Annotated in this window: 49 protein-coding genes (1 of these 49 only partly in view); 36 read left to right on the top strand and 13 right to left on the bottom strand. The window is 74.6% G+C overall.

Features of this window, described 5'->3' with window-relative positions:
* Positions 1-601, bottom strand: the beginning of a protein-coding gene (locus tag GA0070213_RS04400; protein WP_091057601.1) for a pyridoxal phosphate-dependent decarboxylase family protein. 800 nt of this gene lie to the left of the window's left edge; the window shows 601 of its 1,401 coding nt (coding positions 1-601); the start codon lies at positions 599-601; the stop codon falls past the left edge of the window.
* Positions 602-782: 181 nt separating this feature from the next.
* Here GA0070213_RS04400 and GA0070213_RS04395 point away from each other — a divergent pair, with 181 nt between their 5' ends.
* The gene (locus GA0070213_RS04395) at positions 783-1,697 is read left to right on the top strand and encodes a hypothetical protein (protein ID WP_091057598.1); all 915 of its coding nucleotides are present in this window, start codon (positions 783-785) and stop codon (positions 1,695-1,697) included.
* On the opposite strand, the gene GA0070213_RS04390 is transcribed toward GA0070213_RS04395, so the two are convergent.
* A complete protein-coding gene (locus GA0070213_RS04390) occupies positions 1,666-3,621 on the bottom strand; it encodes an AfsR/SARP family transcriptional regulator (RefSeq protein ID WP_091057593.1) in 1,956 nt (651 codons plus the stop codon). The two genes, GA0070213_RS04395 and GA0070213_RS04390, sit on opposite strands and share 32 nt — an antisense overlap.
* A 97-nt stretch (positions 3,622-3,718) precedes the next feature.
* Between GA0070213_RS04390 and GA0070213_RS04385 the strand changes: the two genes are divergently transcribed.
* The 6 genes from GA0070213_RS04385 to GA0070213_RS04360 all read left to right on the top strand — a co-directional run bounded on the left by GA0070213_RS04385 (position 3,719) and on the right by GA0070213_RS04360 (position 11,441).
* Positions 3,719-4,597 (top strand): alpha/beta fold hydrolase, encoded by an 879-nt coding sequence (locus tag GA0070213_RS04385; protein ID WP_091057589.1) that lies wholly within the window; start codon positions 3,719-3,721, stop codon positions 4,595-4,597.
* 58 nt (positions 4,598-4,655) lie between these two features.
* Positions 4,656-5,627: an ATP-binding cassette domain-containing protein gene (locus tag GA0070213_RS04380; RefSeq protein ID WP_091057586.1), complete on the top strand. Its 972-nt coding sequence runs from the start codon at positions 4,656-4,658 to the stop codon at positions 5,625-5,627.
* Positions 5,624-6,439, top strand: a complete 816-nt coding sequence (locus GA0070213_RS04375) for an ABC transporter permease (protein ID WP_091057581.1) — start codon at positions 5,624-5,626, stop codon at positions 6,437-6,439. Before GA0070213_RS04380 ends, GA0070213_RS04375 begins: the two co-directional genes overlap by 4 nt.
* 122 nt (positions 6,440-6,561) lie before the next feature.
* Positions 6,562-9,333 carry a DEAD/DEAH box helicase gene (locus tag GA0070213_RS04370; protein ID WP_091057576.1) on the top strand — a complete coding sequence of 924 codons (2,772 nt, stop codon included), beginning with the start codon at positions 6,562-6,564 and terminating at the stop codon, positions 9,331-9,333.
* Positions 9,330-10,616: an SWIM zinc finger family protein gene (locus GA0070213_RS04365; RefSeq protein WP_091057573.1), complete on the top strand. Its 1,287-nt coding sequence runs from the start codon at positions 9,330-9,332 to the stop codon at positions 10,614-10,616. The genes GA0070213_RS04370 and GA0070213_RS04365 overlap by 4 nt, the downstream gene beginning before the upstream one ends.
* A gap of 51 nt (positions 10,617-10,667) precedes the next feature.
* Positions 10,668-11,441: a TetR/AcrR family transcriptional regulator gene (locus GA0070213_RS04360; protein WP_091057569.1), complete on the top strand. Its 774-nt coding sequence runs from the start codon at positions 10,668-10,670 to the stop codon at positions 11,439-11,441.
* A 10-nt stretch (positions 11,442-11,451) separates the two neighbouring features.
* Here the strand turns inward: GA0070213_RS04360 and GA0070213_RS04355 are convergent, their stop codons facing one another.
* A complete protein-coding gene (locus GA0070213_RS04355) occupies positions 11,452-12,456 on the bottom strand; it encodes an LLM class flavin-dependent oxidoreductase (protein WP_217628579.1) in 1,005 nt (334 codons plus the stop codon).
* A gap of 619 nt (positions 12,457-13,075) precedes the next feature.
* On the opposite strand from GA0070213_RS04355, the gene GA0070213_RS31395 reads away from it, so the two are divergent.
* From GA0070213_RS31395 to GA0070213_RS04340, 4 genes are read left to right on the top strand one after another with little or no spacing between them, the layout of a single operon-like run.
* The gene (locus tag GA0070213_RS31395; protein WP_175441193.1) at positions 13,076-13,225 is read left to right on the top strand and encodes a hypothetical protein; all 150 of its coding nucleotides are present in this window, start codon (positions 13,076-13,078) and stop codon (positions 13,223-13,225) included.
* On the top strand, positions 13,225-14,550 hold the full coding sequence (locus tag GA0070213_RS04350; protein WP_245716254.1) for a YeiH family protein: 1,326 nt from the start codon (positions 13,225-13,227) through the stop codon (positions 14,548-14,550). The genes GA0070213_RS31395 and GA0070213_RS04350 overlap by 1 nt, the downstream gene beginning before the upstream one ends.
* A gap of 15 nt (positions 14,551-14,565) precedes the next feature.
* A complete protein-coding gene (locus tag GA0070213_RS04345; protein ID WP_091057561.1) occupies positions 14,566-15,390 on the top strand; it encodes a DUF1684 domain-containing protein in 825 nt (274 codons plus the stop codon).
* Positions 15,391-15,421: 31 nt separating this feature from the next.
* A complete protein-coding gene (locus GA0070213_RS04340; RefSeq protein ID WP_091057557.1) occupies positions 15,422-15,952 on the top strand; it encodes a flavin reductase family protein in 531 nt (176 codons plus the stop codon).
* Between the two features lie 117 nt (positions 15,953-16,069).
* Here the strand turns inward: GA0070213_RS04340 and GA0070213_RS04335 are convergent, their stop codons facing one another.
* The 4 genes from GA0070213_RS04335 to GA0070213_RS04320 are packed head-to-tail and all read right to left on the bottom strand — an operon-like array spanning position 16,070 to position 19,433.
* Entirely contained in the window at positions 16,070-16,765 is a 696-nt protein-coding gene (locus GA0070213_RS04335; protein ID WP_245716253.1) for a GNAT family N-acetyltransferase, read from the bottom strand.
* Complete coding sequence (locus tag GA0070213_RS04330; protein WP_091057554.1) at positions 16,762-17,730, bottom strand: ABC transporter substrate-binding protein; 969 nt, start codon at positions 17,728-17,730, stop codon at positions 16,762-16,764. The genes GA0070213_RS04335 and GA0070213_RS04330 overlap by 4 nt, the downstream gene beginning before the upstream one ends.
* A gap of 12 nt (positions 17,731-17,742) precedes the next feature.
* Positions 17,743-18,507, bottom strand: coding sequence for an amino acid ABC transporter ATP-binding protein (locus GA0070213_RS04325; RefSeq protein WP_091057551.1), 765 nt, complete (start codon positions 18,505-18,507; stop codon positions 17,743-17,745).
* Positions 18,504-19,433: an amino acid ABC transporter permease gene (locus GA0070213_RS04320; protein WP_245716252.1), complete on the bottom strand. Its 930-nt coding sequence runs from the start codon at positions 19,431-19,433 to the stop codon at positions 18,504-18,506. The genes GA0070213_RS04325 and GA0070213_RS04320 overlap by 4 nt, the downstream gene beginning before the upstream one ends.
* 106 nt (positions 19,434-19,539) lie before the next feature.
* On the opposite strand from GA0070213_RS04320, the gene GA0070213_RS04315 reads away from it, so the two are divergent.
* The 11 genes from GA0070213_RS04315 (at position 19,540) to GA0070213_RS04265 (ending at position 31,947) form a co-directional block, all read left to right on the top strand.
* The gene (locus tag GA0070213_RS04315; protein ID WP_175441192.1) at positions 19,540-20,442 is read left to right on the top strand and encodes a zinc-binding dehydrogenase; all 903 of its coding nucleotides are present in this window, start codon (positions 19,540-19,542) and stop codon (positions 20,440-20,442) included.
* 425 nt (positions 20,443-20,867) lie between these two features.
* Positions 20,868-22,511 carry an ABC transporter substrate-binding protein gene (locus tag GA0070213_RS04310; RefSeq protein WP_091057544.1) on the top strand — a complete coding sequence of 548 codons (1,644 nt, stop codon included), beginning with the start codon at positions 20,868-20,870 and terminating at the stop codon, positions 22,509-22,511.
* Positions 22,511-23,446, top strand: a complete 936-nt coding sequence (locus GA0070213_RS04305) for an ABC transporter permease (RefSeq protein ID WP_091057540.1) — start codon at positions 22,511-22,513, stop codon at positions 23,444-23,446. Before GA0070213_RS04310 ends, GA0070213_RS04305 begins: the two co-directional genes overlap by 1 nt.
* A 2-nt stretch (positions 23,447-23,448) precedes the next feature.
* The gene (locus GA0070213_RS04300) at positions 23,449-24,339 is read left to right on the top strand and encodes an ABC transporter permease (RefSeq protein ID WP_091057537.1); all 891 of its coding nucleotides are present in this window, start codon (positions 23,449-23,451) and stop codon (positions 24,337-24,339) included.
* Entirely contained in the window at positions 24,339-25,988 is a 1,650-nt protein-coding gene (locus tag GA0070213_RS04295) for a dipeptide ABC transporter ATP-binding protein (protein ID WP_091058536.1), read from the top strand. Before GA0070213_RS04300 ends, GA0070213_RS04295 begins: the two co-directional genes overlap by 1 nt.
* A gap of 10 nt (positions 25,989-25,998) precedes the next feature.
* On the top strand, positions 25,999-27,207 hold the full coding sequence (locus tag GA0070213_RS04290) for an LLM class flavin-dependent oxidoreductase (protein ID WP_091057535.1): 1,209 nt from the start codon (positions 25,999-26,001) through the stop codon (positions 27,205-27,207).
* 14 nt (positions 27,208-27,221) lie between these two features.
* Positions 27,222-28,577, top strand: coding sequence for an NtaA/DmoA family FMN-dependent monooxygenase (locus GA0070213_RS04285; protein ID WP_091057532.1), 1,356 nt, complete (start codon positions 27,222-27,224; stop codon positions 28,575-28,577).
* Positions 28,574-29,635: an LLM class flavin-dependent oxidoreductase gene (locus GA0070213_RS04280; RefSeq protein WP_091057529.1), complete on the top strand. Its 1,062-nt coding sequence runs from the start codon at positions 28,574-28,576 to the stop codon at positions 29,633-29,635. The genes GA0070213_RS04285 and GA0070213_RS04280 overlap by 4 nt, the downstream gene beginning before the upstream one ends.
* 17 nt (positions 29,636-29,652) lie before the next feature.
* On the top strand, positions 29,653-30,768 hold the full coding sequence (locus tag GA0070213_RS04275) for an LLM class flavin-dependent oxidoreductase (RefSeq protein ID WP_091057526.1): 1,116 nt from the start codon (positions 29,653-29,655) through the stop codon (positions 30,766-30,768).
* A gap of 21 nt (positions 30,769-30,789) precedes the next feature.
* Positions 30,790-31,101: an NIPSNAP family protein gene (locus tag GA0070213_RS04270; protein WP_091057522.1), complete on the top strand. Its 312-nt coding sequence runs from the start codon at positions 30,790-30,792 to the stop codon at positions 31,099-31,101.
* Between the two features lie 45 nt (positions 31,102-31,146).
* On the top strand, positions 31,147-31,947 hold the full coding sequence (locus GA0070213_RS04265) for a hypothetical protein (RefSeq protein ID WP_139128616.1): 801 nt from the start codon (positions 31,147-31,149) through the stop codon (positions 31,945-31,947).
* Positions 31,948-32,077: 130 nt separating this feature from the next.
* On the opposite strand, the gene GA0070213_RS04260 is transcribed toward GA0070213_RS04265, so the two are convergent.
* The gene (locus tag GA0070213_RS04260) at positions 32,078-33,061 is read right to left on the bottom strand and encodes a helix-turn-helix transcriptional regulator (RefSeq protein WP_175441191.1); all 984 of its coding nucleotides are present in this window, start codon (positions 33,059-33,061) and stop codon (positions 32,078-32,080) included.
* 96 nt (positions 33,062-33,157) lie between these two features.
* Between GA0070213_RS04260 and GA0070213_RS04255 the strand changes: the two genes are divergently transcribed.
* On the top strand, positions 33,158-33,736 hold the full coding sequence (locus GA0070213_RS04255) for a mycothiol transferase (protein WP_217628578.1): 579 nt from the start codon (positions 33,158-33,160) through the stop codon (positions 33,734-33,736).
* 36 nt (positions 33,737-33,772) lie between these two features.
* On the top strand, positions 33,773-34,870 hold the full coding sequence (locus GA0070213_RS04250; RefSeq protein WP_091057512.1) for a winged helix DNA-binding domain-containing protein: 1,098 nt from the start codon (positions 33,773-33,775) through the stop codon (positions 34,868-34,870).
* A gap of 259 nt (positions 34,871-35,129) precedes the next feature.
* Here the strand turns inward: GA0070213_RS04250 and GA0070213_RS04245 are convergent, their stop codons facing one another.
* Positions 35,130-36,341, bottom strand: a complete 1,212-nt coding sequence (locus tag GA0070213_RS04245; RefSeq protein WP_091057510.1) for a MalY/PatB family protein — start codon at positions 36,339-36,341, stop codon at positions 35,130-35,132.
* 33 nt (positions 36,342-36,374) lie between these two features.
* Between GA0070213_RS04245 and GA0070213_RS04240 the strand changes: the two genes are divergently transcribed.
* The 3 genes from GA0070213_RS04240 (at position 36,375) to GA0070213_RS04230 (ending at position 40,458) form a co-directional block, all read left to right on the top strand.
* On the top strand, positions 36,375-36,971 hold the full coding sequence (locus tag GA0070213_RS04240; RefSeq protein WP_091057506.1) for a GNAT family N-acetyltransferase: 597 nt from the start codon (positions 36,375-36,377) through the stop codon (positions 36,969-36,971).
* Positions 36,952-39,903 (top strand): AfsR/SARP family transcriptional regulator, encoded by a 2,952-nt coding sequence (locus GA0070213_RS04235; RefSeq protein WP_091057501.1) that lies wholly within the window; start codon positions 36,952-36,954, stop codon positions 39,901-39,903. The genes GA0070213_RS04240 and GA0070213_RS04235 overlap by 20 nt, the downstream gene beginning before the upstream one ends.
* 159 nt (positions 39,904-40,062) lie before the next feature.
* Positions 40,063-40,458, top strand: coding sequence for a hypothetical protein (locus tag GA0070213_RS04230; RefSeq protein ID WP_091057497.1), 396 nt, complete (start codon positions 40,063-40,065; stop codon positions 40,456-40,458).
* Between the two features lie 40 nt (positions 40,459-40,498).
* Here the strand turns inward: GA0070213_RS04230 and GA0070213_RS04225 are convergent, their stop codons facing one another.
* Together GA0070213_RS04225 and GA0070213_RS04220 are read right to left on the bottom strand one after the other, a co-directional pair.
* Positions 40,499-41,320, bottom strand: a complete 822-nt coding sequence (locus GA0070213_RS04225; protein WP_091057492.1) for an MOSC domain-containing protein — start codon at positions 41,318-41,320, stop codon at positions 40,499-40,501.
* A gap of 2 nt (positions 41,321-41,322) precedes the next feature.
* On the bottom strand, positions 41,323-42,951 hold the full coding sequence (locus GA0070213_RS04220; protein WP_091057488.1) for an isovaleryl-CoA dehydrogenase: 1,629 nt from the start codon (positions 42,949-42,951) through the stop codon (positions 41,323-41,325).
* A gap of 168 nt (positions 42,952-43,119) precedes the next feature.
* Here GA0070213_RS04220 and GA0070213_RS04215 point away from each other — a divergent pair, with 168 nt between their 5' ends.
* The 7 genes from GA0070213_RS04215 (at position 43,120) to GA0070213_RS04185 (ending at position 51,388) form a co-directional block, all read left to right on the top strand.
* Entirely contained in the window at positions 43,120-44,661 is a 1,542-nt protein-coding gene (locus GA0070213_RS04215) for an ABC transporter substrate-binding protein (protein ID WP_091057484.1), read from the top strand.
* A complete protein-coding gene (locus GA0070213_RS04210) occupies positions 44,658-45,602 on the top strand; it encodes an ABC transporter permease (protein WP_091057481.1) in 945 nt (314 codons plus the stop codon). Before GA0070213_RS04215 ends, GA0070213_RS04210 begins: the two co-directional genes overlap by 4 nt.
* A complete protein-coding gene (locus GA0070213_RS04205; RefSeq protein WP_091057477.1) occupies positions 45,599-46,480 on the top strand; it encodes an ABC transporter permease in 882 nt (293 codons plus the stop codon). The genes GA0070213_RS04210 and GA0070213_RS04205 overlap by 4 nt, the downstream gene beginning before the upstream one ends.
* Positions 46,477-47,487 (top strand): ABC transporter ATP-binding protein, encoded by a 1,011-nt coding sequence (locus tag GA0070213_RS04200; RefSeq protein WP_091057474.1) that lies wholly within the window; start codon positions 46,477-46,479, stop codon positions 47,485-47,487. Before GA0070213_RS04205 ends, GA0070213_RS04200 begins: the two co-directional genes overlap by 4 nt.
* A complete protein-coding gene (locus tag GA0070213_RS04195; protein WP_091057471.1) occupies positions 47,484-48,470 on the top strand; it encodes an ABC transporter ATP-binding protein in 987 nt (328 codons plus the stop codon). Before GA0070213_RS04200 ends, GA0070213_RS04195 begins: the two co-directional genes overlap by 4 nt.
* Before the next feature lie 11 nt (positions 48,471-48,481).
* Entirely contained in the window at positions 48,482-50,269 is a 1,788-nt protein-coding gene (locus GA0070213_RS04190) for a gamma-glutamyltransferase family protein (RefSeq protein WP_091057467.1), read from the top strand.
* A gap of 144 nt (positions 50,270-50,413) precedes the next feature.
* Positions 50,414-51,388, top strand: a complete 975-nt coding sequence (locus GA0070213_RS04185; RefSeq protein WP_245716251.1) for a DUF4034 domain-containing protein — start codon at positions 50,414-50,416, stop codon at positions 51,386-51,388.
* A 4-nt stretch (positions 51,389-51,392) separates the two neighbouring features.
* On the opposite strand, the gene sthA is transcribed toward GA0070213_RS04185, so the two are convergent.
* Complete coding sequence (gene sthA, locus GA0070213_RS04180) at positions 51,393-52,796, bottom strand: Si-specific NAD(P)(+) transhydrogenase (protein WP_091057460.1); 1,404 nt, start codon at positions 52,794-52,796, stop codon at positions 51,393-51,395.
* Positions 52,797-52,876: 80 nt separating this feature from the next.
* Here sthA and GA0070213_RS04175 point away from each other — a divergent pair, with 80 nt between their 5' ends.
* On the top strand, positions 52,877-54,349 hold the full coding sequence (locus GA0070213_RS04175; RefSeq protein WP_091057455.1) for a M1 family metallopeptidase: 1,473 nt from the start codon (positions 52,877-52,879) through the stop codon (positions 54,347-54,349).
* 42 nt (positions 54,350-54,391) lie between these two features.
* Here the strand turns inward: GA0070213_RS04175 and GA0070213_RS04170 are convergent, their stop codons facing one another.
* Positions 54,392-55,744, bottom strand: coding sequence for a glycosyl hydrolase family 18 protein (locus GA0070213_RS04170; protein WP_091057452.1), 1,353 nt, complete (start codon positions 55,742-55,744; stop codon positions 54,392-54,394).
* A gap of 118 nt (positions 55,745-55,862) precedes the next feature.
* Between GA0070213_RS04170 and GA0070213_RS04165 the strand changes: the two genes are divergently transcribed.
* Positions 55,863-57,104, top strand: coding sequence for an ROK family transcriptional regulator (locus GA0070213_RS04165; RefSeq protein ID WP_091057450.1), 1,242 nt, complete (start codon positions 55,863-55,865; stop codon positions 57,102-57,104).
* Positions 57,105-57,114: the final 10 nt, after the last annotated feature.

Below are 57,114 nucleotides of genomic sequence, written 5' to 3'. Positions count from 1 at the left end.
CCTGCGTCACCGCGTCCGTGCCGAGGCCGAGCAGGCGCAGGGACCGGTCCACGGTGGCGTGCCGTTCGGCGCCGGCGAGCACCCGCACCGGCGGCGCGCCGAGCAGCCCACGCCGTTCCACGTCCCAGCCGGCGTCGGCGAGCACCTGGTGGCGGGCGGCGGCGAGCCCGGCGGTGTTGGCGGCCTGGCCCCCGGTGACGAAGCCGACCGACGCGGTCGCCGGGATGCCGAGCAGGTCCTTGAGCCAGGTACCGGCGGCGGCCTCGGCGGCCACCGCGGCGGGTGAGGTGACCGCGTTGAACGCGATCTGGTCCCAGCCGGCGGCGAGCATGTCGGCGGCGGTGGCGGCCGGGGACGCGCCGCCCACCACGAAGCCGAAGTAGCGCGGCCCGGCGGTGGCGACCAGGCCCGGCTCGGCGGCGGCCACCAGTTCCGCCAGCACCTGCTCAGGCGGGGTGGGCGCGGCCGGTAGCCCGACGGCGAACGCCTCGTTCAGCGCGGCCTGGTCGACCGGCACCCCGACCGGCCGTTCGACAAGTGTTCGCCGGTAGTCGGCGGCGTGGTCGGCGGCCCGCCGGAACAGCTCCCGCAGCTCGTCCATCGCCGCACCCTAACCGGAGGTTGCGGGGCCGGACGCGCCGACGGCAGCCGGGTGTACTCGGAGTGAGTGCTGAGTGACCCCCGTGACCGCTGGCTCACCCACGGACTCCTGGGTTTCCGTGGATGGATCGGACCGTCGGTGGCTTTCCCGCCGACGAGATGGCACACCCGGGGGAGGGCCGATGGGTCTGCGGAGACTGCTGGACAGCACACCGGCGCGCCTCGCCGGGCAGGGTTCGGACCTGCTTCAACTGGTCGTACTCGCCGGGACGGCCCTCGCCGCGCTGTCCGGTGTCGGCACCACCTGGGCGGTGGCGCTGCACGTCCCTCCCGCGACGCTCGTCGGCGTGGCGGCGTTTCTCCTGGCCGGCTCGGTCCTGACGTACTACGTCAGGTGCGTCTACCGCCCGCCGGACTTCCTGATCGAGGAACTCGACGGGTCGCTGGTCGTCACGCGCGTCAAGGGAGCCGACGGTCGTTCCCACCACCGCTACGCCTACACGCGACAGCAACGAGTCCGGGCGACGCGGCAGATCCGCCTGGTCGGCATCCGCTCACACTGGAGCGGCCAGAACCGCACGGTCGAGGAGGCGACGTCGCTGTTTCCGGAACACCGGCTGCTCGACGGCGCGGTGGCCGAGGAGGACGGGCGGGTCTACCGGTGGTTGTACCTGCTCGGCCCGCTGGCCCGCGGCCGGCGGGTGAGCGTCGGCATCAGGCAGGTGTTCGAGGATGCCTACGCGCCGATGAAGCCGTACTACCGGGAGAGCTGCGAGGAACGCCCGGTCGGGAAGCTGTCGGTACGGGTGCAGTTCGACCACGCGGACGCGCCGGCCGAGGCGTGGCACGTGGTGTGGCGGAGAACGCGGTCGGGGTCGAGTCGTCAGGAGGTCGCTCGCACCCGATGCCGGCCCAGCGCCGACCAGGCGGCGGGAAGGGTCGTCTACGCGTTGACCCTGCGGCGGCCGGACCCCGAGTGCGCCTACGGCATCTGGTGGCGGTGGTCGGAGGAAACGTCCCGGCGACTCGCGAGCGCGCCGGCGCGGCCGGCACGCGACGAGGACGTCAGTCGGACGCTTCCCCGAGGGCGGCGGTGAGCCGGTCGAGGTGCGCGGCGACCGGGCCGGCGGTGAGCATCCCGCTGCCGGCGCCGGCCACCTCGTGCGCGGCCGGTGCCAACGCGTCGCGGGCCCGGCGCGTCGCGACCCGGTCGCCGAGTGCCACCGCGGCCCGGCCGGTGAGCGCCCACAGCGCTTCCAGCAGCAGGTCGCGCGGCGGTGGCGGGGTCCGGCGCAGCGCGGCGGCGGCGTCGGCGCGCCGGCCGGCGGCGAGCAGCACCAGCGGGCGGGCCCACGGCGCGTACGGACCCCAGTCGGTGTCGTCGGGGAAGTCGGCCGGCAGGTCGTGCCACACCCGCAGGCAGAGCAACGCCAGCGGGAGCAGGCCCCGCTCGACGCCGGGCATGCCGCAGCCGGCCAGGCGATCGGCGGCCGCCCGGTAGGCGGCTTCCGCCTCCGGGTACGACGCGCCGGTCGCCGCGGTGCGCACGGCCCGGTACCAGGTGGTGAACACGCCGGTGAGCGGGGACTCGTGGCGGGCGGCGAGCCGGTCCGCGGCCTCGGCGTGCGCGTCGGCGGCGGTGAAGTCGGCGAGCGCGCCGCGCGCCTGCATCCGGATCAGGTGTCCGAGGATCTCGACCGGGGCCAGGCCGTGCCGGGCGGCCAGCGCGACCAGCTCCGCGCCGACGGCGTCCCGGTCGGCGGCCAGCCCGGCGCGGTGGAACGTCTGCATGAACACGCCGTTGAGCGCCTGGGCCAGCAGGGCCGGGTCGGCGAGGCGGCGGGCGATCGCCTCGGCGTGGCGGGCCGCCTCGGGCCCGCGCGTCGACGGCAGGCCGCGGGACTCGACCGCGACGGTGGCGAGCAGCCGCGCGCGGGTCGCCTCCGGCGCGTCCGGGCCGAGGCCGGTCAGCGCCCGTTCCGCCGCCGCCACCACGCGGGCCGCCTGCTCCGGGTCGTCGGCGCGGGTCCAGATCGCCGGCACGTCGTAGCCGCCGATCACCCGCGCGGTGAGGTCCGGGTCGCCGAACTGCTCGGCGGCGTCGATGGCGGCGACCCGCTGGTCGCGGGCCGCCGCCAGGCCGCCCGGACCGGTCACCGCGAGGCTGCGCAGCAGCCCGACGGTGGATTCCAGCCGGGCCCGCGCGCCGGGGACCACGCTGCGTTCGTACGCCGCGGCGGCCTCCGCCCACACCCGGGCCGGGCCGGCCGGTTCCGGGTCGCTCTGGCGCAGGAGGTCGGTCTCCAGCCGGCGCAGTCGCGGGCCGGGGTCCAGGCCGAGCTGGTCGCGCAGCCGCTCGCGGGCGCGGCGCAGCACGGCCAGCGCGTCGGCCTGCCGCCCGGCGCGGTAGAGGGCAAGCGCCAGCAGCCGCCACCCGTCCTCGCGCCACGGGTGGTCGGCCACGTGGGCGTCCAGATCGGGTACGGCGTCGGCGGCGCGTCCCAGCGCGAGCAGCGCCTCGGCGCGCCGTTCCACCGCGGTCAGCCGCAGCTGGTCGAGGCGGGCGCGTTCGGCGCGCGCCCACGGCTGGTCGAGGCCGGCGTAGCCGGGGCCGCGCCACCAGCTCAGCGCGGCGTCGAGGTGGTCGAGCGTCGGCCGGGGGAGCGCGTCGGCGGAGGCGGTGACGGCGTCGGCGAACCGCCAGGCGTCGACCGTGTCGCCGGCGGCGCGCAGCGCGTACCCCGGTCCGTCGGTGACCAGCAGCCGGGCCGGCTCACGCGGCGCGCGCCGCGGTTCCAGGCGGCGGCGCAGCGCCGCCACGAAGGTGCGGACCGCACCGACCGCGCCGGCCGGCGGGTCGTCCCACAGGTCCTCGACGAGGTGGTCGACCGGCACCACCCGGCCCCGGGCCACGATCAGCCGGGCCAGCACCGCGCGGTGCCGGGGGCCCTTCAGGTCGACCGGCGCGCCGGCGTCGTCCCAGGCCGTCACCGGGCCGAGCACACCGAAGCTGACCTGCACCGACCCCTCCTCGACCCGGGGGCCACCGTACCGCGCTCATCGGTTGCTCATCCGGCGCCGCGACGCTTCACCGGTAGGACGAGAGAGAGGCACCGAGATGACCATCAGCATTCCAGGATTCGACTACCGGCGCGTCACCGTCGCCGACGGCGTGGCGCTGAACGTGGCGGTGGGCGGTTCCGGCCGCCCGGTCGTGCTGCTGCACGGCTTCCCGCAGACCCACCTGATGTGGCGGCACGTCGCCGCCGACCTGGCCTCCGACCACACCGTGATCTGCCCGGACCTGCGCGGGTACGGCGCCAGCGACAAGCCGCCCGCGCACGGCGAGGACACGTACGCGAAGCGGGCCATGGCCGCCGACGTGGTGGCGCTGGCCCGGGCGCTGGGTCACGAGCGCTTCGCGCTGGCCGGGCACGACCGGGGCGCGCTGGTCGCGGTGCGCGCCGGCCTGGACCACCCGGACACGGTGACCCACCTGGCGTCGCTGGACGTGCTGCCCACCCTCGACATGTGGGACGTGCTGCACGGGGCGTCGGCGGCGGTGGCGTTCCACCTCTACCTGATGGCGCAGCCGCCCGGCCTGCCGGAGCGGATGATCTCCGCCAGCGCGGACGCGTTCTTCGGCTACTTCCTCGACGCCTGGGGCACCGACCCGGCGGCCATTCCGGCGGAGGTGCGTGCCGAGTACCTGCGGGCCTCCCGGGAGGCGGTCGACTCGATCGTCGCCGACTACCGGGCCTCGGCCGGCATCGACGTGGCGCACGACCGGGCGGACCGGGACGCGGGTCGGCGGCTGGCCATGCCGGTGACCGTGATCCAGCAGGACTGGGGCGCGGCGCTCGGCTACGACGCGCAGGCGGTGTGGCGGGCGTGGGCCCCGGACCTGGAGCACCGCACCACCACCGCCGGGCACTTCATGGCCGAGGCGGCGCCGGCCGAGATCAGCGAGGCGCTGCGGGCGCTCCTGAAGCGGTAGCGTACGGCCTATCGTACGTTGTACGGTGAGCCGACGACACCACGGAGGAGGCGACCCGGTGGAACACGCGATCATCGCGGAAGGGCTGCGCAAGCGGTACGGGGACACGGCCGCGCTGGACGGATTCGACCTGCGGGTACCGCCCGGCACGGTCTGCGGGCTGCTCGGCCCGAACGGCGCCGGCAAGACCACAGCGGTACGGATCCTGGCGACGCTGTTGCGCTTCGACGCCGGCCGGGCCGAGGTGGCCGGTTTCGACGTGGCCCGCCAGGCCGACCGGGTGCGCTACCGGATCGGCCTGGTCGGGCAGCGACCGGCCCTCGACGAGGCGCTCAGCGGTCGGGAGAACCTGGTCATCCTCGGCCGGCTGTTCCACCTCGGCCGGTCGCAGGCCCGGGCGCGCGCCGGAGAGCTGCTGGAGCGGTTCGGGCTCGCCGACGCCGGCGGCGCGCCGGTGCGGACGTACTCGGGCGGCATGCGCCGACGGCTCGACCTGGCCGCCGGGATGATCCGCACGCCGTCGGTGCTCTTCCTCGACGAGCCCACCACGGCACTGGACCCGCGCGGGCGCAACGAGGTGTGGGAGTCGGTCCGGGACCTGGTCCGGGCCGGCACCACCGTGCTGCTCACCACGCAGTACCTCGACGAGGCCGACCAGCTCGCCGACCGCATCTGCGTGCTCGACGCCGGTCGGGTCATCGCCGAGGGCACCCCGGACGCGCTCAAGTCCCGCCTCGGCGGCGACCGGATCGACCTGGTCGTCCGCGACGCCCGCGACCTCGCCACGGCGGCCGAGCGGCTGCGCCGGGTGGCCACCGCCGAGCCGGTCGTCGACCCGGACCGCCGCGCGGTCAGCGCCCAGGTCGACGACCGGGCCGGCGCGCTGACCGCGGTGCTGCGCGCGCTCGACGCCGACGGGGTGACAGTGGCGGACGTGGCGCTGCGCCGGCCCACCCTCGACGAGGTGTTCCTCCGGCTCACCGGCCGACCCACCGAGCGGGTCGACGCCACCGTGGAGGTGCCCGCGTGAGCGCCGCCACCGTCGCCTCGCCGCCGGGCCGCCCGTCCCTGGCCGGCGACAGCCTCACCCTCACCTACCGGGCGCTCGCGCACTGGCGTCGCGACCCCGGCCCGCTGGCCGGCGCGCTGGCCTTCAACATCCTGATCGTGCTGATGTTCGCCTACCTGTTCGGCGGCGCGCTCCAGGTGCCCGGCGGTGGCAGCTACCGGGAGTTCCTGATGCCCGGCATGTTCGCCATGACCATGCTCTTCGGCATCAGCCAGACCACCATGGCGGTCTCCGCCGACGCCGAACGCGGCGTCACCGACCGGCTCCGGTCGATGCCGGTGTCCCGGCTCGCCCCGCTGCTCGGCCGGGCGCTGGCCGACATGCTGTTCGCGGTGGTGACGCTCGCGGTCATGCTGCTCGCCGGCCTGGCCGTGGGCTGGCGGGCGCACGGCGGCCCCGGCGACACGCTCGCCGCGCTCGGGCTGATCCTGCTGCTGCGCCTCGCGCTGACCTGGGTGGGCATCTACCTCGGCCTGGTGACCAAGGGCGCCGGCGCGGTGACCGCCGTGCAGACGCTGGAGTTCCCGCTCGGCTTCCTGTCCAGCGCGTTCGTCGCGCCGTCGACCATGCCCGCCTGGCTGGGCGCGGTCGCCGAGTGGAATCCGCTGTCGGCGACCGTCGGCGCCACCAGGGAGCTGTTCGGCAACCCCGGGTGGGGCGGCGAGGGCTGGGTGGCCGCGCACCACCCGCTGCTGGCCGTGCTCTGGCCGCTGGCCCTGGTCGCCGTGTTCGTGCCGCTGTCGCTGCGCCGCTACCGAGCGCTGGGCGGGTGACTCCCGTGCCGTGCCTCCACACTCGTGCGGCCATTCGCGTCGCATCTACGGTACGTCGTACGGTAGGTGGGGGACGGCCGGTGGCCGACAGCGCCCATGCCGCCGAGCGGGGAGGTGCCGGGGTGCGACTCGGTCGGTTCGCTGTCGTCTTCGAGCCGGGCGACCCGCCGCGGGCCGGCGTGGTGAGCTTCTACCACCCGACCGGTGACGCCGTCGCGGATGAGCCGGACCCGCCGGGTGAGGACCGCGAGCTGGAGCTGGCCCTGCCGCTCGACGGCCCGGTGGCCGCGTGGCGGGTGCCGGTCCGCGCGGTGCCGGTCGCCGACGCGGTGCCCCTGCTCATCGCTCTGCGCGACGTCGAGGACGCCACGCCCGCCGCCGCGTTCTGGTCGGCGGTGACGCTCACCGGCCTGCACCTGGTCGCCCGTGGCCGGCTGCTGCCCGGTGTCAGCCCGGACGGGCACGACGCCTGGCGGGCGGGGCCGTTCGACGTCGCCGACGTGCGGCGGGTCCGCGCGCTGGCGGCGGCGATGCCGGCCGGGGCCCGCGCCGTACCGGTCGACCCGTTCGCCGAGCCCGTCCTGCTGCCGGACGCCGAGGGCCTGGTCCGGGCGTTCCTGGACGCGGTGGCCGACACGCTGCCGCGGACCCCGGCCGCGCCCTGGCTGACCGGCGACCCCCGGTTCGCCGGCCGGGACCCGCGCCCGGCGCCGGAGCTGCGCGACTGGGCGCGGGACGTCGCCGTCGGCGTGGACACCGGCCTGCGGCTGGCGCTTCGGCTGGTCGCGCGCCCGGACGTCGGCGCCGGGGGCCTGACCGCCGTCGTGCGGATGCGCAGCCTCGCCGATCCCACCCTGGTCAGCGACGCGGCGGCGCTGTGGCGCGGCGACGCGCACGGCCTCGGCGACACCGCGACGTTCGAGGCGATGCGCGCGGTACGCCGGGCCGCGCCGGTGTGGCGGCCGCTGGAACGACTGCTCGACGACGCCGCGCCGGTCGAGCTGAAGCTGCTCGACGAGGATCTGGCCGACCTGCTCGACGGCGCCGAACGACGGCTCGCCGCGACCGGTGTCGACGTCGAGTGGCCGCCCGACATCTCCCGTGAGCTGGGCGCCCGGCTCCTGATCGGCTCGCCACCGGAGCAGCCGGCGGAGGTGGCCGCCTTCTTCCGCTCCGCCGCCCCGATGCCGGTGAGCTGGCAACTCACGCTCGCCGGGGAGGCGCTCACCGACGCCGAGACGGACCGGGTCGCCACGTCCCGGCCCCTCGTCGAGCTGCGCGGGCGGTGGGTGGCGGTCGAGCCGGAGCTGGCCCGCCGCGCCCGGGAGCGGCGGCTGCCCCCGCTGCCCGCGTACGAGGCTCTGGCCGCCACGCTGATCGGCAGCACCGAGGTGGCGGACGAGCGCGTCGAGGTGGTGGCCGACGGATGGCTGGCCGCCCTGTGCGCGCGGATCGCCGAGCCGGAGCACGGCCCCGAGCCGCTCGCCCCGCCGGCCGGGCTGGACGGTACGCTGCGCGACTACCAGCTTCGCGGGCTGCGCTGGCTGGACCGGATGACCGCGCTCGGATTCGGCGGCTGCCTCGCCGACGACATGGGCCTGGGCAAGACGGTCACGGTGATCGCCCTGCAGCTGCGCCGCCGCGCCGGCGCGACGCTCGTCGTCTGCCCGGCCTCGGTGCTCGGCAACTGGGAACGCGAACTCCACCGGTTCGCCCCCGGCGTGCCGGTGCGCCGCTTCCACGGCGCCGCCCGCTCGCTGCACGGCGTGGCCGACGGGTTCGTCCTGACCAGCTACGGCACCATGCGACGCGACGCGGCGACGCTCGGCGGTCACCGGTGGGCGACGGTCGTCGCGGACGAGGCGCAGTACGTGAAGAACCGGCTCAGCGGCGCCGCACGGGCGCTGCGCGAGATCCCCGCCGACGCCCGGGTCGCGCTCACCGGCACACCCGTGGAGAACAACCTCTCCGAGCTGTGGGCCGTGCTCGACTGGACCACGCCGGGGCTGCTGGACAGCGTCGGCGCGTTCCGCGCCGGTTGGGCCCGCCCGATCGAGGTGGACCGCGACACCGCCGCCGTGCGGCGGCTGTCCCGCCTGATCCGACCGTTCCTCGTGCGACGCCGCAAGTCCGATCCCGGCATCGCCCCGGAGCTGCCGCCCCGGACCGTCACCGACCACCTCGTCCCGCTCACCGACGAGCAGGCGGTGCTCTACCGCCGGGTGGTCGACGAGGTGATGGCGGAGATCCGCGCCAGTCCGACCGGCATCGCCCGTCGCGGGCTGGTGCTGAAGCTCCTGGTCGGGCTGAAGCAGGTGTGCAACCACCCGGCGCACTACCTCCGCGAGCCGCACGGCCGGCTCACCGGCCGCTCGCAGAAGTTGCGGCTGCTCGACGACCTGCTGGAGACCGTCCTGGCCGGGGACGGCGGCGTCCTGGTCTTCACCCAGTACGTGCGGATGGCCCGACTGCTCGAACGGCACCTGGCCGAGCGGGGCGTACCGGCGCAACTGCTGCACGGTGGGACGCCGGTGCACCGGCGCGAGGAGATGGTCCGCCGGTTCCAGGCCGGCGCCACGCCGGTGTTCCTGCTCTCCCTCAAGGCGGCCGGCACCGGGCTCAACCTGACCCGCGCCGACCATGTCGTGCACTACGACCGGTGGTGGAACCCGGCGGTCGAGGACCAGGCCACCGACCGTGCCCACCGGATCGGGCAGACCAGGCCGGTGCAGGTGCACCGGATGATCGTCCAGGGCACGCTGGAGGAGCGGATCGCCGCGCTGCTGGAGTCCAAACGGGACCTGGCCGACGCGGTGCTCGCCGGCGGCGAGCGCGCCCTGACCGAACTGTCCGACGCCGAGCTGCTGCGGCTCGTGCGGCTCGACGAGGGATGAGGGACGTGGACGGCGACGACGACTGGGACGACGAGCCGGCCGGCGCGCCCGCGCACGACGGGCGGGCGCGCAGCTTCCCGGCGTTCGGGCCGGGCCGGCGGATCGGCCGGACGTTCGCCGACACCTGGTGGGGCAACGCCTGGATCGAGTCCATGGAGCACACCGCGCTCGACCCGGAGCAACTCCGCAGGGGCCGGCGGTACGCCTTCGCCGGGCAGGTCGGCCCGATCACCGTCAGTCCGGGCCGGATCTCCGCGCCGGTGCACGACGGCGACCCGGACACCCCGCACGACACCGTGGTCCGGGTCGGGACGCTCTCCGACGCCGAGTGGGACCGGCTGCTCGACCGCGTGGCCGCCCGGGCCGGGCACATCGCGGCGTTGCTCGACCGGGACATGCCGCACGAGCTGGCGCACACCGCCGAGGACGCCGGCGTGCGGCTGCTACCCGGCTACGGCGACCTGGAGCCGGAGTGCGACTGCCCGTCCTGGGACCATCCCTGCCGGCACGCCGCCGCCCTGTCCTACCAGGCGTCCTGGCTGCTCGACCGGGATCCGTTCGTGCTGCTGCTGATGCGCGGTCGGGCGGAGGCGGAGCTGGTCGAGGAGCTGCGGGCCCGCAATCGCGGTCGCGCCGCCGTCGGCGGTGAGGAGGTCGCCCGCGGCGTCCGCGCCGACGAGGCGTACGCGGTCGCCCCGGCCGTGCTGCCCGACCCGCCGGCGGCGGTGCGCGGCGAGCCGATGGCGCTCGCCCCGCTGCTGGCCCGGCACGACGCGCCCGGCCTCGACGGGGAGGCGCTGGGGATGCTCGCCGCGGACGCCGCGGACCGCGCCCGGCACCTGCTCGACGCCGGCGGGGACGGGGCATCGGCGTCCGAGCCCGACGTCTGGCCGGACGCCGTCCGGCTGGCGGCGCGGCGCCCGCGCTCGCCGGCCGCGCGGCGCCTCGGCGAGGCCAGCGGCCGGGCCGACGACCTGCCCCGGGCGATCACGGCCTGGGAGTACGGCGGCGCCGGCGGCCTGGACGCGCTCGACGCGGTGTTCAGCCCGCCCCGGGAGCTGGTGTCCCGGACCACCGACGCGCTGCGCGCGGCCGGGCGGGCCGGCGACACGACGCATGTGCGGCACTGGCGCAACCGCTGGACCGTCGGGGACGACGCGCAGGTGCGCCACGGCCGCGACGGCCGCTGGTATCCGTTCCGCCGCCGCGCCGGCCGGTGGTGGCCGGCGGGCCCACCCGGCCCTGATCCGGTGGACGCGCTGCTGGACCTGCCGCCGGACTGAACCGGTCGCCACCGTACGCGATACGGTGGCGACCGGTAGGAAGGATCACCCATGTCGAAGCAGCGCGGGGGCAAGGTCGACCCCGCACGCAGCCTGGCCATCCTCTGGCGCACGCGGGAGCCGACGAGCCGGGGCGCCGGACCGGGGCTCAGCGTGGACCGGATCGTGCGGGCGGCGATCGAGATCGCCGACGCGGAGGGCATCGACGCGCTCACCATGCGGCGGGTCAGCGAGGCGCTCGGCGCCGGCACCATGTCCGTCTACACCTACGTGCCCGGCAAGTCCGAACTGCTCGACGTGATGGTCGACGCGGTCTACGGCGACCTGCCCCGCCCGACCGACCCGCCCGGCGACTGGCGCGCGCGGCTGGAGCGCATCGCCCGGGACAACCTGGCGCTCTACCGGGCCCACCCGTGGCTGCTGCGCGCCGAGACCACCCGGCCCGTGCTCGGCCCCCACACGCTCGCCAAGTACGACCACGAGCTGCACGCCGTCGCCGACATCGGGCTCGACGACGTGGAGATGGACGCCGTGCTCACCCTCGTGCTCGGGCACGCCAAGAGCGCCGCCCGCGCCGCCCTCGACGTGGTCGAGCTGGAGCGGGAGACCGGGATGACCGACGACCAGTGGTGGCAGACGCACGCGCCCTGGCTGGAGAAGTTCATGACGACCGGCAGCTACCCGCTCGCCGCCCGGGTCGGCACCGCCGCCGGCATGGCGCACGGCGCGGCGTACGGGCCGGACCACGCGTTCGAGTTCGGCCTCCAGCGGGTCCTCGACGGCATCTCGGTGGTGGTCGCCGAGCGCGCGGCGGAGCGCGGCTGACCGTCGGCGGTCAGCCGGCCGGGCGCCAGCCGAGCAGCGGGCCGAGCCTTGTCACCATGTCGGTGAGGATCTGCACGTAGTCGTCGTGGCCGAAGGTGAACGGCAGCGCGAAGGCCACCTCGTCGACCTCGCGGAAGGACGCCAGCGCGGTCAGCTCCTCGGCGATCCGGTCGGCCGGGCCGACCAGGTCGCGGGCGAACATCATCCGGGCCGGCCCCTGCGGCGACGTGGTACGCGGGGTGCGCCGTTCGACGTATGCCGTGTAGCGGGCGCGCTGCTCGGCGGTGGCGCCGTCGGTGGGGATCACGACCAGCCCCTGGGACACCCGGGCGGTGGCGCCGTCCCGGTGGTGGGCGCGGAACGCGCGAATGTGGGAGAGCTGGATCGCGTCGAAGTCGGTGCCGTCCTCGGCCTTCACCACGCTGCTGGTCAGCAGGTTCATCCCGTGCTCACCGGCCCAGCGGGCGGAGCGCAGGCTACCGGTGCCGTACCACATCCGGCGGATCAGGCCGGGGGAGTGCGGCTGCACCCGCCGGGAGAACACCTCGAACCCCTCGATGCCCTCGACGTCGCCGGCCGGCTCGCCGCGTACCAGGTCGAGCAGGCGCCGCACCCGCTCGTGGCCGAAGTCCTCGGCGTCGCCGGTGTCCGGGTAGAGCGCGTCGCGGATCCGGTCGTAGTGCATCGGTGGCCCCACGCTGACGCCCGGGTTGAGCCGGCCACCGCTGAGGACGTCCACGGTGGCCAGATCCTCGGCGAGCCGCAGCGGGTTCTCCCAGCCCAGCGGCGTCACCGCGGTGCCCAGCTCGATGCGCCGGGTCCGCTGCGTCGCGGCGGCCAGTACCGCGACCGGCGAGGAGATGCCGAACTGCAGGTGCCGGTGGCGCACCCAGGCGCTGTCGAAGCCCAGGCGTTCCCCCAGCTCGATGAGGGCCAGGGTGGACTCGTGGCCGGCACGCGGCTCCGCCTCGTCGAACAGGCCGATGGTGAGGAAGCCGAGTCTGCGCAGGGGCACCGGTGTCTCCAGGGCTGGGGGGCTCCCACGATAACCCTCCTGACCGACGGGAAATGTATGTGAGTGCGGTCACGTAGACGCTGACCGGGCGGTGGCCCGCGGGTTACCGTCCTGGCATGAACCGGAGCCCGCGTCTGACCCGGCGCCGCTTCGTCGACTTTCTCCGGGTGTGCAGCTGCGCCTGTTGACGCCGACGGCGCCCACGTCGCCCTCGATCGTCCCGCAGGACCCTCCCCTTCGACGCGCCACCCGACCGGTGGGCGTCGGTCCCGTCGCGCCCCGACGCCACCACCCCCGGCGTCGGCTCCCCCCCACCGCCCACTCCGCTGCGGTGTCGGTGATCAAGGAGTTCGTGTCACCCCGGTTGCGGTTCGGTGACGCGAACTCCTTGATCACCGGAGGGGTGGGCTTGAAATCCTACTTGAGTGGTAGGAAAATGGATTCATGCCGGTGGTTCCGCTGCTCACCACCCGCCGGGTCGTCGACCTGATGCGGGTCGCCTCGCAGCGGTGTCGCGGGTCGCGCCCCGCGGCCTGACCGGGTCGCCTCCCCCCACGCACCTGGCACCGAATCGTGCCCGCGAACTCTCCTTTCCCCCTCCGCACCGGAAGGAACGCCGATGAGCAACGCGTCCGCGCCACCCGAACCACCGCCCACCGCCGGCAGCTCCCGACTCGCGCTCAACGAGGACTGGGCCGCCACCATCCTCGGGCTGGCCCTGCTGCTTCTGGTGCTGGTCGGCGCCATTCCCGCCGGGCTGGTGCCGTGATGAGCGCCGTTCCCGAACCCGACGCGACCACCGACCGGGTCGACGCCACCGGGGCCGCGACCCGGACCACCGGCGGCTCGCCGACCGGCGGGCCCGGGTCCGGCAGCGCACGAGCCGATGCCGGTCCCGCCGACGGCCGGGTCACCGATCGGGCTGACGCGGTGGCCATCGCCGACCCGCCCGGCGAGCCGGTCGACGACCGGGACGATGCCCCGACCGCCGACGCCCCGCCCCCGGTCGACAGGCGTTCCGGCGCGTTCTGGGCCTGGACCGCCCTGGGGCTGGTGGTGGTGCTCGGCCTCGCCGCGCTCACCCGGTTCCTGGAGCAGAACGTGCCGTCCTGGGCCGAGGGCAGCGCGGTCGAGGACCTGGCCGCCGCGATCGAGTATCCGGTCTACGCGATCCTGCTCGGGCTGCTCGGCAACGTCCTGGTCACCGTCTCCGGCCTGCGCGACCGGATCGCCGCCGCGTTCCGCACCGAGTTCTTCATCAAGACCGGCCTGGTGCTGCTCGGTGCCTCGATCAACCTGGCCGTCATCGCCGGCGCCGCCGGGCCGGCGATCGCCCAAGCGCTGCTGCTGATCAGCGGCGTCTTCCTGTTCACCTGGTGGCTCGCCGGGCGGTTCGGCCTCGACGACAAGCTCCGCGCGCTGCTCGCCTCCGCGGTGTCGATCTGCGGGGTCAGCGCCGCGATCGCCGCCGCCGGTGCGGTGCGCGCGCGTCGCGAACAGCTCGCCTACACCGCCAGCCTGGTGATCGCGTTCGCGCTGCCGTCGATCTTCCTGCTGCCCTGGCTGGCCGACGTGTTCGGGCTGCCCGACGCGGTCGCCGGTGCCTGGATCGGCGGCAACATCGACACCACCGCCGCGGTGACCGCCGCCGGCGCGCTGGCCGGCGAGGACGCGTTGCAGATCGCCAGCATCGTCAAGGTCACCCAGAACGCGCTGATGGGCGTGGTCGCGGTGGCGCTCACCGCGTACTTCGCCTTCCGGGTGGAACGCCGCGCGGACGCCGCGCGGCCCGGGCTCGGCGAGCTGTGGCGGCGGTTTCCGAAGTTCGTCCTCGGGTTCGTGGCCGCGTCGGTGATCGCCACCTGGTACCTCGACTCCGCCGGCACGGACGGCAAGGCCACCATCGCGATCGTCAACGACCTGCGGGTCTGGTTCCTGATCCTGGCCTTCGTCAGCATCGGCCTGGAGGTGCGGGTGTCGTCGCTGCGGGAGGCCGGCTGGCGGCCGGTGACCGTCTTCGCCGGGGCCACGCTGTTCAACCTGGCGCTCGCCCTCGGGCTGGCGTCGCTGCTCTTCCGCGACTTCGCGGTCTGACCCGGAAGGATCCGAATGACCAGCAGCACCGCGACCGTCGACGCCTTCGTCGCCGAGTGGCAGGAGTGGCACCGGCGGCACGAGGAGCAGCGCGCCGACCCGCACGGCTTCCTGGCCGTGACCGGCCTGCACTGGCTGGACGGGCAGCCGCGGCGTTACCCGCACGCGCCGGGGCGCTGGCGCACCGGCCCCGAGGGCGTGGTGGTCGTGCTCGACGACGGCGAGCGGCTCGTCGTCGACGGCCGGGAGGTGACCGGGGAGCACGCCTTCGGACCGATCGCCGAACGTGACGGCGTCGTCGTCGGCGTCGGCGACGGGGTGGTCGAGGTGGCGCGCCGGGGTGGGCGCGACATCCTCCGTCCGCGCCGGCCGGACCATCCGTTGCTCGTCGACTATCGCGGCACCGCGGCGTACCCGCCGAGCCCGCGCTGGGTGCTGCCCGGTCGGTTCGTGGCCTTCGCCCAGCCGCAGCCGACCACCGTGGACGCCGCGGTCGACGTCATCCGGCACGTCTACGACGCGCCCAGACGGATCGAGTTCGAGGTGGACGGCCTGCCGCTGAGCCTCACCGCGTTTCCCGGACACGTGCCGGGCACACTGTCGGTGCTCTTCGCCGACGCCACCTCCGGGGTCACCACCCATCCGGCGGTCCGGTCCGTGGCCGTCGCCGAGCCGGACGCGCGGGGGCGGGTGACGCTCGACTTCAACCGGGCCACCAACCTGCCGTGCGCGTACACCGACTACGCCACCTGCCCGCTGCCGCCGGCCGGCAACCGCCTGCCGATTCCGGTGGAGGCGGGCGAGAAACTGCCGCACGAGCGGTGGGACGCGACGTCCTGACCGATCCCGCACCGTCCAGGGGAGGACCGCCATGACCGAGCCCGCCGACACCCCGATCGAAGCCGACGCCGACGCGCTGCGGACGCTGCTGCGGCACCAGGCCAGCACCGTCACCGTGGTCACCGCGCCGGGGCCGCCCCCGGCCGGGTTCACCGCCACCTCGTTCACGTCGGTGTCGTTGCGCCCGCCTGTCGTCTCGTTCTGCCTGAACCTGGGCTCGTCGAGCTGGCCCACCGTGTCCCGGGCCCGACACGTCGGGGTGCACCTGCTCGGGCACGGGCAGCACGAGCTCGCCAGGACGTTCGCCACCAGCGGCATCGACCGGTTCGCCGGCCCGACCCGTTGGCGGCCCGGCCCGGAAGGGGTGCCGGTGCTCGACGACACACTGGCGTGGCTGCTCTGCCGGGTGGTCGAGCGGGTGGTCGTCGGCGACCACGCCATCGTCCTCGCCGAGCCGGAGCTGTTGCGGCACGCCGACGTCGGTTCGCCGTTGCTCTACCACCGTGGCCGGTACGCCGGCCTCGCCGACGCGGCCGAGCACGCGGGCCGGCGCGCCGCCTGACCGGTCGGCCGCAACCTGACCGGCCCCCGCGCCCTTTGCGGGGGCCGGTCAGGTTGCGGCCCCCGGTGTCCAAACTCGCGTGGGCCGCACTGCCGTCCGGATGCGGGCCGGACCGGCTCAGTCGTGTGGCGGGGTGCGCACCGCCCGGAACGTGGTGCGGCGGCGCAAGGTGAAGCCGATCGACTCGTACAGCCGGATGGCCGGGATGTTGTCGGCTGCGGCGTGCAGGAAGACCTGCTCGTCCCGGGCGCGGATACCCGCGGCGACGGCGCGCACCAACCGGGTCGCCAGGCCCTGCCCGCGGAACTCCGGGGCGGTGCAGACCGCGCTGATCTCCGTCCATCCGGGCGGGTGCAGGCGTTCCCCGGCCATCGCCACCAGCGCCCCCGACCGTCGGATGCCGAGGTAGGTGCCGAGTTCGACGGTGCGGGGCAGGAACGGGCCCGGCCGGGTGCGGGCCACCAGGTTGAGCATCTCGGGTACGTCGGCGGCGGTGAGCCGGACCGCCTCGGGATCGGCGGCCACCTCCAGCGCGACATCGACCAGTTGCACGCCACCGCCCTGCGCCACCACCTGCCAGCGGGGTGGTGGCGCCACCGTGCCGGCCACCATGAACTCGCGGTCCGGGCCGACCAGCTCGGCGAGGTCGGCCCAGCCGGCCGGGTCGGCTGGGTCTTCCAGGGTGATGAACGGGGCGACGTCGGGCTGGTAGCGGACGGCCCGTCCGTGGCGCCGGGCGAACCGCCGGTGCGGGCCGCCGAGCGCGGCCCATACCGGATCGTCGAGCACGTTTCGCAGGTCGGTGTCGGTCACTTGCCCTCGATCGGTAGGCCGGGTGGGTTGATCTCGGAGCGCGAGGTGGCCTCGTTGGCGAGGTTCCAGCGGGCCAGGATCCGACCGTAGTCGCCGGAGCGGATCAGCTCGTCGACGGCCGCCGCAAGCGCGCGTACCAGGCCGTTGTCTTTCTTGGTGGTCAGCGCGATCTTGCCCTGCAGGGCCGCCCCGGCGCCGGAGTAGGTGCCGATGATCTCGGTCTGGCCGGCGACGGCGACGTGGTAGGCGGCGGTCGGGTTCGGCCCGAGGTAGGCATCGATCTGCCCGGAGCCGAGCGCCAGGTAGGTGGCCTGGTTGGTCTGGTAGTAGCGGATGTCCACCGGCGCGAGCCCCAGCCGCTGCGCCTCCCTGCTCCACTCGACCAGGATCTTCTCCTGGTTGGTGCCGGAGCCCACCGCGATCCGTTTACCGGCCACGTCCTTCGGGCCGGTGACCTGCCAGCCGATGCCCTTCTTCGCCTCGAACGCCAGGTTGTCCAGCCGGTAGGTGGCGAAGTCGTACTTGCGCTTGCGCTCCTCGGTGACGGTGATGTTCGAGGCGCCGACCGCGTACTTGCCGCTGTCCAGCCCGATGAACAGGTTCTCCCAGGAGGTGTTCTCCAGGACCGGCTCAAGGCCGAGGATGCCGGCGATCGCCACCGCGACGTCCGGCTCGCTGCCGATCAGGGTCCGGTTGTCGCTGGCGGTGAACGCCAGCGGAGGGAAGCCGGCGCCGGCGGCACCGACTCCGATGGTCAGTTTGCCGCCCGCCCGGATGTCGGCCGGAACCAGAGCGGCGACGGCGTCCACCCTCGCCGGGACGATGCGCCGCTGATCCGGCTTGTCGTTGATCACCGGGGCGGCGCTCGCCCCGGCGGCGGCGGGTCGTGGGGTCTCGTCCGGCGCCGCGCAGCCGGCGAGCGCCAGGCCGAGCGCGACGGTGAGCAGCAGAGGTCGGATCCGCATGGGCTGTTCTCCTCAGGTGAGGACCTTCGACAGGAAGGCCTTGGTGCGTTCGTGGCGGGGATGGTCGAGCACCTGCTCCGGTGGGCCCTGCTCGACGATCCGGCCGGCGTCCAGGAACACCACCGTGTCGGCGACCTCCCGGGCGAACCCGATCTCGTGGGTGACGACGATCATGGTGGTGCCGGCTGCGGCGAGGGCGCGCAGCACGTCGAGCACCTCGCCGACCAGTTCGGGATCGAGCGCGGAGGTCGGCTCGTCGAAGAGGATGAGCGCGGGATCCAGGGCCAGCGCCCGAGCGATCGCGACCCGCTGCTGCTGGCCGCCGGAGAGCTGACGCGGATAGGCGTCCGCGCGGTCGGCCAGGCCGACCCGCCCCAGCAGGGTGCGGGCGTACGCCCGGGCGTCGGCGCGTCCACGCCGGCCGGTCGCCACCGGCGCCTCGGCGACGTTGTCCAGTGCGGTGAGGTGCGGGAAGAGGTTGAAGCTCTGAAACACGAAGCCGATCCGGGCCCGTTGCCGCAGGATGTGTCGTTCCCCGAGCTCGTTTAGCCGGTCACCGACCCGCCGGTAGCCGATCAGCTCACCATCCACCGTGATCGTCCCGCGGTCGACCTTCTCCAGGTGGTTGATGGCGCGCAGCAGCGTCGACTTGCCGGAGCCGGACGGCCCGAGCACGACTGTCACGCTGCCGCCCGGCACGGTCAGGTCGACGCCGTGCAGCACCTCGTGCGCGCCGAAGCTCTTGTGCACGTCCCGGATCTCCACCATGGCGGTCATCGGGCCGCCCCGCGGCTCAAAGCGGTACGCAGCCGCTGCACCGGGGTCGGCGGCAGGGTGCGCAGCGCGCCCCGGGCGAAGCGCCGCTCGACGTAGAACTGGAGGATCGACAGCAGCGCGGTGAGCAGCACGTACCAGACGGTGGCCACCATGAGCAGCGGCACCACCCGCCCGTTGCGGCCGTAGACCACCTGCACCTGGTAGAACAGCTCGCCGATGGCGAGCACGTAGACCACCGAGGTGCTCTTCAGCAGGTTGATCAGTTCGTTCGCGGCGCTGGGCAGGATCGCCCGCATCGCCTGCGGCAGGACGATCCGACGGAACTGGCGGGGTCGGGGGATGCCCAGCGCGGCGGCGGCCTCGAGTTGCCCCTGATCGACCGAGAGCAAACCGGCGCGCACGATCTCGCCGGCGTAGGCCGCCTCGTGCAGGGCGAGCCCGAGCAGCGCGGCGCCGAACGGCCCGACCAGCCGGGCGGTGGAGAGCTCGTGGAAACCCGGGCCGAACGGCACACCGATCTGGAGCGTGTCGTAGAGGTAGCCGAGGTTCGCCCAGAACAACAGTTGCACGATGAGCGGCACGGAGCGGAACACCCAGACGTAGGTCCAACTGAGCGCCTGCAGGATCGGGCTGCGCGACATCCGCATCGCGGCGAGCAGGACGCCGCCGAGGAAGCCCAGCACCGCGCCGGCGAGGGTCAGTTCCAGCGTGACGGCCAGCGCCCGCAGCACCGAACGCTCAAAGAAGTAGCCGGTGAAGGTGGGCCAGTCCCAGCCGGGGTTGGTGGCGAGCCCGTGCGCGAACTGTGCGGCGAGGACCAGCACGACCGCCGAGGCGATCCAGCGGCCAGGGTGCCGGGCGGGCACCACCGTCAGGGTTGCGGGTGGGGTGGGCGTGATGGGGGTGGGCGTGGACACGAGACTCACGGGCGCCTCCGGTCGATCAGTGGGGACGACCGTAGGAGCGGAAGATTAATCCCCCATCTCTATCTGTATAGTAGGTTATTACGATCCTCGATCCCCGGAGGTTGCCGTGCGCGCCATCGTCGCCGCTCCCGACGTCGAGCCGGGGCACCGGCTGACCGACGTGCCCGAGCCCGAGCCCGGCCCGGACGAGGTGCTGGTCGAGGTCGAGCACGTCGGGGTGAACCACGGCGAGGTGCGGCACGTACGCGCCTGGCCGGCGGGCACCGTCCTCGGCCACGACGCGGTGGGTCGGGTGGTACGCGCCGCTGACGGGGGGCCGCGCGTCGGCGACCGGGTGGTGGCGCTCGGCGTCGGCGCGTGGGCGCAGCGCGCGGTGTTCCGGTCGGACGCGGTGGCGACGGTGCCGCCGGAGGGGGACGTGGCGCGCTTCGCCGCGCTGCCCACGGTGGGCCTGACCGCGCTGCGGGCCCTGCGCGACGCCGGGCCGCTGTCCGGTCGTCGGGTGCTGGTCACCGGGGCGTCCGGGGGAGTGGGCCGGATCGCCGTGCAGCTGGCCCGGGCCGGTGGCGCCCGGGTGGTCGCCGTGGTGGGCGCCGCCGGACGCGGCGCCGGGCTGGCCGAGCTGGGCGCGGACGAGGTCGTGGTCGGCCTGGGGTCGGTGGCCGGGCCGGTCGACGTGGTGGTGGAGACGGTGGGCGGCGCGCACCTGGTGGACGCCTGGCGGCTGCTCGCGCCCGGTGGGACGCTGCTCAGCGTCGGCTGGGCCTCCGGCGAGCCGGCTACCTTCCCGGTCAACTCCACGTTCGCCCCCGGTGCGTCGCGCTCGCTGCGCTCGGTGGGCGACGTCTCCGCGCCGGCGGCCGACCTCGCCGACCTGGTGGCCCGGGTTCGCGCGGGCGCGCTGGAGATCCCGGTGGGGTGGCGGGGTTCCTGGCGGCGGCTCGACGAGGCGGCCACGGCCCTGCTGGGCCGCCGGGTCGCGGGCAAGGTCCTGCTCGACGTGGACTGACCGCGTCCCGGGCCGGTCCCGGCCGTGGGGTGGTCCGCGCCGACCCGGGCGCAATACCTGCAAATCCTATAGCCTTAGTAGGTTATCGGTCAACGGAATCGTCGGCCGACGTGCGATAACCGACATCCGCTCACGCTTTCGTTGACATCACCCGGCCCGCCGGGTGGACTCGACGACATGTCCAGCGAGCTGCGGTTGACGATCCGCGGCCACATCGACTTCGGTCGGGTGTGGTCGAGCTCCTGTCCGACCTGACCCGGCACCCGCACCCGCGCCGGGCCCGCCGAGCCGGCCCGCCCAGGTGGGGCTCACCGCCGAGCCGACCGCCGCTTCCCACCCCGTGAACCCGCCACCGACCCGCGCCCACCGGCCGGCTCGGGGTTCCGGCGTACCCGCTTCCGCCTGCCTGGACAGGAGAGTCCACCATGCCCGCGCACCCCCTGCGCACCCGCGCCGCCGTCGCGCTCACCGCCCTGCTCGTCACGCTCGCCGGCTGCTCCACCGGCCCCGCGCCGGCCGCCGGCACCGCCGGCGCGCCACGCTCCGGCGGCACCGTCACCTGGGCCGTCGAGACCGAGCCGATCACCCTCAACCCGCACCAGTACGCCCAGGCGAAGGTCCGACTGCTGGTCTGGAACACGTTCGAGTCGCTGCTCACCTACGACCAGCAGGGCCGGCTCGTGCCCTGGCTGGCCACCGCGTGGCAGGCCGCGCCGGACGGCCTCTCGTACACCCTCACGCTGCGCGACAAGGTGACCTTCTCCGACGGCGCCGCGTTCGACGCGGCGGCCGTCAAGGCCAACATCGACAAGCTCCGCGAGCCCGGGTACGCCCCGACGGTCGCCGCCGTGCAGCTGCACAACCTCAAGGAGGTGCAGGTGCTCGACCCGCGCCGGGTGCGCCTGCTGCTGACCGCACCCGACGTGCTCATCCTCGACTTCCTCGCCTCCCCGCAGGGCGCCCAGGTGTCACCCCGGTCGCTGCGCGAGGCGAAGAACCTCAAGGCCGGCGGCGTCGACCTGGCCGGCACCGGCCCGTTCGTGCTGGACCGCTACGTGCCCGGGCAGGAGCTGCACTACAAGCGCAACCCGGCCTACGACTGGGCGCCGCCCACCGCCGGCCACACCGGACCGGCGCACCTCGACGGCATCACCTACCGGTTCCTCAAGGAGTCCGCGGTCCGGGTCGGGGCCCTCACCTCCGGCCAGGTGCAGCTCATCGAGGGCGTGCCGGCCACCGATCAGCCGACCGTCACCGCCAACCCCACGCTGCGCCTGAGCCGGCAGCTCAACTCCGGCTCGGCCTACTCGTACTACCTCAACACCTCGCACGCCCCCTTCGACGACAAGCGGGTCCGGCAGGCGTTCCGGGAGGCCGTCGACGTGGACGCGGTGCTCAAGGCGGTCTACCGCGACACCGCCACCCGGGCCTGGAGCGTCGTCAGCCCGTCCAGCCCGCTCTACGACAAGCGCCTGGAGGGCACCTACGGCGGCGACACCGCCAAGGCCAACGCCCTGCTGGACCAGGCCGGCTGGACCGGACGCGACGCCGACGGCTACCGCACCCGCGCCGGCAAGCGGCTCACCGTCCGGCTGGTGCAGGCCGCCCCGTACGTGCGGGACCGCCGCGACATCCTCGCCCAGGCCGTGCAGGCCGCGGTCAAGCAGAGCGCCGGCATCGACCTGAAGATCACCCTCGTCGACCAGGGCACCGCCCAGCAGGCGTTCGAGACCAACCAGTACGAGGTGTTCGACAACTCCCGCGCCGACACCGACGCCGGCGCCGCGCTCAACCTGCTGCTGCACAGCAAGGGCGGGATCAACCGCACCCGCACCGACGACAGGCGCACCGACGCGCTCCTCGAGGCCGGGCAGGCCACCGCCGACCCGGGCAGGCGCGCCGCCGTCTACGCCGACCTGCAGCAGCGGGTGGTCACCGAGCAGGCACTGGTGCTGCCGCTGTACGCCCCGGCCGACCAGATCGCCGCCAGCACCGCCGTCGGTGGTGTCCGCTTCGAACCCACCGCCGGGGTGCCCGCGAGCGCGTACGACCTGTGGATCGGCAACTGATGGCCGGCTCACCGCTACGGCCCGTGCTGCGTCGGGTCGGCTCCGGACTGGTCGTGCTCTGGGCCGCGGCGACCGCCGCGTACCTGGCCCTGCTCGCCGCGCCCGGCGACACCGTCGACGCGATCGTCGGGGAAGGGGCGGACACCCCGCAGATCCGCGCCGACATCGTCGCCGAGTGGGGCCTGGACCGGCCCGCCGTGGTGCAGTACCTCGACTACCTCGGCCGGCTCGTCACCGGCGACCTCGGCCGCTCGTACCTGCTGCAACGCCCGGTGGCCGAGGTGATCGGCGAACAGCTCGCCCCGACCCTCGCCCTGGCGCTCGCCGCGGCCGGCCTCGGCGTGCTGCTGGCCGTCACCGTCGCGATCGGCACCGCCGGCGACCGGCGGCCCTGGCTGCGCCGGGCCAGCTCCGGCGCGGAACTGCTGCTGGTCTCCACCCCGTCGTTCCTCATCGGCATCGTGCTGCTCAGCGTGCTGTCGTTCCGGTTCGGACTCTTCCCGGTCGCCGGCGCGCACGGCTTCGGATCGCTGGTGCTGCCGGCGGTCACGCTCGCGCTGCCCATCGCCGGGCTGCTCGCCCAGGTGCTGCGCGACGGCCTGGACCGGGCCCTGGACGAGCCGTTCGTGCTCACCGCCCGCGCCCGCGGCGTACGGGAACGGGTGGTGCTGCTGCGCCACGCGCTGCGGCACGCCTCGCTGCCGGCGGTCACGCTCGCCGGCTGGCTGTTCGGCATCCTGCTCGGCGGCGCGGTCATCGTCGAGCAGGTCTTCGGCCGGCCCGGCCTCGGCCAGGTCACCCTCGCCGCGGTCACCGCCAAGGACATGCCGGTGGTGCTCGCCGTGGTGACCCTCTCCGCCGCCGTCTACGTGGCGGTCAACACCGCCGCCGACCTGACGTACCTGCTCGTCGACCCGCGGCTGCGAAGGAGCTGACCATGACCGTGACCCTGACCGACGTCTCCACCGGTGTCGGCGCGCCCGCCGACGTGGCCGGCGTGGGGCCGGCTCTCCGGCGGCGTCGTCCGCCCCGGCCCGGGGTGGTGGTCGCCGGGGCGTACCTGGCCGCCCTGGCCGTCGCGGCGGTCGCGCCCCGGCTGCTGGCCCCCGGCGACCCGCTCGCCGCCGACCCGCGGGTCGTGCTCACCCCGCCCGGCGCGGCGCACTGGTTCGGCACCGACCACCTGGGCCGCGACGTGTGGACCCGGGTGGTGCACGGCGCCGCGCACTCGCTCACCATCGGCATCGCGGCCACCGCCGTCGCGGTCACCGCCGGGGTGCTGCTCGGCCTGCTCGCCGGCCTGGCCCACCGGTTCGCCGACGAGGCGCTCAGCCGCTCCTTCGACGCGCTGTCGGCGTTCCCGATGCTGCTGCTGGCGCTGCTGTTCATCACGGTGGCCGGGCCGGGCACGATCAGCCTGATCGTGGCCATCGGGGTGGCCACGCTGCCCCACTACGCGCGGGTGGTCCGCGGCCAGACGCTGCTGGTGCGCCGCTCCGGCTACGTGGAGCAGGCGATCACCTTCGGGTCGTCCCGGCCCCGCCTGGTGGTGCGGCACATCCTGCCCAACGTGGTCGGTCCGGTGCCGGTGCTCGCCGTGATCGGCCTCGGCGAGGCGATCCTGGCCGCCGCCGGGCTCAGCTTCCTCGGCATGGGCCCGCAGCCGCCCTCCCCGGAGTGGGGGGCGATGCTCTCCGAGGGGCGCAACTACCTCCAGGTCGCCTGGTGGATCAGCGTCCTGCCCGGACTGGCGGTCACGCTCACCGTGGCCGCGCTGACCGTGCTGGGCCGGCACTGGCAGGCCCGCTTCGACGGGCGGTGGTCGTGATGGCGCCGCTGGTCGAGGTCGAGGACCTGCACGTCGACTTCGCCACCCCGACCGGGCCGGTCGCCGCGGTGCGCGGCGTCAGCCTGACCGTCGAGGCCGGCGAGTGCGTGGCCGTGGTGGGCGAGTCCGGCTCCGGCAAGAGCGTCACCGCCCGCACCCTCGTCGGTCTCGCCGGTCCGACCGCCCGGGTCCGCGCCGCCCGCCTGGCGCTGGGCGGGCGCGACGTGCGCGGTCTTCGCCCCCGGCAGTGGCGGCGGGTCCGCGGCCGGCTGGCCGGGCTGGTGGTCCAGGACGCGCTGGGCTCGCTCGACCCGCTGCGCACCGTCGGCGCGGAGATCGGCGAGGTGCTCGCCACCCACGGCATCGTCGGTCGCGCCGAGCGGGCCGGCCGGGCCGTGCGCCTGCTCGACCAGGTGCACGTGCCGGAGCCGGCGCGGCGAGCCCGCCAGCACCCGCACCAGCTCTCCGGCGGCCTGCGGCAACGGGCGCTGATCGCCACGGCGATCGCCGCCGAACCCGCCCTGCTGATCGCGGACGAGCCCACCACCGCGCTGGACGTCACGGTGCAGGCACAGATCCTCGCGCTGCTGGCCGAACGGCGCGACGCCGGGCAGAGCCTGCTGCTGATCAGCCACGACCTGGCCGTGGTCGGCCGGCTCGCCGACCGGGTGCTGGTGATGCGCGACGGCGAGATCGTCGAGCAGGGACCGACCGCGCGGCTGCTCAGCGCGCCGGCCCACCCGTACACCCGGCAGTTGCTCGCCGCGGTGCCCTCCGCGTCGTCGCGCGGGCGGCGGCTCGCCGAGCCGCCGCGACTGCGGGAGCACTGCGGCGTGCCGGTGCTGAGCCGCCCGCCGCTGCCCGCCCGCCCACCGGTCGACCCGGGCGACGCCGTGCTCGTCGCGGCCGGCCTCACCAAGCGGTACGGGACGCACACCGTGGTCCGGGACGTCTCCCTCACCGTCGCCCGGGGCGAGACCCTCGGCCTGGTGGGGGAGTCCGGCTCCGGCAAGAGCACCGTCGCCCGGATCGTGGCCGGCCTGCTCGCCCCGGACGGCGGCGAGGTCACCTTCGAGCGGGCGCCGTGGACCGGCGTCGCCGAGCGGGCGCGCCGCCCCCGCCGTCGCCGGCTCCAGGTGATCTCCCAGGACCCGCTCAGCTCCTTCGACCCGCGCTACCCCGTCGGCCGGGTCGTCGCGGAGAACCTCGAACCGGGCGGCGACCGCGCCGACCGGCGGGAGCGGGTGGTCGAGCTGCTGCGCCGCGTCGGCCTCGGCCCGGACCTGCTGGACCGGCACCCGCGGGGCCTCTCCGGCGGGCAGCGGCAACGCCTCGCCATCGCCCGGGCGCTCGCCCCACGGCCCAGCCTGATCGTCTGCGACGAGCCGGTGTCCGCCCTCGACGTCTCCGTCCAGGCCCAGATCCTCGACCTGCTCGCCGAGCTGCGCGCCGCCGACGGCACCGCGCTGCTGTTCATCTCCCACGACCTGGGCGTGGTGCACCACCTCGCCGACCGGGTGCTGGTGATGCGCGACGGCGCGGTGGTCGAGCAGGGACCGGTCGGCGACGTCTTCAGCTATCCCCGACACGAGTACACCCGCGCCCTGGTGGACGCGCTGCCGGCGCTGGTCACCGCCGGCCGACCGTAGGAGGCCCCCGATGCCCGAACCCACTCTGCACCTGGCCGTCGCGCTCGACGGGCTCGGCTGGCACCCCGCCGCCTGGCGGCTGTCCCGCGCCCCGGTCGAGGCGCCGTTCACCTCCCGCTGGTGGGCGAGCCTCGCCGGCGAGGCCGAGCGCGCCGCGCTGGACCTGGTCACCCTGGAGGACAGCCTCGATCTGCAGTCCGTGCTCCCGGACCGCCCGGACGGCCGCGTCGACCAGGTCCGGGGCCGGCTGGACGCGCTGCTGGTCGCCGCCCGGATCGCGCCGCTGACCCGGCACATCGGCCTGGTGCCGACCACCAGCGTCACCCACACCGAGCCGTTCCACGTCTCCACCGCGGTGGCCACCCTCGACCATGTCAGCGGCGGCCGGGCCGGCTGGCGGCCGCGCGTCTCCGCCCGCAGCGCCGAGGCCGCCCACTTCGGCCGGCGCGAGCTGCCCCCGCTGGACCCGGCCCGACCGGACGACCCGGCGACCGTACGCCTCGTCGGCGACCTCTTCGCCGAGGCGGCCGACGCGGTGGAGGTGGTCCGGGGGCTCTGGGACAGCTGGCAGGACGACGCGGAGATCCGGGACGTCGCCACCGGCCGGTTCGTCGACCGGGAGCGGCTGCACTACACCGACTTCACCGGTCGCTGGTTCTCGGTCAAGGGACCGTCCATCGTGCCGCGCCCGCCGCAGGGTCAGCCGGTGGTGGCGGCGCTGGCCCACGCCCCGGTGCCGTACGCGTTCGCCGCCCGGCACGCCGACGTCGTGTTCGTCACCCCGACCGACGCCGGCCACGCCGCCGCGATCGTGGCCGAGATCCGGGCCGCCGAGGAGACCGTCGGGCGGATCGACCCGCCGCTGCGCGTCCTGGCCGACCTGGTGGTGCTGCTCGACGACACCCCCGGCGCCGCCCGCCGCCGCCGCGACCACCTCGACGAGCTGGCCGGCGCGGCGTTCACCTCCGACGCCGCCGCGTTCACCGGCACCCCGGGCCAGCTGGCCGACCTGCTCGCCGAGTGGCGCCGGGCCGGGCTGGACGGCTTCCGGCTGCGCCCGGCGGTGCTGCCGGACGACCTGACCGCGATCACCCGGGCGCTGGCGCCGGCGCTGCGGGACCGGGGGCTGTTCCGCGCCGGCTATCCGGGCGGGACGCTGCGCGACCTGCTCGGCCTGCCCCGCCCGGCCAACCGGTACGCCGCCCCGGCGACCGCCTGACCCTGGAGACCGCCGTGCCCAAGCAGATCATCCTCGCCGCGCACTTCCCGGGCGTGAACAACACGACCGTGTGGAGCGACCCGGCCTCCGGCAGCCACATCGACTTCGCCTCCTTCGTCCACCTGGCCCGCACCGCCGAGCGGGGACTGTTCGACTTCTTCTTCCTCGCCGAGGGGCTGCGCCTGCGCGAGCAACGCGGACGCATCCACGACCTCGACGTGGTCGGCCGGCCGGACACGCTGACCGTGCTGGCCGCCCTCGCCGCGGTCACCACCCACCTGGGTCTCGCCGGCACGCTGAACACCACGTTCCGCGAGCCGTACGAGCTGGCCCGGCAGCTCGCGACGCTGGACCACCTCTCCGGCGGCCGGGCCGCCTGGAACGTGGTCACCACCTCCGACGCGTTCACCGGGGAGAACTTCCGTCGGGGCGGCTATCTGGACCGGTCGCTGCGCTACGAGCGGGCCGCCGAGTTCGTGCGTACCGCGCGGGAGCTGTGGGAGTCGTGGCCTGCGGATCCGTTCGTGGGTGACCGCGACGGCGGCCGGTACCTCGACGTCGCCGACCCGGGCGGGTTCGCCCACCACGGTGAGCAGTTCGACATCGCCGGGCACTTCACCGTGCCCCGCACCCCGCAGGTGCACCCGGTGATCCTGCAGGCCGGCGACTCACCCGACGGGCGCGAGTTCGCCGCCGCCGGCGCCGACGCGATCTTCTCCCGGCACGGCACCCTCGCCGACGGGCAGGAGTTCTATCGGGACGTGAAGGCGCGCCTGGCCCGCCACGGCCGTCACCCCGACGATTTGAAGATCATTCCGGGGGTGACGTTCGTCCTCGGCGACACCGACGCCGAGGCGCAGGAACGTGCCCACCACATCCGCCGCCAGCAGGTGAGCCCGCAGACCGCGATCCTGCTGCTGGAGCAGCTGTGGAACCGGGACCTGTCCGGCCTGGACCCGGACGGCCCGCTGCCCGCCGTCGACCCGGACGTCTCCGCCGACGCGATCAGCCGGGGCCGCGCCGGCATGTACGCCGACCCGGTGGCCACCGCACGGCAGTGGCGGGCCCTGGCCGAGGAGAAAGGATTGGGTGTCCGCGACCTGGTCATCGAGGTCACCGGCCGGCAGTCCTTCGTGGGCACCCCGGGCCGGGTCGCCGAGCAGATGAACCACTTCGTGCAGTCCGACGCCGCCGACGGCTTCATCCTGGTGCCGCACCTGACCCCCGGTGGGCTCGACGAGTTCGTCGACCGGGTCGTCCCGCTGCTCCAGGAACGCGGCGTGTTCCGGACCCGCTACACCGGCACGACGCTGCGCGAGCACCTCGGGCTCCGGCCGGCCCGGACGCGGGAAGCGGCGGTGGCCGGGTGAAGGTCCTGCTGATCACGCTGATCACCCATCTGCCGGACCCGGTGACCGGCCAACGACGGAGCACCACGGCGCGGCTGCGCGAGGTGGTCGACACCGCCGTGCTCGCCGAGCAGCTCGGCTTCGACGGGTTCGGCGTCGGCGAGCGGCACGAGCGGCCGTTCATCTCCTCGGCGCCGCCGGTCGTGCTCAGCCACATCGCCGCACGCACCGCCGCCATCCGGCTGTTCACCGCGGTCACCACGCTGAGCCTGCTCGACCCGGTCCGCGCCTACGAGGACTACGCCACCCTCGACCACCTCTCCGGCGGTCGGCTCGAACTGATCATCGGCAAGGGCAACGGCGCCGCGCAGGCGCAGCTGTTCCACGTCACGGCCGAAGACCAGTGGGACCGCAACCGGGAAGGCTACGAGCTGTTCCGCCGGCTGTGGCGGGAGGAGAAGGTCACCTGGTCCGGCCGGTACCGGCCACCGCTGGTCGACGCCGAGACCTGGCCGCGGCCGTTGCAGCAGCCGGTCCGGGTCTGGCACGGCAGCGCCACCAGCCGCGAGTCCGTCGACCTCGCCGCCCGGTGGGGCGATCCGATCTTCTCCGCCAACGTCACCAACCCGATCGAGCCGTACGCCGAGCTGATCCGCTACTACCGCGAGCGGTGGGTCCACCACGGACACGACCCCGCCGACGCGCTCGTCGGCGCGGGCACCGCGGGCTTCCACGTCGCCCGCACCTCCCAGGAGGCCCGCGAGACGTACCGGCCGATCTTCGAGGCGCGGGTCGCCGCGTTCCGGCGTCTCGGCGTCGAGCCGGTCTTCCCGACCCTGTCCGACGCCATCGAGCGCAGCTCGATCCTGGTCGGCAGTCCGCAGCAGATCGTCGACAAGGTGCTGCGCTACCACGAGCGGTTCGGTCACGAGGTGATGCACCTCTCCGCCGACGCCGACGGGCTGACCGAGAAGCAGCACCGGGCGAGCCTGGAGTTGTTCCAGGCCGAAGTGGCCCCGGTGCTGCGCCGGGAGATCCCCAGCCGTCCCTTCCCGCCGTCCGTCACCCCGACGGCCTGACCTCGAACGGGGAACCCATGACCGCCATCCCGCTCTCCGTGCTCGACCTGGCTCCGGTGCCCGCCGGCGCGCAGGTGGGCGACGCGTTGCGCAACACCGTGGACCTGGCCCGCCGGGTGGAGCAGTTCGGCTACCACCGCTACTGGCTGGCCGAGCACCACCTCGCCGCCGGGGTCGCCAGCTCCGCGCCCGCGGTCCTGATCGGGGCGGTGGCGGCCGCGACCGACACCATCCGGGTCGGCTCCGGCGCGGTCCAGGTCGGCCACCGCACCGCCCTCGCGGTGGTCGAGGAGTTCGGCACCCTCGCGGCGCTGCACCCGGGCCGGATCGACCTCGGCCTCGGCCGCTCCGGGCAGCGCCGGGTGGAGGCGACGGCCGACGACCCGCCGCCGCCGGCCGCCGCGCGGGTGGTCGACGGGCTGCTCCTCCCCCCACCGTTCTCCTTCGCCCACCTGCTCACCTCGCCGCGGTTCGCGCTGGCCGGCGCGTTGCTGCACCAGCCCGGCGCGCAGCCGCCGCCGTTCGCCGAGCAACTCGCCGACGTCCTGGCGCTGCTGCGCGGCGACTACCGCGACGCCACCGGCCTGGACGCGCACGCGGTGCCCGGCGAGAGCGCCGACCTGGAGGTCTGGCTGCTCGGCAGCAGCGGCGGGGAGAGCGCCCGGCTGGCCGGTGCCCGGGGGTTGCCGTTCGCCGCCAACTACCACGTCAGCCCGGCGACCGTGCTGGAGGCGGTCGCCGCCTACCGGGAGGCGTTCCGGCCGTCGGCGACGCTGGCCCGGCCGTACGTACTGGTGTCGGCCGACGTCGTGGTGGCGCCCACCGACGCGCAGGCCCGCCGGCTGGCCGCGCCCTACGGCATCTGGGTACGCAGCATCCGCGCCGGGGGCGGCGCGGCGCCCTTCCCCAGCCCGGAGCAGGCCGCCGCGCAGCCGTGGACGGACGAGGACCGGGCGCTGGTCGCCGACCGGGTGGACACCCAGTTCGTCGGCGCGCCGGAGACGGTCGCCGAACGGCTGCGGGTGCTGCGCGACGCCACCGGCGCCGACGAGCTGCTGGTCACCACCATCACCCACGACCACACCGACCGGGTCGCCTCCTACGAGCTGCTCGCCAAGGAGTGGCTGCGCTGACCACGCCGCTATGGTGTTCGCATGATCACCTGCGTGGTGCACTACACCATCGATCCCGGTCAGATCGAGGCGTTCGAGCGGTTCGCCCGCGCCTGGATGCGGCTGGTGCGGCGGCACGGCGGCGTGCACCACGGCTACTTCCTGCCCGCCGAGGGCGCCAGCGACCGGGCCGAGGCGCTGTTCAGCTTCGAGAGCCTGGCGGCGTACGAGCGCTACCGCACGCGGTTCGGCACGGACCCGGAGTTCCTCGCCGCCGACCGGATCCGCGACGAGTCGGGCTGCGTCCTGCGCTACGAGCGCACGTTCATGCGCCCGCTGTTGCCGGCGGACTGAGTTCGGGGCGTCGCGGGTGCGGGTGGCCGCCCTAGACTGGCGGCGATGACGAGTTGGCCTCGCTTGGACGAATGGGCGGAGGTCGACCCCGCCCGGCACCCGTTCGACGCCGCCGAGGCGGCCGATGTCATACGGCGGCTCGCGCCGCCGGTGCCGCCCGCCGCTCCCGTGCCGCGCCCACGCCAACATCTCGACGAGGCCGCCTGGGCCGCGTCCCGCGAGGCGGACCGTCTGGCCTCCGACTGGAACGCGGCCATGACCGACGCCCTGATGGGCCACTACGGCCGCTGGGCCTACGGCTGGCACTGGGGTCCGCGTTCGCTCTGGCACTACTTCTCGCAGATCGTCACCTCCGGACCGGAGACGCTGACCCGGGTCGCCGCGGCACTCGTGGACTGGCGACAGTGGCTGGAGGAGGTGGCCGAACGGTTCGACCGGCTGCTGCCGGCGCTGGCCGACGCGGCGCTCGCCGGGCCGGACGCGGCCCTCGCGGCGTGGGAGGCGGCGTTCGCCGAGCTGCTGACCGCCGGGTCGGCCTGGGCCGAGGACGCGGACTACTGGTACGGCCCGTGCCGTCGGTTGCTGACCTGGCTGCTCACCGCGGCCGGGCTGCCGACGGACCGCGGTGTGGCGCTGGTCGACCAGGTGTTGGCGCCGTGGTTGACCCGCTGGGCGTACCTGTCCGCGGCGGATGTCGCCGACGTCGCCGAGCGTCTCGCCCGGGACGTGGTCGGGCGCGATCCCGGCGCGCTGGCCGGACCCGGCCAGAGCGGCGACGACTGGCCCGACACCTGGCCGCACGGCTGGCCGTCGTTCCGCGCCACGAACCGCCTCCCCCGTCCCTAGCCCCTCGCCCCCCCGCCCCCCGCCCCCCGCCCCACCCCGCGATCTTGCACATTCGGCCCCGTGTATGCGGGGAAAGTCCTGTATGTCGGGGCAGGAAGTGCAAGATCGCGGGGAGGGGGAGGGGAGGGGGTTACGGCTGGGCGGCGGCGGTGTAGCGGCGGGCCAGGTGGGCGAAGGCTTCTCGCAGCTCGGGTGGGCCGACCACCTCGATGTCGGCGTCGTAGCGGCCGAGCACGGCGGCCAGGCCCGGCCAGGACCAGGCGCCCAGCACCAGCCGGCACCGGTCCGGACCGAGTTCCTCGACGACGCCGTCGCGGGTCCACGCGGACACCGTCCGGGCGGGCAGGTCGAGGATCACCTCACCCCGGCACGGCCAGTCGCCGGGGCCGGTCGCCCCGGTGAACCGGCCGGCCACGTAGGCGGCCACGTCCCCGCCGGGCAGCTCGCGGGGCGTGAACCGGGGGCCGGTGGGCGTCCGCGGGCGGATCCGGTCGACGCGGAAGGTGCGCCAGTCGGCCCGGTCCAGGTCCCACGCGACCAGATACCAGCGCCCACCCCAGGTGACCAGGTGGTGCGGCTGCGTCCGGCGCGGCGGCGGCACCCCGTCGGCCGGGGCCGCCGTCGGCGCGGGCGGATAGTCGAAGCGCAGCTCCTCGCGGGCGTGCACGGCGGCGCTGAGCGCCATCAGCAGAGCCGGCTCGACCCGGGGCTTCGTGGCGGCGCCGGCCCGCTGCACGGCGACGACCCGCAGGGCGTCGACGCGGTGCCGCAGCCGGGCCGGCATCACCTGCCGCACCGTGGTCAGCGCCCGCGCGGCGGCCTCCTCGATGCCGGTGACGCTGGTGGCGGCGGTCTGCAACGCCACCGTGAGCGCGACGGCCTGCTCGTCGTCGAAGAGCAGCGGCGGCAGCGCCGAGCCGGCCCCCAACCGGTAGCCACCGTCCGGCCCCTTGGCGCTCGCGACCGGGTAGCCCAGCTCGCGCAGCCGGTCCACGTCGCGGCGCACGGTGCGCGGGCTGACGCCGAGGCGCTCGGCCAGCACCGCGCCCGGCCAGTCGCGGCGGGCCTGCAACAGGGACAGCAGGGCGAGCAGTCGCGATGAGGCCGTCGGCATGACACGCATTCTGCCGGCAGTAGCGGACACAAACTGACCGCTACGGCTGCGAGTGTGGAGCCGTACCCGAAGAAGGACCGGAAGGAACCGATGACCATGACCGTCCCCAACGCGACCGCCACCACCCTCGACGCCGAGCGGGCCGACCTGCTCAAGGCGCTCGCCGGCGCCCGGGCCGCGCTGACCGCCACCGTGCGCGACCTCACCGACGCCCAGGCCGGCGAACGCCCCACCGCCAGCGCGCTCTGCCTGGGCGGCGTGCTCAAGCATGTGGCCTCCGGCGAGAAGGCCTGGCTGCGGTTCGTGGTCGAGGGCCCGGCGACGATGACGTTCACCCTGCCCGACGGCGTCGCCTGGGCCGACATCATGGCCGGCACGGCGCGTGAGCTGCCACAGTGGTTGGTCGACCGGGAGCGCACCTTCCAGATGCTGCCCGAGGACACGCTGCCCGCCATCCTCGACCGGTACGCCCGGGTGGCCGCCCGGACCGTGGAGATCGTGGCCGGCGTCGACGACCTGTCGGCGGCGCAGCCGGTGCCGGAGGCGCCGTGGAACGAGCCCGGCACGGTGCTGAGCGTGCGCGCCGTGCTGATGCACGTCCTCGCCGAGACCCGCCAGCACACCGGGCACGCGGAGATCCTGCGCGAGACCCTCGACCGGCGGACCACCGCCTGAACCGGCCGACGACGGCGGAAGGGACGGACCGACCGGATGACCGTGCTCGACAACCGGGCGCTCAACCGGGCCACCTTGGCCCGACAACTGCTGCTCGACCGCGCCGACCTGCCGGCCGTCAACGCCGTGGCGCACCTCTGCGGGCTCCAGGCCCAGGAGCCGCAGGAGCCGTACGTCGGGCTCTGGTCGCGGCTGCGCGACGTCGACCCGGCGGACGTGTCCGACCTGCTGGTGCGCCGCCGGCTGGTGCGTACCCACCTGATGCGCCGCACCGTGCACCTGCTCACCGCGGACGACGTGCTGGCCTGGCGGTCCCGCCACGGCGGCATGCTGCGCCAGCGGGTGCTCGGCGTGTACCGCGGCGAGTTCGACGGGGTGGACCTCGACGAACTCGCCGCGGCCGGCCGGGCGGTGTTGGCCGACGGCGAACCGCGCACCACGGCCGAGATCGTGCGGGTGCTCGCCGCCCGCTGGCCGGCATCCGACCGACGGGCGCTGGGCGAGATGACGATCGCCCTCGTGCCGACCGCGCAGGCGCCACCGCGTGGGTTGTGGCGGACCAGCGCCGGCGTCCGCGCTGTCGCACTCGCGACGTGGCTGGGCCGGGAGGTCGACCCACCCGCCCCGGACGGCGCCGACCCGGTCGGGCGGGAACTGGTCCGGCGCTACCTGGCCGCGTACGGGCCGGCGGCCTCGGCGGACCTGCGCGCCTGGTGCGGGCTGGCCGGACTGTCGGCCGCGGTGGCCGCGGTCCGCGACGAGCTGGTGGCGTTCCGCGACGAGCGCGGCCGGGTGTTGCTCGACCTGCCGGACGCGCCGCGTCCGGACTCCGACACCCCCGCGCCGGTCCGATTCCTGCCCGCCTTCGACAACGCCGTGCTCGGCTACCACGACCGCGGCCGGATCATCGACGACGCCCACCGCAACCTCTCCGTCGCCGGGACGCGGGTGGTGCTGGTGGACGGCCGGGTGTCGGCGACCTGGACCGTCGAGGCCGGCGACGTGCTGGTCACCCCGCTGCGCGCGCTCACCCGGGCCGAACGGGCAGCGACCGCCGAGGAGGGCGCGGCGCTGGCGTCGTTCCTCTCCGACGGGGACAGCGACCGGGTTCGCGTCGCCGCGTCACCCGGCTGACCTGCCAGCGGCGGCACCGACAACCGGCGCAGCCCCGCGTCCTTCCACAGCGTGAGCACCGCGTCGGGCACCGGCCCACCCCGGCCGGACCCACCAGCACCGCGCCACCGGCCCGGACCAGCGCCGCGCGGGCCTCGGTGAGCAGCCCGTCACGTCCCGTCAGCATTCCCGCAGTACCGGCCGGCCGGCGGACGCCGGCCATCAGCCATTCGACAGCTGTCGGCCTGCCGGCAGTGCGCCACGCCCCATCAGCCCGGCGTCACCCGCGCGTAGTCCGGCCCATCCGGGTCACCGCCTCGGTCAGCACGGCCGGTGAGGTGGCGAAGTTGAGGCGGACGAAGCCGACGCCGCCGGCGCCGAAGACGTGCCCGGAGCTGAGCGCCACCCGGGCGTCGTCGAGGAACATCCGCGCCGGGCCGGCCAGGTCGCTGGCCACCCCCGGCCCGTCACCGGGCGCCTCGGTGGGCACGCCGAGGCGGGTGCAGTCCAGCCAGGCGAGGTACGTCCCCTCGGGCGGGTGCCACGACACGTCGGGCAGGTGCTCGGCCAGCAGCGACCCGAGCAACGCGCGGTTGGCGTCGAGGCCGTCGAGCAGCAGGTCGAGCCAGGGCCCGCCGTCGCGGAACGCGGCGGTGTGCGCGAGCACCCCGAGGTGGCTGGGGCCGTGGCTGACCTCCTCCGGCATCCGGGCCAGGTCGGCCGCGGCCGCCGGCCCGGCGACCGCCAGCGCCGCCTTCAGGCCGGCCAGGTTCCACGCCTTCGACGCCGAGACCAGGGCGAACGCGTCCTCCGCGCCGGGCACCGTGAGGTACGGGGTGAACCGCGCGCCGGCCAGCACCAGCGGGGCGTGGATCTCGTCGGAGACCACCCGCACGCCGTGCCGCGCGGCCAGCTCGGCGACGGCCGCCAACTCGTCATCCCGAGGCACCACCCCGGTCGGGTTGTGCGGGTTGCAGAGCAGGAACGCCGGCCGGTCGCCGACCGCGCGCGCCCGGCGGAACGCCTCGTCCAGCGCGGCGAGGTCCAGCCGCCGGTCCGGCCCGAGCGGGGCCTCGAGCACCCGCCGGTCGGCGTGTGTGAGGAACGCGTAGAACGGCGGGTAGACCGGGGGACACACCACCACCGCGTCGCCCGGGCCGGTGACCAGCCGCAGTACCTCGACCACGCCCATCATCACGTCGGGCACCAGCGTGCTGCGCCCGACCGGGAAGTCCGCCCAGCCCCACCGCTGCGCGGCGAATCCACCGAGCGCCTCCGCGTACGCCGTCCCGAACGAGTAGCCGGTGTCGCCCAGCTCGACGGCGCGGCGCAGCGCGTCGGCCACCGGCGGCGCCAGCGGCACGTCCTGCTCCGCCACCCACAGCGGCAGCACGTCCGGCGGGTACAGCCGCCACTTCACGCTGGTGCGCCGGCGGAGCTGGTCGAGCGTGAGCCGGGTCAGCGGATTGCGGTCGTCGGCGGAAACGCTCATGGGGTACACGGTAGGTGGCCCTACCATCGCCCGATGGCCCACCCGAGCTACCCGCTGCGTACGGCCCGGCTGCTCCTGCGGCCGGTCACCCTCGACGACCTCGACGACGTGCACGCCTGGCAACGCCGCCCCGACGTGGTCCGCTGGATGCTCGGCGCCGAGCCGCGTACCCGGGAACAGTCCCGGGCGTCGGTGGCCGCGATGGCCGGCGAGGACGCGCTGCGCGCCGAGGGCGACTGCCTGACGCTGGCCGCGGTGGCCGGCACCCGGGTGGTCGGCGCGGTGGAGCTGGTCTGGCGCAGCCGGACCGACCGCACCGCCGAACTCGGCTACGTCTTCCACCCCGACCACGCCGGCCGTGGCCTGGCCACCGAGGCGACCACGGCGGTGCTGGACTGGGGTTTCGGGGAGTTCGGGCTGCACCGGGTGATCGCCCGGTGCCACGCCGGTAACGAGGCGTCCGCGCGGCTGGCGGTTCGGCTCGGCATGCGGCGCGAGGCCCGGCACGTGCGCAGCTACCGGTTCCGTGGTGAGTGGGCCGACCAGCTCGTCTTCGCCGTGCTGGCCGAGGAGTGGCGGTCGCGTCGGGACGCGTTGGTAGATTCCAGCGGTGCCAGCCCTCGCAGATGACCCGACCAGCGGGCCGGCCGACGGCGAGCTCTCCTTCCGCGTGCTCGGGCCGCTCACCGTCGAACGTCGCGGCGAGCCGATCGCGCTGGGTGGGCCGCAGCACGCGGTGGCGTTGGCGCTGCTGCTGTGCCACGCCGACCAGCCGGTCCCGATCGACGGCTTCGTGGCGGAGCTGTGGCGGGACCGGCCGCCGCGCTCCTACCGGGTGCAGGTGCAGGGCATCATCTCCGAGCTGCGCCGCCGGCTGGCGCCCGGTGGCCGGGCCGCCGCCCCGATCGTCACCCGGCCGTCGGCCTACCTGCTGCACACCGCGCCCGGCGGCTTCGACCTGCGGCAGTTCTCCGACGAGGTGGCCGCGGCGGCGGCCGCGCGGGCGACCGGCGACAACGCGGCCGCGCTGCGCCTGCTGGAGGTGGCGCTGGGGCGCTGGCGCGGGCCGGCGTTCAGCGGCCTGACCGGCCGATCGATCGAGTCCACCGCCGCGACGTTGCACGAGGCGCGCCTCGACGCCGCCGCCGAGCTGGTCGACGCGCGCCTCGCCGACGGGCGGCTCACCGGCCTGGTCGCCGAGCTGGGCGCGCTGATCGGCGAGCGTCCGCTGGACGAGCGGCTCCACCGGCAGCTGATGACGGTGCACGACCGGCTCGGCCGGCCGGCCGACGCGCTGTCCGCCTACCGGGAGCTGCGCGGGCGGCTGGTGCGGGAGCTGGGCATCGAGCCGGCCGTGCCGACCCAGGACCTGCACCGGCGGATCCTGTCCGGCGAGCCCGGTCCGGCCGGCCCGGCGACCACCCCGGCGCCGGCGAGCGCCGTGCGGCAGCTCCCGCCGGACATCGCCGACTTCGTCGGCCGGGAGCGGGAACTCCGGGCGCTGCGCGGCCAGCTCGCGCGCAGCGCATCGGCCGGCGCGGTGCCGATCGTCGCCGTCGAGGGCATGGCCGGCGTGGGCAAGACCCGGTTCGCGGTGCACGCCGCGCACCGGCTCGCGGCCAGCTACCCGGACGGGCAGTTCTATCTGGACCTGCACGGGTTCAGCGCCGAGTCGACGCCGGTCGCTCCCGGCGCGGTGCTGGAGTCGTTGCTGCGCCGGCTCGGGGTGCCGGCCCCGGCGATCCCCGAGTCCGTCGACGACCGGTCGGCGCTGCTGCGCGACCGGCTGGCCGACCGGCGGGTGGTGCTCGTGCTGGACAACGCCGCGGACGAGGCCCAGGTGTCGCCGCTGCTGCCCGCCACCTCGGGATGCCTGGTGATCGTCACCAGCCGGCGCGCCCTGGCCCTGGACGGCGCGGGTGTGATCCTGCTGGACGTGTTCAGTCCCGGCGAGGCGCGGGAGCTGCTGACCGGGATGCTCGGGCGGGACCGGGTCGCCGCCGAGCCGGCCTCGGTCGAGGAACTCGCGGGTCGGTGCGGGCACCTGCCGCTGGCCGTCGCGGTCGCCGGGCGGCGGCTGCGCGGGCGACCGGCGTGGCGGGTCGAGCACCTGCTGGCGCGGCTCAGCGACACCGACCGGGGGCTGGCCGAGTTCGACGCCGGCGCCCGCGGCGTCGAGGACGTTTTCGCCCTGTCGTACCGGGCGCTGCCGGCCGGCCGGCAGCGGCTGTTCCGGCTGCTCGGCGTGCACCTCGGCGACGACGTGACCGCGGCGTCGACGGCGGCGCTGGCCGGCGGCGACCCGGCGGACGCGGAGCGGGACCTGGAGGCGTTGCTCGACGAGCACCTGGTGCAGCAGGTCCGGCCCGGCCGCTACGAGCTGCACGACCTGCTCCGCCGATATGCCGCCCGGCAGGCGGCGGCGACACCGGACGAGGCCGCCACCGCGCGGCGCCGGCTCGTCGACTGGTACGTCGCGGCGGCCGATCGGGCCACCCGGCTGATCCGCCGCTTCCCGCTGCCCCCGGTCGGGCGCCCGCCGGAGCCCGCCGCGCCGGTACCGGGCTTCGGGGACGGGGAGGCGGCGTTGCGCTGGCTCGACGCGGAGTTCACGAACCTGCGGGCGGCGATCCACGGCGCGGCGGACCTGCCGTCGTGGCGCAACGCGGTGGTGCTGGTGCACGTCCTCCAGCCGTACCTGGTGCGGCGCGGTCAGGTCGATGACGCGCTGGTGACGCTGCGCGCCGCCGCGGCGGCGGCCCGCCGCCTCGACGACCCGGTCGCCGAGGCGCACACGCTGACCGCGCTGGGGCAGGCCTACGACACCGCGGGCCGCACGGACCGGGCGCTGGAACTGCTCCGCGACGCGCTGGACCGCCACGTCCGGCTCGGCCAGCCCGTCGGCGAGGCGACCACCCGCCACCACCTCGCGACGGTCTTCCGCCGGCTCGGCCGGCACGAGGACGCGATCGCCGAGTACCGGCGGGCCGTGGTGCTGTTCCACTCGGCCGGCGACGGTCAGTGGGAGGCGTCGGCGCTGAGCAGCCTGAGCGTCGACCTGCACCTCGCCGGCCGGGACGAGGAGGCGCTGGAGCAGGCGCTGCGGGCGCTGTCGCTGCAACGCGTCGTCGGCGGGCCCGGGCTGGCGAGTGTGGAGAACAACGTCGGCCTGCTGCACGCCCGGTTGGGTCGGCACGCCGAGGCGATTCCGTATGCGCTGCGCGCCCTGGCGTTCCAACGGCGCACCGGGAGCCGCCCCGGGCAGGCCAACGCGTTGGCGAACCTGGCGTTCAGCTACTCCCGTACCGGCCGGCACGACGACGCGGTGCGGGCCGCCGTCGAGGCGGTGGAACTCGCCCGCGATCTCGGCCCGGACCTGCGGGCGAACGCGTTGAACACGCTGGGGGAGGCGCACCGGTTCGCCGGCGACCACCGGGCGTCGTTGCGCTGCCACCGCGAGGCGCTCGACATCGCCACCCGGGTCGGGGAGGCCGACGAGCAAGCCCGGGCGCGGTCCGGGATCGACCTCGCGACGGCGTCCGCGCGCTTAGCGACTTCTTAGCGGCTGTCGGTAGCGTCACCGTCATCGGGGGTGACCCGGCGATCCCCATTCGCCGCCCGGCGCCGATCATGCGTGCCGGAAGGACCGATTGTCCTGGTCAGCAGCGCTGCACCAATGCACCGTCCGTCTTTGCGCATCGTGCGCGGAAGGAGTCTGCCCATGCTCGACCTGACCTCGCTCACGCTCGTACCGATCACCGCGGCCGCCCTGACGGTGGCGACCGCAGCGACGCCGGCCGCCGCTGCCGCCGTCGCTCCGGCCGCTGCCAACTGCAGCAGTCAGCAGGTCGCGAACTACGACGACGGTTATGCGATCATGAGGATCGGGGCCAACCTCAAGAAGGCGCCGGAGGCGGCCTGCGGGACCGTCCAGTACGTCGGTGCCGGAACGAAGTTGTGGCTCTGGTGCTTCACGGTCAACCAGTACGACAACGTCTGGTTCTGGGGTCGGATCGACGGCACCAGCACCTACGGCTGGATGGCCAACGCCAACACCACCACCTACTCGGACGCGACCAGCCACCTCGGCTGGTGCCCGGGCGAGCCGAAGCGCTGAGCGTCGGCGGCGGCGCGTCGAGGGGGCCGTGCCGCCGCCGTCAGCCGGCGACGACCGGGTCGCCGACGGAGATCCCGCCGGTGGTCACCGGAATCAACCGGACCCCGAACCAGGTCTTCCCGTCCTGCCGCCGGTGCCGCGCCAACGTGCGGATCGGTTCCTTGCCCCGGGTGAGCGTCTCCGGGTCGATCAGGGTGAGCTGGCAACGGTCGCAGCGTTCGGCGACCCGGAAGTCGACCGCGCCGATCCGGACCCGGGCCCAGCCGTCCTCGGCGAACGGCTCGACCGGCCCGTCGAGGACGACTGTGGGGCGGAACCGCGCCATCGGCAACGGGTCCGGGGCCGGCTCGCCCCGCTCCAGCGCGCCCTCGACGATCCAGTCACGCAGGCGGCGCAGCGACGGCAGCGTGGCGAGCAGCAGCGGGCCGGCGTCGGACAGGTTCAGCGGGTCGCCCGGCCGGCCGCCGTGCGTGGCGGAGACCGGCCGGCGTCGCGGGTCGTCCAGCCAGGCCAGCCGCACCCGCCGGCCCAGCCGCTCGGAGAGCCAGTCGTGCGCCTCGGCGGCGGCCAGCCGCAGCGTGTCCAGCCGGGACAGCGTGGTGCCGGCCGGTGACCCGTCCACCGGCTCGGCGACCGTCAGGGACGCGGCGTGCCGGTCGGTGAGCGTGATCGACCCGGGCCCGGGCGTGGCGGTCAGGCCGAGTGTCCCGGGCGTGGTGCGGGCGGTCAGCACCGCGCCGTCGGGTTGCAGGAGCACCCAGCGCCGGTCGTGGCGCAGCCCCCACGGCTCGACAGTGGCGTGGTCGACGTCCACCCCGGCGAGGGACTTCACCGGGTGGACGTGCGTCGAGACGAGTCGCACGCTCAGCCGACCTTCGGGGTGGCCCGGTCGATGATCGCGGCCAGGTCGACCCCGGCGGGCAGCGTCCCGTACGCCTGGCCGTGGTCGCCGTCGAGGCGCGACGCGCAGAACGCGTCGGCGACGGCGGGATGGCCGTGGCGGACCAGCAGCGCGCCCTGCAGCACCAGCGCGAGACGCTCCACCACGCGTCGGGCCCGCAACTCCAGGTCGGTGTGGTCGGCCAACTCGTCGCGCACCCGCCGGACCGCGGCGTCCAGACGCCGGTCCGCGCCGGCCGCGGCGGCCACCTCCGCCTCGTACGCGGCCAGCACCTGCGGCTCGCGGGTGAGCGCGCGCAGCACGTCCAGCGCGGCGACGTTGCCGGAGCCCTCCCAGATCGAGTTCAGCGGCGACTCGCGGAACAGCCGCGGCATGCCGGACTCCTCGACGTAGCCGTTGCCGCCCAGGCACTCCAGGGCCTCGGCGGCGTGCCCGGGCCAGCGCTTGCACACCCAGTACTTGCCGACGGCGAGGGCGAGCCGCTTGAACGCGGTCTCGCCGGCGTCGCCGCGCGCCGACCGGTCGGTCGCGCCGGCCAGCCGCATCATCAGGACGGTGGCGGCCTCGGACTCCACCGCCAGGTCGGCCAGGACGTTGCGCATCAGGGGCTGGTCGGCCAGGTGGCGGCCGAACGCCTGCCGGTGGGTGGTGTGGTGCACGGCCGTGGTGACGCCCTGGCGCATGCCGGCCGCGGCGCCGATCACGCAGTCCAGCCGGGTCAGGTTGACCATGTCGATGATGGTGCGGACGCCCCGGCCCTCGTCGCCGACGCGCCACGCCACCGCGTGCTCGTACTCGATCTCGGCGGAGGCGTTGGAGCGGTTGCCGAGTTTGTCCTTGAGCCGCATCAGCCGCATCGGGTTGCGGGTGCCGTCGGGCAGGACGCGGGGGACCAGGAAGCAGGTGAGGCCGCCGGGCGCCTGGGCGAGGGTGAGGAACAGGTCGCACATCGGCGCCGAGGTGAACCACTTGTGCCCGACCAGCCGGTAACTGCCGTCGGGCTCCGGCCGGGCGGTGGTGGTGTTGGCGCGCACGTCCGAGCCGCCCTGCTTCTCGGTCATCGACATGCCGGCCAGCAGGCCGCGCTTGCCGGTCGGCGGGCGCAGCCCGAAGTCGTACTCGGTGCTGGTGAGCAGCGGTTCGTAGCGCGCGGCCAGCTCCGGGCTGTGCCGCAGCGCGGGCACCGCCGCGTAGGTCATCGAGATCGGGCAGCCGTGCCCGGCGTCCGGCCGCCACACGTAGAAGCCGGCGGCGCGCGCGACGTGCGTGCCGGGCCGGGCATCGGCCCACGGCGCCGCGTGCAGGCCGTGCCCGACCGCGGTGCGCATCAGCTCGTGCCAGGACGGGTGGAACTCCACCTCGTCGACGCGGTGGCCGAACCGGTCGTGGGTGCGCAGCACGGGCGGGTGCTCGTTGGCCAGCCGGCCGTGCTCGGTGGCCGCCTCGCCGCCGGCCAGCCGGCCCAGGTCGTGCAGCCCGGCGGTGGCCCAGCCGGCGCCCTCGCGGGCCAGGCCGTCGAGCAGCGCCGGGTCGTCGGCGGTGTCGTGGCCGACCAGCGGCGGGACCTGGTTGACGACCTCGTGTGTGGGCACGGCGGCACTCCCTGCGCGCGGTGGCGGAAGGTGGATTGAACCACCGTTCAGCGACGGCCGGCAACCGCGCGCCGACCAGTCGATTCGGCTCGATTCGTTTGACATCATCCCGCTCGGCGAGAAGAGTGGCCGAAACTTTCTTTTGTTCGGAAAGCGGCAGGGGGGCCAATGTCCAGGAACAAGCTCGGCGTGATCGGCGCGGCACTCACCCTCGCGGTCGGTGTCCTGTCCGGATGCACCGGCGGCGAGGCCGTCGACGTCGGCGACGGCGGCGGGAGCGCCGGGGGCGCGGGGGGCGTTCTCAACGCGGCCATCGGCGGCGAGCCGGACCAGCTCGACCCGCACAAGACCTCGGCCTACTACAGCTTCGAGGTCCTGGAGAACGTCTACGACACGCTCGTCGAGCCGGACGCCGACCTGAAGATGGTGCCCGCGCTGGCCACCAAGTGGACCACCAGCGAAGACCAGCTCACCTGGACGTTCACCCTGCGCGACGGGGCGAAGTTCTCCGACGGCTCGCCGCTGACCTCGGAGGACGTCGTCTACTCCTACGAGCGGATCATCAAGCAGAAGCTGAACACCGCCTACAAGTTCGCCACCGTCAAGTCGGTGACCGGCCCCGACCCGGCCACCGTCGTGGTGACGCTGAGCGCGCCCACGCCGAACCTGCTGGCCAACCTCGGCGGCTTCAAGGGCGTGGCGATCGTCGAGAAGACCAACGTGGAATCCGGCAAGGTGAAGACCGCCCCGGTCGGCAGCGGCCCGTTCAAGGTCGCCGGCTACACCTCGGGCGACAGCATCAAGCTGGTCCGCAACGACGCCTACTGGGGTGACAAGCCGAAGCTCGACGGCGTCACGTTCACCTTCGTCAAGGACCCCACCGTCGCGTTGCAGAACCTGCGCAGCGGCCAGGTGCAGTGGACCGACAACCTGCCGCCGCAGCAGGTGAAGTCGTTGCGCGACGGCGACGACCCGGTGGTCGAGTCGGCGCCGTCGACCGACTACTGGTACGTGGCGCTCAACGAGGCCCGCAAGCCGTTCGACAACCCCGAGGTCCGGCGCGCGATCGGGTACGCCCTGGACCGCGAGGCGATCACCAAGGCGGCCAAGTTCGGCCTCGCCACCGTCAACCAGACCGCCATCCCGAAGAGCAGCGCGTTCTTCTACGACTACGCGCCCTACTCGCACGACCCGGACAAGGCGAAGCAGATGCTCGACCAGGCCGGCGTCGCCAACCTCACCCTGGACCTGATGGTCACCAGTGAGTACCCGGAGACGGTCACCGCCGCCCAGGTCATCGCCGCGCAGCTCAAGGACGTCGGGATCACCGTGAAGATCCGTACGCTGGACTTCGCCCAGTGGCTCGACGAGCAGGCCAAGGGCAACTTCGGCGGGTTCATGCTCGGCTGGCTCGGCAACGTCGACCCGGACGAGTTCTACTACGCCCAGCACCACAGCGGCGGCACGTTCAACTTCCACAAGTACGCCAACCCGGCGGTGGACAAGCTGCTCGACCAGGCGCGGACCGAGACCGACCAGGGCGCCCGCAAGCAGGCGTACGAGCAGGCCGCGAAGCTGATCGTCGACGACGCCAGCTACCTCTACCTCTACAACCCGGACGTGGTGCAGGGCTGGTCGAAGAAGGTCTCCGGCTACGACGTCCGCAGCGACCGGGCGATCCGGTTCCGCTCGGTCGCCCTCGGCAAGTGACCCGCTTCGTCCTGCGGCGGGTCCTGCAGTCGGCGATCGTGCTGCTCGGGGTGACCCTGGTGGTCTTCCTGCTGCTGCAACTGGTGCCGGGCGACCCGGTGCGGGTGGCGCTCGGCACCCGCTTCGACCCGCAGACGTACGAGGCGCTGCGCTCGCGCGCCGGCCTGGACCAGCCGCTGCCGGTGCAGTACGCCAGCTACCTCGGCCACGCGCTGACCGGTGACCTCGGGGTCAGCTTCCGCACCGGCCAGCCGGTCAGCTGGATCGTGGCCGAGCGGCTGCCGGCGACGCTGTCGCTGGCCGTCACCGCGGTGGTGTTCGCCCTGCTGGTGGCGTTCCCGCTGGGCATCGTCGCGGCGGTGCGCAGCGGCTCGGCGGTCGACCACGCGGCCCGCGTGTTCAGCCAGTTCGGCGTCTCGGTGCCGGACTTCTGGATGGGCATCATGGGCATCATCCTCTTCGCCGGCGTGCTGGGCTGGCTGCCGCCGTCGGGCTACGTGGCGCTGACCGAGGACCCGGGCCGGTGGGCCAGCCACGTGGCCCTGCCGGCGGTCACCGTCGGCCTGGTCACCGCGTCGATCCTCACCCGGTTCATCCGCTCCTCGGTGCTGGAGGTCCTCTCCGCCGACTACGTGCGGACCGCCGAGGCGAAGGGGCTGCGCAATCGGGTGGTGATCCTGCGGCACGTGCTGCGCAACGCGCTGATCCCGGTGGTCACCGTGGTCGCGGTGCAACTGGCCAGCCTGCTCGGCGGCGTGATCGTGATCGAGGTGCTGTTCGCCTGGCCGGGCATCGGCCGGCTCACCTTCGACGCCGTGCAGGCCCGTGACTATCCCGTCCTGCAGGGCGCGGTGCTGCTCGTCGCGGCGCTGTTCCTGCTGGTCAACCTGCTGGTGGACATTCTCTACGCCCGCCTCGACCCGAGGATCACGGTCAAGTGAGCGGCGGACGTGAGAGCACCGGACGCCGCGTGCTGGACGCGCTGCGCCGCGACCCGCTCGCGGTCGGCGGCACGTTCGTCCTGCTGCTGCTGATCGTGGTGGGCGTCGCCGGCCCGTGGCTCGCCCCGGCCGGGGTCAACGACGTCGACGTGGACGCGATGCTGCGACCGCCGAGCGGGGCGCACCTGTTCGGCACCGACGAACTGGGTCGGGACGTGCTCAGCCGGGTGCTGGTCGCGGCCCGCGTGTCGCTGGAGGTCGGCGTGGTGAGCGTCGGCATCGCGCTGGTGGCCGGCGTGACGCTCGGGCTGTTCGCCGGCTACTACCGGGGTTGGCTGGACAGCGTGCTGATGCGCTGCATGGACGTGTTGTTCGCATTCCCCGTGCTGTTGCTGGCGGTGGCCATCGTGGCGGTGCTCGGCCCCGGCCTGCTCACCGCCATGGTCGCCATCGGCGTGGTCTACACGCCGATCTTCGCCCGGATCACCCGTGCCGGCGTCCTCTCCGTACGCGAGCAGGTCTTCGTCCGGGCGGCCGTCTCCATCGGCGCGTCCGACCTGCGGATCATGCGCCGGCACGTGCTGCCCAACATCGCCGCGCCGCTGATCGTGCAGACGTCGCTGTCGCTGGCGTTCGCGATCCTCTCCGAGGCGGCGCTCTCCTTCCTCGGCCTGGGCATCCAACCGCCGGCGCCGGCCTGGGGGCGGATGCTGTTCGACGGGCGCGGCTTCGTCACCGACGCCTGGTGGCTGGGCGTGTTCCCGGGCGCGGCGATCTTCCTGACCGTGCTCGCCTTCAACCTGGTCGGCGACGCGCTGCGCGACGTGCTCGACCCGCGCCAGCTCACCGTCAGCGAGGCCCGCAGGAGCACCCCATGAGCGAGCAGATCAGCAGGCTCGACGCCGGCACGAGCGAGAAGACCGTGTTCTCGGTCGAGGACCTCACCGTCACCGTGGGCACCAGGCGCGGGCCGGCCCGCGCGGTGGCCGGCGTGTCCTGGCAGGTCCGGGCCGGTGAGACGTTCGCGCTGGTCGGCGAGTCCGGCAGCGGCAAGAGCATGACGCTGCTCGCGGCCACCGGGCTGGCGCCGCGCGCCGCGACGGTCACCGGCCGGGTGCGGCTGCTCGACTCCGAGCTGACCGCGCTGCCCGACGACCGCCGCCGAAAGCTGCGCGGCCGGCACGTCGGGTTCGTGTTCCAGGACCCGATGACCTCGCTCAACCCGGTGCTGCCGGTGGGCCGGCAGGTCACCGAGGCGGCCGAGGAGCACCTCGGGCTGACCCGGCGGGCCGCCCGCGACCGGGCGGTGGAGCTGCTGGAGCTGGTCGGCATCCCGTCCGCCGCCCAGCGGGTCGACGCGTTCCCGCACCAGTTCTCCGGCGGCATGCGCCAGCGCGTCGTGATCGCGATGGCGCTGGCCTGCGAGCCGGACCTGCTGATCGCCGACGAGCCCACCACCGCGCTCGACGTCACCACCCAGGCGCAGATCGTCGAGCTGGTCGCCGACCTGCAACAGCGGCTCGGCACGGCGGTCGTCTGGGTCACCCACGACCTGGGCGTGGTCGCCGGCATCGCGGACACCGTCGCGGTGATGTACGGCGGCCGGATCGTCGAGCAGGGCCCGGTCGACGCGGTGTTCGACACGCCGACGCACCCGTACACCCGGGCGTTGCTCGCGGCCCGGCCGGACCCGGCGCGGCGGGGCGAGGATCTGGTGGCCATCCCGGGCGCCCCGCCGAGCCCGCTCGACCTGCCGCCGGGCTGCGCGTTCTGGCCGCGCTGCCCGGTGCGCGCCGACCCCCGGTGCGAGCACGAGCTGCCCCCGCTGACGCCGGTCGGCCCCGGGCACACGGTGCGCACCTTCTATCCGGGAGAGACCTCATGACAGCCGCGGACCTGGTCGCCGAACTGGACGAGCTGGCGGTGCACTTCCCGACCCCGGCCGGCCTGGTCCGCGCCGTGGACGGCGTCTCCCTCGCGGTGCGTCGCGGGGAGACGCTCGGCCTGGTCGGTGAGTCGGGCAGCGGCAAGTCGACCGCCGGCCTGGCGCTGCTGCGGCTGGTCGACCCGACGGCGGGCCGGGTCCGGGTGGCCGGCGCGGACGTGACCGGCCTGTCCCGGCGCCGCCTGCGCGGGATGCGCCGGCACGTGGCGATGGTCTTCCAGGACCCGCAGGCGTCGCTCGACCCGCGCCGCACGGTGGGCGACAGCATCGCCGAGCCGCTGACCGTGCATCGGCTGGCCGGGTCCGCGGTCGCCCGCCGGGCGCGGGTGGCCGAGCTGCTGGACCTGGTCGGCCTGCGCGCCGACACCGCCGACCGGCATCCGCACGAGCTGTCCGGCGGCCAGCGGCAGCGGGTGGGGGTGGCCCGCGCGCTGGCCGGCGAGCCCGATCTGATCGTCCTGGACGAGCCGATCGCCTCGCTGGACCTGAGCGTGCAGGCGCAGATCATGAACCTGCTGCGGCACCTGCAAAGCGACCTCGGGCTGACCTACCTGTTCATCGCGCACGACCTGGCCGCGGTCGAGCACATGAGCGACCGGATCGCGGTGATGTACCTGGGCCGTATCGTGGAGACCGGGCCGCCGGAGCGGATCTACCGGCGCCCCGCCCACCCCTACACGGCGGCGCTGCTGTCGGCGGTGCCGGTGGCCGATCCCCCCGTCGAGCGGGAACGCCGCCGCACCATGCTCTCCGGCGACATCCCCAGCCCGGTGGACCCGCCCAGCGGCTGCCGGTTCCGGACCCGCTGCCCGCAGGCCCGCGCCGCGTGCGCGGAGACCGACCCGGCGTTGGTCGAGGTCGGCCCCGACCAGCACGCCGCCTGCCTGTTCCCGCTCGACGGCGGGGCCGCCGAGCCCGCGTAGGATCGACGGCGATGACGTTCACCACCCGCCCGACGCTGCGCGGCACGTTCGGCATGGTCTCCTCGACGCACTGGCTGGCCAGCCAGTCCGCGATGGGCGTGCTGGAGCGCGGCGGCAACGCCTTCGACGCCGCGGTCGCCGCCGGCTTCGTGCTGCACGTGGTCGAGCCGCACCTCAACGGCCCGGCCGGCGAGGTGCCCGCGATCGTGGCCACGGCCGGCGACCCCACCCCGCGGGTGCTCTGCGGGCAGGGTCCGGCCCCGGCCGGCGCCACGATCGCGCACTTCCGCTCGCTCGGGCTGGACCTGGTGCCCGGCTCCGGCCCGCTCGCCGCGGTGGTGCCCGGCGCGGTGGACGCCTGGCTGCTCCTGCTGCGCGACCACGGCACCCGGTCGCTCGCCGAGGTGCTGGAGCCGGCGATCGGCTACGCCGCCGCCGGCCACCCGCTGGTCGGCGCCGCCGGGGAGACCATCGACCGGGTCCGGTCGCTGTTCACCGAGCACTGGCCGACCTCCGCGCAGCTCTGGCTGCGCCACGGCCGCCCGCCCGCGCCGGGCGAGATGGTCACCAATCCGGCGTACGCGCGAACGCTGCGCCGACTCGTCGACGCCGGTCGAGCGGCCGGGGCGGACCGGGTGGCGCAGATCGAGGCGGCCCGGCGCGCCTGGCGGGAGGGTTTCGTCGCCGAGGCGGTCGAGGCGTTCAGCCGTCTGCCGTTCCGCGACTCCAGCGGTCGCGCGCACGCCGGGCTGCTCACCGGCGACGACCTGGCCGGCTGGTCCGCGGGCTGGGAGGAGCCGGTCACGCTCGACTGGCGCGGGCACACGGTGGCGAAGACCGGGTTCTGGGGCCAGGGCCCGATGCTGCTGCAGACGCTGGCGACGCTCGACGCGCTCGACGACCTCCGGGTGCTCGACCCGTCCACGGCCGACGGCATCCATGCCCAGGCCGAGGCGCTCAAGCTGGCCTTCGCCGACCGGGAGGCGTGGTATGGCGACACCGACGTCCCGGGCGACGCGCTGCTGTCGTCGGCGTACGCGCGAGCGCGGGCCGCGCTGGTCGGCGACCAGGCCTCGACCGAGCTGCGCCCGGGCAGCCCGGCGGGCACGCCGCCCCGGCTCCCGGCGCACCTGCGCGCGCACGACGCCCGGCGGGCCGGCCCGCAGGACCCGACCACGGGCGAGCCCACGGTGCGGGCCGACGGGGTGACCCGCGGCGACACCTGCCACGTGGACGTGGTCGACCGGTGGGGCAACATCATCTCCGCCACCCCGAGCGGCGGCTGGCTGCAGAGTTCCCCGGCCATTCCGGAGCTGGGCTTTGCACTGGGCAGCCGGCTGCAGATGTGCTGGCTGGAGGAGGGGCTCGCGTCGTCGCTGCGGCCGGGCCGCCGGCCGCGAACGACGTTGAGCCCGACGCTGGTGCTGCGCGACGGCGAGCCGGTGCTGGCCTGCGGCACCCCCGGCGGCGACCAGCAGGACCAGTGGCAGCTGCTGTTCCTGCTGCGCCACCTGGCCGGCGGGCAGGAGTTGCAGGCGGCGATCGACGCGCCGGCGTGGCACACCACCAGCCTGCCGGCGTCGTTCTACCCGCGCGAGGTGGAGCCGGGCGTGCTGGTGGTGGAGGACCGCCTCGACCCGCAGGTGCTGGCCGGGCTGCGCGCGAAGGGCCACACCGTCCGCCGCGCCGACCCGTGGAGCCTGGGCCGCCTCTGCGCGGTCACCCGCGACCCGCGCACCGGCGTCCTCTCCGCCGCCGCCAACCCCCGCGGCGCCCAGGGCTACGCCGCCGGCCGCTGACCCCACCCCCGCCCGTCGATCTTGGAGTTGTGGCGCCTCGGACGGGCTGGATGTCCACTTTGTCAACGACCGCAACTCCAAGATCGACGGATCGGCGCACGGCGGTTACGATCTCGCGGTCGAGTCATGGGGGAGGAGAGTGTCGTGGGGTTGTTTCGGCGGCTTCGGGGGCGCGCGCAGGAGCGGGTGGGCGGGCCGGTGATGGATCCGGCGTTCGGGGATCCGGTGGCGCGGGCGCTCGTCGACGCGCTGGAGACGCGGGACTGGCGGGCCGCCCGGGACGTGCTGACCCCGGTCACCGACCCGGACGACCGCGCCTACCTGATGGAGGCCGCCGGCCGGGTCGACGGCGTGCAGGACTGGATCGGCGAGTGGGTCGCCGCGGAGCCGGATTCGACGCTGCCGGTGCTGGTGCGCGGCTGCCACGCGTTCTACTGGGCGTGGGAGGCGCGCGGCAACAAGCGCGCCCAGCACACCGGCCAGGACCAGTTCCGGGAGTTCCACAAGCGGCTGCTGGTCGCGGAGAACCTGCTCGACGAGGTGGCGGACCGGGATCCCGACGACGTGACCTCCCGGGCCTGGCTGGTCGCCACGTCCCGGGCCCGCCAGGTCGACCCGGACGAGGCGGCGGCCCGCTTCGACGCGGTGGTCACCCGGCATCCCGGCCACCAGGTGGCGCACGAGCACCGGTTGCAGTACCTCTGCCCGAAGTGGTTCGGCACCGAGGAGGCCATGTTCTCCCTGGCCCGGGCGGCGACCGCGAGCGCGCCGGAGGGCAGCATGCTGCCGGCGCTGATCGCCGCCGCGCACATCGAGAAGTGGCTGGAGCTGCCGGCCGAGGAGGACGACGCGTACATGCGGTCCGACGAGGTCGGCGCCGAGCTGGTGGCCGCCGCCGAGAAGTCGATCCTGCACCCCACGTTCCGGCCCGGCCCGGGGCTGGCCCCCAGGGCCGGCCTGTTCGCGCTCGCCCTGGAGCTGGCACACGAGTTCGAGGCCGCCGCCCGGGTCTTCGACCTGCTCGGTGACCAGGTCAGCGAGTGGCCCTGGGGGTACGTGGGGGAGCCGGTGGCGGCGTTCGTCCGCTCCCGGGACTGGGTGCGCGAGAACCTGTCCTGAGCGGTCAGCCGTCGATCCGGGTGATGTTGCGGATCTTGTTGGCGGCGTCCAGCGCCGCCACCTTGTACGCTTCGGCCAGCGTCGGGTAGTTGAACACCGCGTCGAGCAGGTAGTCGACGGTGCCGCCGCAGCCCATCACGGCCTGCCCGATGTGGATGATCTCGGTGGCCCCGGTGCCGAAGACGTGCACCCCGAGCAGGCGACCGTCGCCCGGCGAGACGAGCAGCTTCAACATGCCGTACGAGTCGCCGACGATCTGCCCCCGGGCCAGTTCGCGGTAGCGGGCGATGCCCACCTCGAACGGGGTGGAGCTGTCGGTCAGCTCGTCCTCGGTCTTCCCGACGAAGCTGATCTCCGGGATGGTGTAGATGCCGATCGGTTGCAGGTCCGGCATGGCACGCGCCGGTTCGCCGCAGGCGTGCTGCGCGGCGAGGCGGCCCTGTTCCATCGAGGTGGAGGCCAGTGCCGGGAAGCCGATCACGTCGCCGACGGCGTAGATGTTCTCGACCGAGGTGCGGTAGTCGGCGTCGACCTGGATCCGGCCCCGGTGGTCGGCGGTGAGGCCGGCCGCCTCCAGCGCGAGGTCGTCGGTCTGGCCCTGCCGGCCGGCGGAGTACATCACCGTGTCGGCGACGATCTTCTTGCCGCCGCGCAGCACGCAGAGCGCGGCGGTGCGGTGTTTCTCCACCGACGCCACCTCCTCGCCGAAGCGGAAGGTGACCGACAGGTCCCGCAGGTGGTACTTGAGCGACTCGACGATCTCCTCGTCGCAGAAGTCGAGCATCCGCTCGCGGCGCTCGACCACCGTCACCTTGGTGCCGAGCGCGGCGAACATGGACGCGTACTCCATGCCGATCACGCCGGCGCCGACCACCACCATGCTGCGTGGTACGTCCTGCAGGTTGATGACGCCGTCGGAGTCGACGATGGTCCGGTCGTCGAAGTCGACGCTGTCCGGGCGGGCCGGGCGGGTGCCGGCGGCGATGACCGCCTTGTCGAAGGTGATCCGCTCCTCACGACCGGAGCCGGCGTCGACCCAGACGGCGTGTGGGTCGGCGAACCGGCCGGTGCCGGTGATCATCGCGATCCGGTTGCGGGCGAGCTGGTTGCGGATGACGTCGGTCTGCCGGTTGATCACGTGCTGGGTACGGGCCGCCAGGTCGGCGACCGTGATGTCCTCCTTGACCCGGTAGCTGCTGCCGTAGAGGTCACGTTGGCTGAGCCCGGTCAGGTAGAGGACGGCCTCGCGCAGCGTCTTGGACGGCACGGTCCCGGTGTTGATGCACACTCCGCCGAGCATGTCGCGACGGTCCACGATGGCCACCCGCCGCCCCAGTTTGGCCGCGGCGACGGCCGCCTTCTGTCCACTCGGCCCGGATCCCAGCACTAGCAGGTCGTAGTCATACACGACCGACAGCCTGGCAGCATGTCCGGCCGCGCGCCAGCGGAGGGGCATCCAGAAGTGGATCATTGCCGTAGGGTGCGCTGATGCGTCGCCGCGTACCTCTGATCCTGCTTCTCGGGCCGCTGCTCGCCGCCGGGTGCACCACCGACCCCGCCGCGCCGGCCGCCGACCCGTCCGCTCCCACGACCACGCCCACCCCGACCGCGCCCGCCGTCGACTACACCGCCTGGCAGGCGGGCCGCTCCACGCCGGTGGCCGACAAGGTCTACCCGGCACGGGGCACCGACGCGGTGGACGTCCTGCACTACGACCTGGCGGTGCAGTGGGCGCCGCCGACCCGGACCCTCACCGGCACCGCCACGCTGCGGATCCGCCCGGTCCGGGACGCGCCGGATCTCACCCTGGACTTCATGCCCTACCAGCTCGACGGCGTGACGCTGGACGGCGCGACGGTCACCGCCGCGGTGGCCCGGGAGAAGCTCACGGTGTCCGCGCCGGTGGTCGCCGACCGACCGGTGACGCTCGTGGTCAGGTACCACGGCCGGCCACGGAGCACGCCGATGCCGTCGCACCGCAAGGACGTGGAGGACCTGGGCCTCACCGTCACCAAGGAGGGCGGCCTCTGGACGATGCAGGAGCCGTTCGGCGCGTTCACCTGGTACCCGGCGAACGACCAGCCCGCCGACGAGGCGCTCTACGACATCCGGGTGACCGTCCCGGCGGGTTGGACCGCGATCGCCGGGGGCACCCCGGCGGGAGTGTCCGGCACCACGTTCACCTACCGCAGCACCGACCCGGTCGCGACGTACCTGACCACGCTCGCGGTCGGGAAGTACCAGAAGCTGACCGCCAAGGGGCCGCGCGGCGTGCCGCTGACCTACTGGTACCGCAAGGGCGTCGACGACAAGCTGGTGCCCTACCTGAAGAAGTCCCCGCAGTACCTGGCCTGGCTGGAGAAGAAGTTCGGCCCGTACCCGTTCCCCTCCGGCGGCGTCGTGGTGGTGGACTCCGCCTCGGGCATGGAGACCCAGCAGATGATCACCATGGGCGGGAAGATCGAGAACACCCGGGACCGCCGGGACCGCTGGGGCAGCGACCTGCTGCACGAGTACGCCCACCAGTGGTTCGGCAACTCCGTCACGCCCACCAGCTGGACCGACCTGTGGTTGAACGAGGGCTGGGCGAAGTACGCCCAGGACCTGCACACCCAGGAGACGCTCAAGCTGAGCGCGGCCAGCCTGGACCGCTACCTGCGCGAGGGCGACGCCGTCCTGCGCAAGAAGCTGGGCCCGCCCGGCCGGCCCGACCCGAAGCGGTTCGCCGAGGGCAACGTCTACCTCTGCCCGGCGGCCATGCTCCGCGAGATCCACCGGCAGGTCGGCGACAAGACGTTCTTCGCGCTGGCCCGGGCGTGGGTGCAGGAGCAGCGCAACACCCAGCAGGACCGGGCGTCGTTCATCGCGTTCCTCAACGAGCGCACCGGCCGTGACTTCACCAAGCTGGTCAACGCCTGGCTGGACTCGAAGACCACGCCCAAGCAGATCACGGTCGCCTGACCGGCTCCGGGGCCCCGCCGACGCGCGGGGCCCCGGACCGGCTCAGCGACCCTGGAGCGCCTTCACGGTGTCGCCGAACGTCCAGCCCTTCGACCCGTCCCAGTTGATCGACCAGGTCATCAGCCCCTTGAGGCCCGGTACTCCGTGCCAGGCCTGGCCGACCAGCGACGGGTCCAGGTACCCGCCGCCCGCGCCGGGCTGCGCCGGCAGGCCGGGGACCTGCTTGTCGTAGGGGACGCGGATCGTGACGCCCTGCACGGTGAGCCCGTTGTTCAGGCACTGGGTCTGCACCGTGAAGCCCTGCACCGTGCCGGCCGGGTACGAGTCGCCGGCGCAGCCGTACATCGAGCCGTTGTAGTACTGCATGTTCAGCCACCAGAGCCGGCCGTCGTCCGCGTACTTCTTGACGATCGGCAGGTAGGCGCCCCAGATCGAGCCGTAGGTGACGCTGCCCCCGGTGACGTACGCGGTCTCCGGCGCCATGGTGAGCCCGAACCCGGCGGGCATCTGGGCCAGCACCCCGTCGATGATCCGGATCAGGTTGGCCTGCGACGGCGAGAGCTGGTTGATGTTCCCGCTGCCGGTCAGCCCGGTCTCGATGTCGATGTCGATGCCGTCGAAGTTGTGCCGCTTGAGGATCGGCACGACGGTGGCGACGAACCGGTCGGCGACGGCGGCGGAGCCGAGGTCGATGCCGGCGGCGGCGCCGCCGATGGAGAGCAGCACGGTCAGCCCGGCGGCCTTGGCCTGGCACACCTGCGCCGGGGTGGGCACCTTGACGCCGGCGTCCATGCCGTCCTCCCAGAGCACGGTGCCGTCGGCGCGGATGACCGGGAACGCGGCGGTGACCACGTTGTAGCCGTGGCCGGTGATCCGGGTGTCGGCGATCGGGATCCAGCCGAGCCCGGGGTGCACGCCGTTGGCCGCGCCGTCCCAGTTCTCCCAGTAGCCCTGCAGGACCTTGCCGGCGGGCCGGGACCTGAGCGCGCAGGTGTCGCCGCCGGGCGTGGTCGGGCTGGGGGTCGCGGTCGGCGTCGGGGTGGGCGTCCGGGTGGGGGAAGGGCTGGGCGTGGGTGACGGTGGCCGGGTGGTCGGGCTCGGCGAGGGCGTGCCGCCGGTGCAGGCGCCGAGGTCGGTCCAGAGCGCCGGTACGGCGGCCGGTGTCCAGCCCGCGCCGGCCGGCGGGGTGTGCGTCACCAACGCCTGGTAGAGCCGGCCGGCGTAACCGGCCCGGCTGCCGGCGGTCCAGGTGACGCCCTCGGCCCAGGTCGGCGCGTCGCAGGCCACCAGCGCGGTGGTGCCGCCCGCGAGGGTGGTGGCGGCGGTGGCCGGGAGGGCGGTGGCGAGCAGCGCGACCCCACCGAGCAGAGCGGTCATCCCGCGTCGGAGTCCCATGACATACCTCCTCATCGATGCGGCGGAGGCTATCAGTTAACTTTGTTAAATGTAAATGGGCAGTAGTCTGTCAGCACTTCGTTCAGGGCGTGAAAATGCGGGAAGGACGGCGGCGGACGTGGACGCCAGACGCACCACGGTGCGCGACATGCGCCGGGCCAACCGGTCGGTCCTGCTCACCCGGATCTGGCTGGACGGGCCGCTCAGCCGGCACGAGCTGGGCCAGTCCACCGCGTTGAGCCTGGCCAGCGTGAGCAACCTGGTCGGCGAGATGATCACGGAGGGGTTGGTCGAGGAGGCCGGCTCCGTCGAGTCCGACGGCGGCCGCCCCCGGGTGCTGCTGCGCGTGGCGCCCGGCTACGGCTACCTGGTCGGCGCAGACGTCGGCGAGACCCGGGTCCAGGTCGAGCTGTTCGACCTGAGCATGACCGCGCTGGCCAAGGCGGAATACCCGATCTCCGCCGCCGAACCCGACCCGGCGCGCGTCGCCGACCACCTCCGCCACGGCCTCGCGGCGGTGACCGAACAGGCCGGCGTCGACCCGGCGGCGGTGCTCGGTTTCGGGGTCGCCGTCTCCGGCACCGTCGAACGCACCGCCGACGCCGTGGTGCACGCCCAGACGCTCGGCTGGGACGGCGTGCCGCTGGGCGCGATGCTGCGTGCCGGCACCGACGTCCCGGTGCACGTCGACAACGGCGCCAAGACGCTCGGGCAGGCCGAGATGTGGTTCGGCGCCGGTCGCGGCGTCCGGCACGCGGTGGTCGCGCTGGTCGGCTCCGGCGTGGGCGCGTCCGTGGTCGCCGACGGCGTCGGCTACCGCGGCGCGCACAGCAGCGCCGGCGAGTGGGGCCACACCACCATCGTGTACGAGGGCCGGCGCTGCCGCTGCGGCAACCACGGCTGCCTCGAGGCGTACGTCGGGGCGGAGGGCGTGCTCGACCGGTACCGGCAGGCCAACCGGGGACGCCCGGCGGCCGGCGGGGACGAGGAGACCGCCTTCGGCGAGTTGCTGCGCGGCACCGGCCGCACCGCCACGAAGGTGATCGACGAGACGGTCGGCTACCTGGGCGCCGGGGTGGCGAACCTGGTGAACCTGTTCAACCCGGAGCGGGTGGTGCTCGGTGGCTGGGCCGGGCTGGCCCTGGGCGAGCGGCACCTGCCGGCGATCCGCGAGGCCACCGCGCGGCACGCGCTGCGCCAGCCGTACGCCCAGACCTCGATCGAGCTGTGCCGGCTCGGACCGGACGCGGTCGCGATGGGCGCGGCCACCCTGCCGATGACCCGGCTGCTGCGCGACGGCGGCGTGCCGCGCGAACCGGCGGTTCGAATCGCGCCCGCGCGACGGCCGCGTGGCCGGTGACCGTCGCCGA

The organism is Micromonospora humi (genome assembly GCF_900090105.1).
Classification (GTDB): Bacteria; Actinomycetota; Actinomycetes; order Mycobacteriales; family Micromonosporaceae; genus Micromonospora; species Micromonospora humi.
The sequence above is the reverse complement of the archived record's forward strand: the minus strand, read 5'-3'. Positions and strand labels throughout refer to the sequence as shown.

What these genes read in the sequence shown, in the direction of transcription:
- GA0070213_RS04395 (WP_091057598.1), top strand. Translation starts at nt 783, where the DNA reads ATGGGTCTGCGGAGACTGCTGGACAGCACACCGGCGCGCCTCGCCGGG.
- GA0070213_RS04170 (WP_091057452.1), bottom strand. Translation starts at nt 55,744, where the DNA reads ATGGGACTCCGACGCGGGATGACCGCTCTGCTCGGTGGGGTCGCGCTG.
- GA0070213_RS04260 (WP_175441191.1), bottom strand. Translation starts at nt 33,061, where the DNA reads ATGCCGACGGCCTCATCGCGACTGCTCGCCCTGCTGTCCCTGTTGCAG.
- GA0070213_RS04250 (WP_091057512.1), top strand. Translation starts at nt 33,773, where the DNA reads ATGACCGTGCTCGACAACCGGGCGCTCAACCGGGCCACCTTGGCCCGA.
- GA0070213_RS04300 (WP_091057537.1), top strand. Translation starts at nt 23,449, where the DNA reads ATGACCGTGACCCTGACCGACGTCTCCACCGGTGTCGGCGCGCCCGCC.
- GA0070213_RS04385 (WP_091057589.1), top strand. Translation starts at nt 3,719, where the DNA reads ATGACCATCAGCATTCCAGGATTCGACTACCGGCGCGTCACCGTCGCC.
- GA0070213_RS04305 (WP_091057540.1), top strand. Translation starts at nt 22,511, where the DNA reads ATGGCCGGCTCACCGCTACGGCCCGTGCTGCGTCGGGTCGGCTCCGGA.
- GA0070213_RS04265 (WP_139128616.1), top strand. Translation starts at nt 31,147, where the DNA reads ATGACGAGTTGGCCTCGCTTGGACGAATGGGCGGAGGTCGACCCCGCC.
- GA0070213_RS04275 (WP_091057526.1), top strand. Translation starts at nt 29,653, where the DNA reads ATGACCGCCATCCCGCTCTCCGTGCTCGACCTGGCTCCGGTGCCCGCC.
- GA0070213_RS04215 (WP_091057484.1), top strand. Translation starts at nt 43,120, where the DNA reads ATGTCCAGGAACAAGCTCGGCGTGATCGGCGCGGCACTCACCCTCGCG.
- GA0070213_RS04345 (WP_091057561.1), top strand. Translation starts at nt 14,566, where the DNA reads ATGACCAGCAGCACCGCGACCGTCGACGCCTTCGTCGCCGAGTGGCAG.
- GA0070213_RS04310 (WP_091057544.1), top strand. Translation starts at nt 20,868, where the DNA reads ATGCCCGCGCACCCCCTGCGCACCCGCGCCGCCGTCGCGCTCACCGCC.
- GA0070213_RS04270 (WP_091057522.1), top strand. Translation starts at nt 30,790, where the DNA reads ATGATCACCTGCGTGGTGCACTACACCATCGATCCCGGTCAGATCGAG.
- GA0070213_RS04195 (WP_091057471.1), top strand. Translation starts at nt 47,484, where the DNA reads ATGACAGCCGCGGACCTGGTCGCCGAACTGGACGAGCTGGCGGTGCAC.
- GA0070213_RS04325 (WP_091057551.1), bottom strand. Translation starts at nt 18,507, where the DNA reads ATGACCGCCATGGTGGAGATCCGGGACGTGCACAAGAGCTTCGGCGCG.
- GA0070213_RS04175 (WP_091057455.1), top strand. Translation starts at nt 52,877, where the DNA reads ATGCGTCGCCGCGTACCTCTGATCCTGCTTCTCGGGCCGCTGCTCGCC.
- GA0070213_RS04350 (WP_245716254.1), top strand. Translation starts at nt 13,225, where the DNA reads ATGAGCGCCGTTCCCGAACCCGACGCGACCACCGACCGGGTCGACGCC.
- GA0070213_RS04230 (WP_091057497.1), top strand. Translation starts at nt 40,063, where the DNA reads ATGCTCGACCTGACCTCGCTCACGCTCGTACCGATCACCGCGGCCGCC.
- GA0070213_RS31395 (WP_175441193.1), top strand. Translation starts at nt 13,076, where the DNA reads ATGAGCAACGCGTCCGCGCCACCCGAACCACCGCCCACCGCCGGCAGC.
- GA0070213_RS04340 (WP_091057557.1), top strand. Translation starts at nt 15,422, where the DNA reads ATGACCGAGCCCGCCGACACCCCGATCGAAGCCGACGCCGACGCGCTG.
- GA0070213_RS04255 (WP_217628578.1), top strand. Translation starts at nt 33,158, where the DNA reads ATGACCGTCCCCAACGCGACCGCCACCACCCTCGACGCCGAGCGGGCC.
- GA0070213_RS04240 (WP_091057506.1), top strand. Translation starts at nt 36,375, where the DNA reads ATGGCCCACCCGAGCTACCCGCTGCGTACGGCCCGGCTGCTCCTGCGG.
- GA0070213_RS04330 (WP_091057554.1), bottom strand. Translation starts at nt 17,730, where the DNA reads ATGCGGATCCGACCTCTGCTGCTCACCGTCGCGCTCGGCCTGGCGCTC.
- GA0070213_RS04290 (WP_091057535.1), top strand. Translation starts at nt 25,999, where the DNA reads ATGCCCGAACCCACTCTGCACCTGGCCGTCGCGCTCGACGGGCTCGGC.
- GA0070213_RS04245 (WP_091057510.1), bottom strand. Translation starts at nt 36,341, where the DNA reads ATGAGCGTTTCCGCCGACGACCGCAATCCGCTGACCCGGCTCACGCTC.
- GA0070213_RS04360 (WP_091057569.1), top strand. Translation starts at nt 10,668, where the DNA reads ATGTCGAAGCAGCGCGGGGGCAAGGTCGACCCCGCACGCAGCCTGGCC.
- GA0070213_RS04200 (WP_091057474.1), top strand. Translation starts at nt 46,477, where the DNA reads ATGAGCGAGCAGATCAGCAGGCTCGACGCCGGCACGAGCGAGAAGACC.
- GA0070213_RS04190 (WP_091057467.1), top strand. Translation starts at nt 48,482, where the DNA reads ATGACGTTCACCACCCGCCCGACGCTGCGCGGCACGTTCGGCATGGTC.
- GA0070213_RS04365 (WP_091057573.1), top strand. Translation starts at nt 9,330, where the DNA reads ATGAGGGACGTGGACGGCGACGACGACTGGGACGACGAGCCGGCCGGC.
- GA0070213_RS04295 (WP_091058536.1), top strand. Translation starts at nt 24,339, where the DNA reads ATGGCGCCGCTGGTCGAGGTCGAGGACCTGCACGTCGACTTCGCCACC.